We start from the raw sequence: 56717 nt of genomic DNA on the forward strand, positions 1-56717 counted from the left end.
GAATCTCGACTGGGGCATGGGCGAACACCTGGCCTTCGCCACCCTGGTGGCCTCGGGCTACGCCGTGCGCATCACCGGCCAGGATTCCGGCCGCGGCACGTTCACGCACCGCCATGCGGTGCTGCACGACCAGAATCGCGAGCGCTGGGACGACGGCACGTACATCCCGCTGCAGAACGTGACCGACGGCCAGGCCCCGTTCACCGTGATCGACTCGGTGCTTTCCGAAGAAGCCGTGCTGGGCTTCGAGTACGGCTATTCCAGCGCGGAACCCAACACGCTGACCATCTGGGAAGCGCAGTTCGGCGACTTCGTCAACGGCGCGCAGGTGGTCATCGACCAGTTCATCACGTCCGGCGAAGCCAAGTGGGGCCGTCAGTCGGGCCTGACCCTCATGCTGCCGCACGGCTATGAAGGCCAGGGCCCCGAACACTCGTCGGGCCGCATCGAGCGCTTCCTGCAGCTGTGCGCCGACAACAACATCCAGGTGGTGCAGCCGACCACGGCATCGCAGATCTTCCACCTGCTGCGCCGCCAGATGATCCGGCCGTTCCGCAAGCCGCTGGTCATCTTCACGCCCAAATCGCTGCTGCGCAACAAGGACGCGGGTTCGCCCCTGACCGAACTGGCCGGCGGCAGCTTCCGCACCGTCATCGGCGAGGTCGACGAGTCGATCGACCCGGCCAAGGTCAAGCGCGTGCTGGCCTGCTCGGGCAAGGTCTACTACGACCTGGTCCACGCACGCCGCGAGCGCGAGGCCGATCACGTGGCCATCGTGCGCGTCGAACAGCTGTACCCGTTTGCCCACAAGTCGTTCCAGGCCGAGCTGAGCAAGTACGGCAAGGCTACCGAAGTCATCTGGGTGCAAGACGAACCGCAGAACCAAGGTCCGTGGTTCTATATCCAGCATCATCTGTACGAGAACATGTCCGAAGGCCAGAAGCTCGGCTATGCCGGCCGGGCGGCGTCCGCTTCTCCCGCTGTGGGCTACCTGGCCAAGCACCAGGAGCAGCAGAAGGCCCTCATCGAGCAGGCGTTCGCGTCCAAGCACAAAGGCTTCGTACTGACCAAATAAGGTCGGCCGGCTTCGAACTCATCTTTACTGGAACCTATCACTATGGCTATCACTGACGTCGTTGTCCCCCAATTGTCCGAGTCCGTTTCGGAAGCGACCCTGCTTACCTGGAAGAAGCAGAAGGGCGCTGCCGTCGAGGCAGATGAAATCCTCATCGAAATCGAAACCGACAAGGTCGTGCTCGAAGTGCCGGCGCCCGCCTCGGGCGTGCTGGCCGAAATCGTCGAAGGCGACGGCAGCACGGTAACTTCGGGGCAACTGATCGCCAAGATCGACACGGCGGCCAAGGCCGAAGCCGCGGCTGCTCCCGCCGCCGCGGCGCCCAAGGCAGAACCGGCCGCCGAGAAGGCTGCTGCGCCTGCCGCGCCTGCCTCGTCGTCGGCCGCGGGCGTCGCCTCGCCCGCAGCATCCAAGATCTTGTCCGAGAAGGGGGTGGATCCTGCCTCGGTAGCAGGCACCGGCCGTGATGGCCGTGTCACCAAGGCCGACGCCCAGGCCGCCAGCGCGGCGCCCGCCAAGGCCGCCGCTGCGCCCGCGCCGGTTTCGATGTCGCTGGACGGCCGCCCCGAACAGCGCGTGCCCATGAGCCGCCTGCGTGCGCGCATCGCAGAGCGGCTGCTGCAGTCGCAACGCGAAAACGCCATTCTCACGACGTTCAACGAAGTGAACATGCAGGCTGTCATCGACCTGCGCAACAAGTACAAAGACAAGTTCGAGAAAGAGCACGGCATCAAGCTGGGCTTCATGTCGTTCTTCGTCAAGGCGGCCGTTGCCGCACTGAAGAAGTTCCCGCTGATCAACGCCTCGATCGACGGCAAGGACATCATCTACCACGGCTACTTCGACATCGGTATCGCGGTGGGTAGCCCGCGCGGCCTGGTCGTGCCCATCCTGCGCAATGCCGACCAACTGTCGATTGCCGAAATCGAGAAGACCATTGCCGACTTCGGCAAGCGCGCCGCCGAAGGCAAGCTGGGCATCGAAGAAATGACCGGCGGCACCTTCTCCATCTCGAACGGCGGCGTGTTCGGCTCGATGCTGTCCACGCCCATTATCAACCCGCCGCAGTCGGCGATCCTGGGCGTGCACGCCACCAAGGAACGTCCGGTGGTGGAAAACGGCCAGATCGTCATCCGCCCGATGAACTACCTGGCGCTGTCGTACGATCACCGCATCATCGACGGCCGTGAAGCCGTATTGGGTCTGGTGGCCATCAAGGACGCGCTGGAAGACCCGCAGCGCCTGTTGCTGGATCTGTAATCCGGCACGGCTCAGGGCTAGGGGCAATGATTGCTACTGTCGCGGCGGGCCGGATCGCACCGGTCCGTACGCGGCAGGCCCCGCCGGCTTTCTTCCGCCTTTTCCCCTCTGCGTCCGGCCGCGCGTGCGGGCGCGACGCGCATGGGCCGGCGCGCCCCGGCCAGCCACAAGCGTCTCTTCAATCCCCCAATTTCCGAGAACATCATGTCCAAACAATTTGACGTCGTCGTCATCGGTGCCGGCCCCGGCGGTTATATCGCCGCCATTCGCGCCGCTCAACTCGGTATGTCCGTCGCTTGCATCGATGCCTGGCAAAACGGGCAGGGCGGGCCGGCTCCCGGCGGTACGTGCACCAACGTCGGTTGCATTCCGTCCAAGGCGCTGCTGCAGTCTTCCGAGCATTTCGAACAGGTCAATCATCACTTTGCCGACCACGGCATCGAGGTCAAGGGTGTGTCGCTGAAGCTCGATACGCTGATCGGCCGCAAGAACACGGTGGTCAAGCAGAACAACGACGGCATCCTGTATCTGTTCAAGAAAAACAAGGTCACCTTCTTCCATGGCAAGGGCGCCTTTGCCGGCAAGGCTGATGGCGGCTATGCCATCAAGGTGACGGGCACGGCCGAGGAAGACCTCGTCGCCAAGCACGTGGTCGTGGCCACCGGTTCCTCGCCGCGAGAGCTGCCGGGCCTGCCCTTCGACGAAAAAGTGGTGCTGTCCAACGATGGTGCGCTGAACATCGACGCCGTTCCCAAGAAGTTGGGCGTGATCGGCGCGGGCGTCATCGGCCTGGAAATGGGCAGCGTGTGGCGCCGCCTGGGCGCCGAGGTCACCATCCTGGAAGCCATGCCCGAGTTCCTGGCGGCGGCCGACCAGCAGGTGGCCAAGGAAGCGCTGAAGGCCTTCGCCAAGCAGGGCCTGGACATCCAAATGGGCGTCAAGCTCGGCGAAGTCAAGGCAACCGCCAAATCGGTCACGGTGCCCTATACCGATGCCAAGGGCGGCGAACAGAAACTGGTGGTCGACAAGCTGATCGTCTCGATCGGGCGCGTGCCGTACACCGGCGGCCTGAACCCCGACGCGGTGGGCCTGAACCTGGACGAGCGCGGCTTCATCCAGGTAGACGACCATTGCAAGACCAACCTGCCCAACGTATGGGCGGTGGGCGACGTGGTGCGCGGCCCCATGCTGGCGCACAAGGCCGAAGAAGAAGGCGTGGCGGTGGCCGAGCGCATCGCGGGCCAGCATGGCCACGTCAACTTCGATACCGTGCCCTGGGTCATCTACACGTCGCCCGAAATCGCCTGGGTGGGCAAGACCGAACAGCAGCTCAAGAAAGAAGGCCGCGAATACAAGGCCGGCAGCTTTCCGTTCATGGCCAACGGGCGCGCGCGCGCCCTGGGCGACACCACCGGCTTTGCCAAGGTGATCGCCGACGCCAAGACTGACGAAGTGCTGGGCGTGCATATCGTCGGCCCGATGGCGTCCGAGCTTATTTCCGAAGCCGTCACCATCATGGAATTCCGCGGCGCCGCCGAGGACATCGCCCGCATCTGCCACGCGCACCCGACCTTGTCCGAGGCCGTGAAAGAAGCGGCGCTGGCGGTCGACAAGCGCACGCTGAACTTCTAAGGCGTCGGGCGGCGGGCGCCAGGCGCCGTGCGACGCCGGCCCCAGGGCGGCGCCCGCGGCCCGCGCCGGCCCGCACCCCGGGCCGGGCTCTACCCCGGGCGGGCCATACCCGGGGGGCCGCGCCGCCCGCAGCCGCGCTTCGGCGCATCCCGTTGCCATGCCGGGTTTCATGCAGCGTGCATGACAGAACCCTTTCTTGTGTAGCGCCTGCAATCCGCGCGCCCAGGCGCCAATTTTTCAGCTGTGTGTTGCGACATGAACGTCCGCGAATACTATGAACATGCCCTGGCCCAACGGGGCTACCAGTCCGATGCGGCGCAACGCCACGCAGTGGACCGGTTGCAGGCCTACTACGACGACTGGGTCCGCTTCAAGTCGATGCGCTCGAACGCGCTCAAGAAGCTGTTGAACCGGCCGGACGTGCCGCGGGGCGTGTATTTGTGGGGCGGTGTCGGGCGGGGCAAGAGTTTCCTGATGGACGCCTTCTACGCCACGGTGCCGGTGGTACGCAAGACGCGGCTGCATTTTCACGAATTCATGCGCGGCGTGCATCGCGAGCTGGAAAGCGTCAAGGGCATGCAGGACCCGCTGGACGAGGTGGCACGCCGCGTCGCCAAGCGTTACCGGCTGATCTGTTTCGACGAATTCCATGTGTCGGACGTGGCCGACGCGATGATCCTGTATCGGCTGCTGCTCCGCCTGTTCGAGCTGGGCACGTCATTCGTCATGACATCGAACTACGAGCCGTCCACGCTGTATCCGGACGGCCTGCATCGCGATCGCATCCTGCCCGCCATTGCGCTGATCGAAAAGCGCATGGACATCCTGAATGTCGATGCCGGCATCGATTACCGGCGCCGCACGCTGGAACACGTACAGTGCTACCACTCGCCTTTGGACGAGCAAGCCCGCCAGGCCCTGCAGCAGGCGTTTGACCGGCTGGCCGACACGCCGCCGCAGGAGCCCCTGCTGCACATCGAGCATCGTGAGATCCGCGCCGTCGCCCTGGCAGGGTCGGTGGTGTGGTTCGACTTCGCCACCCTGTGCGGCGGGCCGCGATCGCAGAATGATTATCTGGAACTCGCCAACCGCTTCCACGCCGTGATTCTTTCCGATGTGCCGCGCATGGGCCCGCGGCAGGCGTCCGAGGCGCGTCGCTTTACCTGGCTGATCGACGTGTTCTACGACCACAAGATCAAGCTCATCATGTCGGCCGAGTGCGAACCGGAAGAACTCTATACCGAGGGCGCACTGGCCAATGAGTTTCATCGCACCGTGTCCCGTATCCTGGAGATGCAGTCGCGCGAATACCTGGATGAAGAGCGGCGCCTGACCGTCGGCCTGTAGGCGGCGCCCGGGCAGGGCTCGAGGCGCGCTGGCGATAGAGATTGATAATAAGATTGGTTATCAATTACTATCTCGGTTTTGTGTTTCCAGCCGCCCGCCGTGAAAAGCTCTATGTCTTGCGGGGCAGCCTCGCCCGCGCCGGTATCCGTGGATGCGCTCTATCGCGACCATCAGCCCTGGCTGTTGCGGTGGCTGCGCGGCAAGCTGGGCAGCCCCTTGCGCGCCGAAGACCTGACCCATGATGTGTTCGTGCGGATTCTTGCCGGCCGCAAGCAGGTGGACGCCGGCCAGGCCCGGCCATTGTTGCGCACCATCGCGCACGGGCTGCTGGTGGACCACTATCGCCGCGTCGGGCTGGAGCAGGCGTACCTGGAATACCTGAGCCGGCTGCCAGCGCCGCAGCAACCGTCGCCCGAATTGCGCGCGACGCTCGTTCAGCAAGTCATTGCGCTGGACCGCGCGCTGGCGCAGCTTCCCGACAAGGTGCGGCGCGCCTTCGTGCTGGCGCAGATCGACGGATTGCCCTATGCCGACATCGCGCGCCGGCTGGGCGTATCGCTCAGTTCGGTGCAGCAATATATGACCCGCGCGTGGACGGCTTGCTATGCCTGCCTGGACGAGTGACGCCGCGTCGCCGGACCCGGTGGCGCGCGAAGCCATCGCGTGGTGGGTCCGGCTGCGGTCGGGGCAGGGCGGCGCCGCGACAGAGCAGGCATGCCGCCGCTGGCGCGCAGCCGACCCGCGCCACGAACAGGCATGGAGCCGGCTGCAGCGCCTGTCGGGCATGCTGCGCGAGGTTCCTTCGGATCTTGCCCACGCGCATTTCATCCCGCCGCCGCGCTCGCGGCGCACCGTGCTCAAGGGGCTGGCCGGGCTGCTGGTGGCGACCGGTACGGGCGCAGCCGCTTATGAATGGACGCCCTGGCAACGGTTGATATCCGACTACAGTACGCGCGTCGGCGAACGCAGGCGCGTGATGCTGCCCGGCGAGATCCGTCTTGATCTGGCCAGCGACAGCGCCGTATCGGTGCAGATGCTCGGCCAGCGCCGCCAACTGGCGTTGTTGCGCGGGCAAATGGGGGTGCGCGTGCCCGGGTCCGACGGGCTGCCGTCGCTGACGGTGCCCGCCAGCGACGGCGCCCGGGTGGTTGCCGAACACGCGCATTTCGGTATGCAGCGCGCCAGGGCAGGCGTGCGCATCGACGTGTATGCCGGCAGCCTGCAGCTGATCGACGCCGATGGCGCTATCCGCACCCTGCGTGCCGGCACTGCGCTGTACCAGCAGCGGGGGGCGTGGCGCGATGCGCCGCCCGACGCAGGGCAGGGCGCATGGGCCGACGGCATGCTCGTGGCCAACGGCGACCGGCTGGATTCGGTGCTGGCGCACTTGGCGCGCTATCGTCACGGCAGCCTGTCGGCCAGCCCCGATGTGGCCGACCTGGCCGTATCCGGCGTGTTTCCGCTGGATGATACCGATCGGGCGTTGACCATGCTGCAACAGAGCCTGCCGATAAACGTGGTGCGTTGGGGCGCGTGGCGTGTACGCGTCGAGCGCGCACACAGCGGCGGCAGGCGGCCGGCATGAGCAATTTGTTGCAATTTTTCCGGCGCCGCGGCTGCAGATTGTGTGCGCTCGTACGGAATGTCTCCTGCAACCCTTAACCTTGCAGGAGTCATCGCCTTGTTCTTCCTAGCTTCTGTGCCCGCCGCTTCGATGCGCGGCCGCACATTGCGGTTTCCCGTAACCGGCACGCTGCCCGCGCTGGTAGTGGCGCTGGCCGCCTCCGGGCTGGGCGCCCTGCCCACGCCGGCCATTGCACAACCCGCCACGGCGTCGGTGCGCCATTACGCGTTGCCCGGCGGGCCGCTCGGCGAGGTGCTGACAGCCTACGCGCGCCAGGCAGGCGTGCTGCTTTCATTCGACACGCGCATGGTGGCGGGGTTGAACTCGGCGGGGCTGCAGGGCAGTTACACCGTGGCCGCCGGCTTTGACGCCATTCTGCAGGGCTCGGGCCTGCAGGCCCGGCCGGGAGAAGGCGGCTGGGTGTTGCGGCGCCTGCCATCAACCGGAGGTACCGTCAGCCTGGCGCCGGTGCTCGTGCAAGGGCAGGGTGAAACCGGCACAGGCCAGACGTATGGCGTCGTGGCAGAAGTAACCCGGTCCGCGACCAAGACCGATACGCCGTTGCTGGAGACGCCGCAATCGGTGTCGGTGATCACGCAGAGCCAGATAGCCCAGCAGGGCGCCAACACCTTGAACCAGGTGCTGCGCTACACCCCTGGCGTGGCAGTAGAGACCCGCGGCGCAACCGCCACGCGCCTGGACCAGTTCACCATTCGCGGGTTTTCGGCCACCACTTATCTGGACGGCCTGCGCGTGTTTGGCGGACGCGATGCGTTGCCGCAGGTGGATGCGTACCGGCTGGAGCGCGTGGACGTGCTGAAGGGCCCGTCGTCCGTCGTTTACGGCCAGGGCGGACCGGGCGGCGTGGTCAACCAGATCAGCAAGCGCCCCGTTGATGGCCAGATCAATGAAGTGGGCGTGGAGTTCGGCACGAATTCACTGCTGCGCGGCATGGCGGATGTGGGCGGCCGGCTCGATGACGAAGGCAAGTTCCTGTACCGCATCGTCGGCGCGGGCTACAAATCCGACGGGCAGCAGCATTTCACCAAAGAGCGGCGCTATTACGTGTCGCCGTCGTTCACGTACCAGCCATCGGCGGATACGCGTCTTACGGTGCTGACGCACTTCCAGCACGATCCCGACATGGGCGCGTATGGCTCGCTGCCCGCAATGGGCACGGTATACGAGCTGCCCGACGGCAGCCGCTTTTCGCGCAGCTTCTACGACGGCGACAAGGGCTTCGAACGCAGCGACCGAAAACACTATTCGTTAGGCTACGACATCGAGCACCGCTTCAACGACACGTTCAAGGCAAGCCAGAATTTCCGCTACGTGAACGCCGATGCAAAGTACCGCAGCATCTACAACAGCGCCTGGGCCGACCCGGGGGTGTACCGCTATCTGCAGCGCGGCATGATAGGCACCGACGTGGAGTTCGAGGCGCTGACGCTGGACAACAACGTGCAGGCCGATTTCAACACCGGCCCGTTCGCCCACAAGCTGCTGCTGGGCTTTGACTACCAGCACATCCGCACCGACACGAAGTCGGCATCGCGCTGGGGCGTGTCCGATTTCAACCTGGATACCTGGGATCCGGATTACGACATGGGGTACGAGTTGCCCCCCTTTACCACCGACCAGCGGCAGAAGCAGTACCAGACCGGCCTGTATCTGCAAGACCAGATCAAGCTGGGCGGCCTGTCGGTGTTGCTGGGCGGGCGCTACGATTGGGCGCGCACCACGTCCGACAGCACCAACCTGGCCACCGGCGTGCGCACGCACTCTCCGCAGCGCGCGCAGGCGTTCACCGGGCGCGCGGGCTTGCTGTATCTGTTCGACAATGGCGTGGCGCCGTACTTCAGCTATTCGGAATCGTTCGAACCGCAAAGCGGCACGGGCTGGAACAACCAGCCGTTCGATCCGGTCGAGGGCGAGCAATACGAGCTTGGCGTGAAGTACGAGCCGCCCGGGTCCCGCACGCTGCTGACCGCCGCCGTGTTCGACCTGCGCCGCAAGAATCTCACCACCACCGATCCTGATCCCACGCATATCTGCGGGGGCGGGCGTTGCAGCGTCCAGGCCGGCGAGGTGCGCACGCGGGGCCTGGAACTCGAGGCCAAGAGCGAGCCCATCGACGGGCTGAGCGTGATCGCATCGTACAGCTGGCTGCACAACGTGTATTCCAAAGACAACCCCAATGCGGCCGGCATCAGCCTCAAGGGCTCGCAGCCGGTGGCCGTGCCCAAGCACCAGGCGTCGGCGTGGGTGCGCTACGAGCTGCAGCGCGGGCCGCTGGCGGGGCTGGGCATGGGCGCGGGCGTGCGCTATCTGGGCGAAACCTGGGGCGATGCGGCCAACACGTTCCGCGTGCCCGGCGCGACCTTGTTCGACCTGGGCCTGGATTACGACCTGGGGCGCAATCAACCTGCCTTGAAGGGCTGGCAGGTCAGTCTCAATGTGGCAAACCTGTTCGACAAGCGCTATGTGGCCTCGTGCATTGACGAGAACTGGTGCTGGTATGGCTACGCGCGTACTGTGAAGGCCGCAGTGCGTTATCGCTGGTAGGGCATATGACGCGAGATCCGCTGTGAGACCAGAGCCCGGCGCCAATCTGGCGCGCTACCGGTGGGCCGTTGCATCCCGTACGGCCGCCGCCGTGCTGGGAGGCTACGCACTGGCCTCGGCCATGGCCGGGTGCCTGGCGGTGTGGTTGCCGATGGCGCGCGCCGATGCGGTGATCACCGGCATGCTGGTGGCATTTGTGGCGTATGCCGCGGGTGTCATCTGGGTGTACGTTGCCCGCAATGCATGGCGCGCCTGGCTGGGCATGCTGGGGCCCGCGGTCCTGCTTGCGGCGCTGTGCTGGCTTGGCCGGCTGATGGGAGCGGCATGATGGGCCGGCATGACGCAACAGCGCGACGCATCACCGGGCCGGCGGAAAGCCTGCGGCAGGCCATGGCGTGGCTGCATACCTGGGCGGGACTGATTTTCGGCTGGATATTGTTTGCCATGTTCCTGACCGGCACCTTGGCATTCTTCCGCCCGGAAATCACTCATTGGATGCAGCCCGAAACGCCGGCGCGCCCGGACACGGTGTCCGCGGCGCGCGCGGCCGATGTTGCGCAGCAGTATCTGCAGCAGCATGCCGCCGGTGCGGCGCGCTGGTTCATTACCTTGCCCACGGCACGCGAGCCGCTGTTGGGGCTGGGGTACCAAGTGCCCCGACCGGCGCCGGGCGAACGCGGCTTCAAGCGCGTCAGGCTCGATCCCGCCACGGGCCAGGTCGTGCAGGCCCGCGAGACGCGCGGCGGCGATTTCTTCTACCGCTTTCACTTCGAACTGGAAATGGCGCATCCGTGGGGGCGCTGGCTGGCCAGCGTCGCGGGCATGTTCATGCTGGTGGCCATTATCAGCGGCGTCATCACGCACAAGAAAATCTTCGCCGATTTCTTTACTTTCCGGCCGCGCAAAGGGGGGCAGCGAGCCTGGATGGATGGCCACAATGCGCTGTCGGTGCTGGGCCTGCCGTTTCACCTGATGATCACCTTCAGCGGGCTGGTGATCTTCATGGCGATGCTGTTGCCCGCCGGCATTGCGGCGGTGTACGAGAACCCCCGCGCCTTCACCGATGACATGTTCCCTGCGTTTGCCGCCGCGCGTGCGTCGGAGGCGAGCGCGCCGCTGGTGGATCTGGGGTCGCTGGTCACGCGCGCGCAGGCAGAGTGGCGGGGCGGCGAGGCAGGGCAGCTTGTGGTTGCCCAGCCCGGCAAGCAAGGCGCGGTGGTGTCGATCAGCCGAGCGTCCGGCGAACGCATCACGTATGCGCGCAGCGCACCCAGCCTGCGTTATGACGGCAATGACGGCCGCCTGTTGGCGCGCCACGACGCCGACAGCGCTGCCCGCATCACGGCCGGCACGCTGATCGGATTGCACTTGGGCCTGTTTGCCGAGCCGTTGCTGCGCTGGCTGTATTTTCTGGTCAGCCTGGCGGGCACGGCCATGGTGGGCACCGGCCTGGCGCTGTGGGTCGCCAAGCGGCGCCAGAAAGCCGGCGGCGCCACCCCGCAGGCGTTCTCGCTGCGGCTGGTCGACGCCTTGAACGCGGGCACCATCGCCGGGCTGTGCGTTGCGGTGGCGGCTTACTTCTGGGCCAATCGGCTACTGCCCGCCGGGCTTGCCGGACGCGCCGCATGGGAAACACGCGCCTTCTTCCTGGCATGGGCGCTGTGCTTCATCTATGCCTTCCTGAAACCTGCGCGCAGGTGGCCGGATCTGCTGGCGCTGGCCGCCGGGCTGGCTGCATTGTTGCCGGCCGTCAATGGCATGACGACCGCGCGGCACCTGGGCGTGTCGCTGCCGGCCGGCGACTGGATCATGGCGGGGTTCGATCTGGCCGCGCTTGCCGCGGCTGGCCTGCTGGCGTGGATGTGGCGCAAGGCGCGTCCGCTGCGCCAGCGCGCTGCACCGCGCGCCGCGTTACGGCCGGCGCGGCATCCCTCCACCCGAACGGGAGTCAGCCCATGATGAGCGTTGCCGCTTTCTGCCTGGCCTATGCGGGCTTTGCCGCACTGTGCCTGGGCATGGACCGTCACTATGAGACGGTGTTCGAGCGCGCCTTGCCGCGCCTGCATCGGACCACTTTGCGCGCCGCCGGCTGGGCTGCGCTGGCCCTGTCGCTGTGGGCGACGGCGGCGGTGTGGGGCTGGCGCTACGGCGTGGTCGAATGGATCGGCATTCTGACCATCGCCGGGCTGCTGTTGATCTGGCTTGTGGCATACCGGCCGGCGGCGGCCCTGGCCGCCGGCGGCGCGTGCGCGCTGGCCGCGCCCATGCTGGCCTTGCTATAAGGCGGCACGGCCGGCTCCGCCGCAAGGACGCGCTACACTGCGGAATTCTTCGCAACCACTGCAGTCGCTCCATGAGTACCCGCGTTCTCACAGGCATCACCACGTCCGGCACCCCGCATCTCGGCAACTACGCCGGGGCCATACGTCCGGCCATCGCTGCCAGCCAGCAGCCCGGCATCGACGCGTTTTATTTCATGGCCGACTACCACGCGCTGATCAAGTGCGACGATCCGGCCCGCGTGGCGCGTTCGCGGCTGGAAATCGCCGCCACCTGGCTGGCCGGCGGCCTGGACCCGGAAAGGGTCACGTTCTATCGTCAGTCGGACGTGCCCGAGATCCCCGAATTGTGCTGGCTGCTGACCTGCGTCACCGCCAAGGGGCTGATGAACCGCGCACACGCCTACAAGGCGGCGGTCGACCAGAACAATGCCAAGGGGGTAGAGCCCGACGACGGCATCAATATGGGGCTGTTCTCGTATCCCATCCTGATGGCCGCCGACATCCTGATGTTCAACGCGCACAAGGTGCCCGTCGGACGCGACCAGATTCAGCACCTGGAAATGGCGCGCGACATCGCCCAGCGCTTCAACCATCTGTATGGCCGCGAGTATTTCGTGCTGCCCGAAGTGGTCATTGAAGAACAGGTCGCGACCCTGCCCGGCCTGGATGGCCGCAAAATGTCCAAGAGCTACAACAACACCATTCCGTTGTTCGAAGGCGGCAGCAAGGCGTTGCGCGCCGCGGTGATGCGCATCGTGACCGATTCGCGCGAGCCGGGCGAACCGAAGGATGCAGACGCCTCGCACCTGTACACCATCTACCGCGCCTTCGCGACGCCGGAAGAGTCCGCCGCGTTCCGTACGCAGCTGGAAACCGGCCTGGGCTGGGGCGATGCCAAACAGGCCCTGTACGACCGCCTGGAGGGCGTTCTAGCCCCCATGCGCGAGCGGTACCAGGACTTGATGGCCAACCCCGGCCGCATCGAAGATATTCTGCAGGCCGGCGCGCTGAAGGCGCGCAAGCTGGCCGTGCCGTTCATGCAAGAACTGCGCGAGGCAGTGGGCTTGCGCGCGCCCGCGCCGGCGGCGGCCAAGCCGCCTGCCAAAAAGGCGGGCAAGGCGGCGCGCTTTGTCAGCTTTCGTGATGATGACGGCGCGTTCCGGTTCCGTCTGCTGGCCGCCGACGGCCAGGAACTGCTGCGCTCGCAGGGCTACGCCAACCCCAAGGATGCGGGCGCCTCGCTGCAACGCCTGCAGGCAGGCGACGCCGCCGGCATGTTGCAGGCAGACGGCCTGACGTATGCGGCGATAGTGGATGGCGCGGCGGTGGCGCACGGCCCGGCGGCCCACAACCCCGAGCAGCGCGACGCCCTTATGGCGCAGGCCCGCGAGGCGCTGGCCGCGCTGGCAGGGCGCTAACGCCCGGCGGTCGCCACGATGCGGCCGCCTTGCACCTGGAATCGCGGCACATTGCCCTGGCCCGCGATTTCCAGCGTGTCTCCCTCGACGTAGCCCACCACTTGGGGGCAGTCCAGCCATTCGGGGTTGATGAACGGAAAGTATTTCAGCGTGCCGGTGCCCTGGCTCGCGAATTCGAAGGTGGTGTTGGCCACCACTTCCGGATCCCACTGGCTGGCATCGAACACCATCGAGCAATGCGCGCCGATGCGATAGGTGATGCTTGCTCCCATGCTGGCAAAGCCCAGCGCTCCTACGTGCAGGGTTGCGCCATTGCGCAATTCGATGGTGCGCGAGCCCAGCCGCTGCAGCGTGATCAGTTTCGCGGCCACCGGTATGCCGTCCAGCACCAGGTGCGCATACTGGCCAAGCGTTATCTCCCCATACGTTGCACTGGGGCCGATGTTCTCGGCGTTGACGGTGTGCGATGCATTGGCGGCGAGCGCCAGAGTCGTGCTACGCATGGCGAGATCCGGTGTTATTGTTTTGATACAACTGGATATTTTCGCTTAATTATTTGGTTTTGGCTCTCATTTTTCGTGTATGTCCGCCTAGGGGTAACCCTGGGCGGTCAGTTCGACCGCCATCGAAGCATCGCCCGCTAATATCGGCCTACAGTGTCCGCCGACAGGAGCCTAGCCATGAGTTACCAACCCGGGTTCGCCGCCGTTGCCCATCTGCTGGCGGATCACGCGCGCGCAGCCATGCTGGCGGCGCTGCTCGACGGCCGGGCGCTGGCGGCCGGTGAACTGGCGCGCAGCGCCGGCGTCACGGCCCAGACGGCGAGCGCACACCTGGCCAAGATGCTCGAAGGCGGCTTGCTGGATGTGGAAACACAAGGGCGCCACCGGTATTACCGGCTGGCGGGCCCGCACGTGGCTCACATGCTGGAAAGTCTGTCCACCCTGCAGCCGCTTCCGCCCCAGGGGCGCCGACCGGCGCTCAGCCCGAAGGCGCGTGAATTCCATTTCTGTCGCCGCTGCTACGACCATCTGGCCGGGCAGCTTGCCGTGGCGATCACCCAGGCCCTGCAGGACCGCGGCTACCTGGTGGCGGCCCCGGACAGGCAGTTCGACCTGACCCCGGCAGGCGCGCAATGGTTCGCGGATATCGGTGTGGATGTCGACGCAGTCGTGCCCACGCGACGTGGGCTGGCGCGCCAATGCCTGGACTGCACCGAGCGGCGCCACCATCTGGGCGGGCCGCTGGGTGTGGCGTTGCTGGCCGCTCTGTGCGAGCAGCAAGTGTTGCGGCGCGCGCCCGACAGCCGGGCCATCCGCGTCACGCCGCGCGGCTGGTCATGGCTTGACCAGCGCCTGGGCATGCGGCTGCCGGCGTTGCCGCAGGCGGCCTGAGCCGCGCTTTTGCGCGGATTCAGGCAACTTCTTCCGGGCGGACGCAAGTTTTACCGCCATGCCCCGCGGCGCGGGACACGCGCGCGCAGGGCAGGGTGGCACTTGCCGGGCGGACGCGCCGCCCTCAGGATGGGCTGCCGCCTTGCAGTTCAGGGATGTTGCCGGGGCTCTCGTGCGCCTGCAGGCGGTCATCGACGCGGTTCACGCCCGCCATGGCGCGCACGGCCGATAAAAGCGTCTGGTGTTCCGCGGCAAGGATCTGCCCGCTCAGCGTCACGTCGCCCGCGTGCGCCGTTACAGTAATGGCGCCGGGATGGCTGACCAGCCGTCCCAGTTGGGCGCGCACACGCTCTTCGAGCTGACGGTCGCTGTCGGGGTCCGACAGCCCCATCCCGCGGCGCGCCGCGGCGGTGTAGCCGCGCACATGGTCCGCCGCGCGCTTGCCGTCGGCGAGCATGCAGTCCATGGCGTCGTTGCGCAGCGAAGTCAGTTGGTCGCACAGCAGGGCGCGCCGCCGGCGCCCTGACTGCGGGTCGAAGTAGTACATGGCCGTGGCGCCCAGCGCCAGCGTGGCAATGCGATTCAGGATAGTCACTTGCGTCCTCCGGTCAGGCTGAGAAAGGCCGGCGGCCAGTGGCCGGCCGGTTTCCCATGCTGCGCAAGTGATGTGCCCGGGCCCTGGAGGCCCGGGCCGGGAATCAACGCTTCAGGCGCGCAAATGCCTCGGCCATGGCGTTGTTGCGCGGCTCGGCGCGAGCCGCTTCGGCCGGGCCCCGCCGGCCCGCCGCGCGGGGCGCGCCACCCCGCGGCGCATCCGCGCCGCTGCGGCGCGCGGGCTGCGCGGCGTCATTCAGGCGCATGGTCAGGGCCACGCGTTTGCGGGCCGCATCGACTTCCAGCACTTTGACGGTGACGGTCTGGCCGACGCGCACCACGTCGCGCGGGTCTTTCACGAACTTTTCCGCCAACGCGGAAATGTGAACCAGCCCGTCCTGGTGCACGCCGATGTCGACAAAGGCGCCGAAGTTGGCCACGTTGGTGACTACGCCTTCGAGCACCATGCCGGGATGCAGATCGTTCAGCGTCTCGACGCCGTCCTTGAACTGCGCGGTCTTGAACTCGGGCCGGGGGTCGCGGCCCGGTTTTTCGAGTTCGGCGAAGATGTCGCGCACCGTGGGCAGGCCGAAACGATCGTCGGTGAAGTCGGCCGGCGATATGCCTTTGAGCGCGTCGCGCTGGCCGATGATGTGTTGCACGTCGGCCTTGATCTTTGCCACGATGCGCTCTACCACGGGGTACGCTTCGGGGTGGACGGCCGAGGCATCCAGCGGGTTCTTGCCATGGGGAATGCGCAGGAACCCGGCGGCCTGTTCAAACGCCTTTTCGCCAAAGCGCGGCACCTTGCGCAGGTCGTCGCGCGTGGGAAAGGCGCCGTTATCGTCGCGCCAGGCCACGATGTTCTTGGCCAGCAGCGAATTCAGGCCCGACACGCGCGCCAGCAGCGCCGCCGACGCCGTGTTGACGTCCACGCCCACCGCGTTGACGCAATCTTCCACCACCGCGTCCAGCGAGCGCGCCAGCTCGCGCTGGTTTACGTCATGCTGGTATTGGCCCACACCGATGGCCTTGGGGTCGATCTTGACCAGTTCCGCCAGCGGATCCTGCAGGCGGCGCGCAATGGACACGGCGCCGCGCAGCGTGACGTCGAGATCGGGGAATTCGAGCGCCGCGGTTTCCGATGCCGAATACACCGAAGCGCCCGCTTCGGACACCACCACCCGGGTGAGCGTCAGGTCGGGATAGCGGGCCATCAGGTCGGCGACCAGTTTTTCGGTTTCGCGCGATGCGGTGCCGTTGCCGATGGCCACCAGTTCAACCTGGTGGCGCGCAGCCAGCGCAGCCAGCGTGGCAATGGTGCCTTCGCGGTCGCGGCGCGGCTCGAACGGGTATACCGTGGCCGTGTCGACGACCTTGCCGGTGCGGTCGATCACGGCGACCTTGCAGCCCGTGCGTATGCCGGGGTCGATGCCCAGCACCACTTTGGGGCCGGCGGGCGCGGCCAGCAACAGGTCTTTCAGGTTGGCCGCGAATACGCGTATGGCCTCGGCTTCTGCGCTTTCGCGCAGCCGGCCGATCAGTTCGCTTTCAAAGGCGGTGAGCAGTTTCACGCGCCAGGTCCAGCGGCATACTTCGCCCAGCCAGCGCTCGCGCGGCGCGGCGTCCAGCGCAAACAGGCCGTGACCCAGCTTCAGGAAGCCGGCAATGCGCGCCACGCAAGGGTGCGGTGTCTGCGTTTCGAGCTCTGCTTCGAGGCCCAGGCGCAGTTCCAGCACGCCCTGCTGGCGGCCGCGCAGCAACGCAAGAATGCGGTGCGAGGGCAGCGTGCGCAGTGGCTCGCTGAAATCGAACCAGTCGCGGAAGTTGGCCCCTTCGGTTTCCTTGCCTTCGGCCACCTTGGAATAGAGCAGGCCGGTCGTCCACAAGTACTCGCGCATGTCGGCCAGCAGATCGGCGTTTTCGGCGTAGCGTTCGGCCAGGATATCGCGCGCGCCATCGAGCGCCGCCTTGGCGTCGTTGATGGACGCTTCGGGGTTGAGGTATTGCGCCGCCAATGTGGCCGGGTCGCATGCCGGATCGTCGAGAATGGCGTCGGCCAGCGGTTCCAGCCCTGCCTCGCGAGCAATCTGCGCGCGTGTGCGGCGCTTGGGCTTGTAGGGCGCGTACAGGTCTTCGAGACGTTGTTTGGTGTCGGCCGCCTCGATTTCCTGCTGCAGTTCGGTCGTCAGCTTGCCTTGCTGCGAGATCGACTCAAGAATGGTCGCCCGCCGTTCTTCGAGTTCGCGCAGGTAGCCCAGGCGCACTTCCAGATTGCGCAGCACGGTGTCGTCCAGGCCACCCGTGGCTTCTTTACGATAGCGCGCAATAAAGGGCACCGTGGCGCCGTCGTCGAGCAGTTCGACAGCGGCGGCGATCTGCGACTGGCGGCAGCCGAGCTCGGTGGCCAGCTGGCCGAGGATGCGGGCATGGTCAACGCTGGAAGCGGCGCTCGTGGTGGCGGAAGTGTCAGACATGTATAGGGCTGCAAAGGGAAAACGACGGGCGGATTTTGCCACAAGGCGGCGCCTGCCCGTCCGCGGCGCGGCTATTTCGGGCACGGCGCAACCGGGCCCCAGGGTATCATTTGGGCCACTTCATCGCGCGCCGCACCCATGCTGGACCAGGATATTTCAGAATTTTTCGACGCCGACGGCCCCCTGGCCTCGGCGCTGCCCGGCTACGTGCCGCGGCCCGCGCAAGTCGAGCTGGCGCAAGCCATTCATCGCGCGATCGCCGACCGCTCGACACTGGTGGCCGAGGCGGGCACCGGCATCGGCAAGACCTGGGCGTACCTGGTGCCGGCCATCGTGGCCGGCGGCAAGGTCATTGTCTCGACCGGCACGCGCACGCTGCAAGATCAGCTGTTCACGCGGGATCTGCCGCGCGTGCGGGCTGCCCTGGCGGCGCCCGTGACGGCGGCCTTGCTCAAGGGGCGCGCCAATTATGTATGCCATTACCATCTTGAACGGCTGCAGGGCGACGAGCGCGCGTTGAAATCGCGCGCCGAGATTTCCCAGCTTCGACAGATCCAGGTGTTTGCCGGCATCTCGAAAACCGGCGACCGCGCCGACCTGGGCAAGGTGCCCGAAGACGCGGACATCTGGCAGCGCGTGACTTCCACCCGCGAAAACTGCCTGGGCCAGGAATGTCCGCGCATCCGCGATTGTTTCGTGGTCAAGGCGCGCCGGCAGGCCCAAGAGGCCGACGTCGTCGTCGTCAACCATGCGCTGTTCATGGCCGACCTGGTATTGCGCGAAGAGGGCGTCACAGACCTGCTGCCCGAAGCAGACACGGTCATCTTCGACGAAGCCCATCAATTGCCGGATACCGCCACGCGATTCCTGGGCAGCAGCGTGTCGACGCACCAGTTGCTGGATTTCGGCAAGGCCCTGGAAGCGGCGGGCCTTGCCCATGCGCGCGAGGCCGCCAAATGGACCGACGTCAGCCGCCAGCTAGAAACGGCCGCGCGCGAACTGCGCCTGGTGTGTTCGCCGCTGGACAAGCTGCCGGGCCGCAAGGCCACCTTCGAGGCCATGCCCGACGCCGAGCAGTTCGACGCCGCGCTGGCCGCCCTGCGCGCATCCGTCGAAGCTGCCACGCGGGCGCTGGCGGCGGTTGCCGAAAAGCACCCGGACCTTGCCGCCGCGGCGCGCGGTGGCGCAGACCTCGCGCTGCGCCTGGCGCGCTGGTCGCTGCCGGCGCGCGACAGCGCGGCCGACGCCGACGAAGGCTGGGGCCGCGACGACCAGGCGCCGGCGCCCCGGGACGACGACGGTCCGGCGCTGCCGGCGGCGCTGCTTCAGGCGGCCGAATCGCTGCGGCATTACGCGGGCCCGGCGGTACGCTGGGTCGAGCACGGCCAGCATCATGTGCGGCTGCATTCGGCGCCCTTGTCCGTGGCCCAGGCCTTCTCGCGCTTTCGCAAGCCCGGCCAGGCCTGGATACTGACCTCGGCCACCTTGTCGGTGCACGGCGATTTCCGGCATTACACCAGCCAGCTGGGTTTGGATGATGCGCGCACAGGGCACTGGGAATCGCCGTTCGACTACACCGGGCAAGGCCTGCTGTTCGTGCCGCGCGACATGCCGGAACCCCAGTCGCCGCGGTTCGCCGAGCGCTTTGTGCAAACCTTGATGCCGTTGCTGCAGGCCAGCCCCGGCGGCACGCTGGTACTGTGCACGACCTTGCGCGCGGTAGACCGCGTGTCGCTGCTGTTGTCCGAAGCCTTCGAAGAGCAGGGGTACGAATGGCCGCTGCTCAAGCAGGGCGAGGCGACGCGGCGCGATCTGCTCGAACGGTTCTGCGCGCTACAACATCCGGTACTGGTGGGCAGCGCGAGCTTCTGGGAAGGCATTGACCTGCCGGGCGATGTGCTGACACTGGTGGCCATCGACAAGCTGCCCTTTGCCCCGCCGGACGATCCGGTCATCGAAGCAAGGCTGCGCGCCTGCCGGGTGCGTGGCGGCAACCCGTTCGCCGAATACCAATTGCCGGAAGCGGCAATTTCGCTGAAGCAGGGCGCGGGCCGCCTGATACGCACGGAGCGCGATTGGGGGGTGTTGATGGTGGGCGACGCCCGCCTGGTAGAAAAGCCTTATGGCAAGCGCCTGTGGCGCGGCCTGCCGCCGTTTTCACGCACCCGCGACCTGAACGAGGTGCTGGCGTTCTACGCGCGCCGCCAGGCAGCAGCGGCCTGAGCTGGGGCGTTGTTGCATGCCGGCCGGTGTCAGACACCCTGCGGGAGTCAGACACCCAAAACCACGCCGCCTGCCGCGCCAGGTGTCAGACTCCCGCAGCGTGTCTGACACCGCAACGGAGTGCCGCCGCGCGCCGCATGCCGCGCCAGGTGTCTGACATCGCAACGGAGTGCCGCCGCGCGCCGCCTGCCACGCCGGGTGTCAGACTCCCGCAGGGTGTCTGACACCGAAAAAACCACCCGCGCTGCGGCTTACTTCCAGGAGAACGGGTTCCACCAGCTTTTGTCCGCCAGCAGGCTCTGCTCGGTCATCGTGCTGTTGGGGAAGTTGGCGTTCAGGACGCGTTGCGCGTCGCTTTTCAGGTCGGTCATGCCCAGTTTGTCGTACGAGGCCACCATGATCACCAGCGCCTGCTCGGCCGCCGGGGCGCCTTCGAAATCGGTGATGACCGTCTGTGCCCGGTTGGCGGCAGCCACGTAGGCGCCGCGCTCGTAGTAATAGCGCGCCACATAGACTTCGTTCATGGCGATCGCGTTGACGAGCCACGTAACGCGCTTTTCGGCGTCGGGCGTGTATTTGCTGTTCGGATAGCGCTTGATCAGCTCATTGAAAGCATCGTACGACGCGCGCAAGCCCTTGGGGTCGCGTTCGGCGGGGTCCTGGCCGGTGAGATTGCTCATGAAGGCGCTGGCGGGCGTGAAGTTGATCAGCCCCTTCAGATACAACATGTAGTCCGTGCCCGGATGGTTGGGATACATCTGCTGGAACCGGTCGATGGCGGCCAGCGCCTGTTCGTTTTCGCCGTCTTTCCAGTTGACATAGGCCAGGTCGATCAGCGCCTGCTGCGCATACACGCCGAACGGGTAGCGGCTTTCGATGGCGGTCAGCCGTTCGCGCGCTTCGCCCCAGGCCCCGGCCTCGGTCTCGGCCTTTGCATCGGCGTAGAGCTGCTCGGCGGTCCAGCCGGCGGTCTTGTCGTATTTCTGGCCCGAGCCGCTGCAGCCGGCGACAACCAGGGCAACAGTCAGCGCGATGGCAGCGCGCAGGGGCCATCCGCGGGCAGGGCGGTTCGAAAGTGCAGCGGTGCGGAAAGTCACGGGATTGGTTTCCTTGGTGTTAGGATGGCACGCTGAATTATATGATCTGTCTACATGTCCCATACAGACGCCCCGGAGGCCGCCGGCGCCAGCCTGGCGGCGGATGACGAACCGCAGTTCATCACCGTGCCGGCCGGCACGCGCGCCGACCGGCTCGACAAGGTGCTGGCCGCCTTGCTTGACGGCCATTCGCGCAGCCGGTTGCAAGGCTGGATCGAAGCCGGCTGGGTGCAGGTCAATGGCGCGCCTGCCAAAGTTCGCCAGGTTGTCGGCCCCGGCGACGTGCTGGCCGTGTGGGAACAGCCCGCACCCGAAAGCCTGGCCTTTGCGCCCGAGCCCGTCGATTTCACCGTCGTCGACGCAAGCCCCGACTGGATCGTGGTCGATAAACCGGCTGGCCTGGTGACGCATCCCGGCGCCGGCAACTGGCACGGCACGCTGCTCAACGGCCTGCTGCACCGCTACCCCGAATTGGCGCGGGTGGCCAGGGCCGGCATCGTGCACCGCCTGGACAAAGACACCTCGGGGCTGCTGGTGGTGGCCCGCAACGAATTGGCCCAGACTCACTTGGTGCGCCAGTTGCAGGCGCGCACCATGGGTCGCGAATACCTGGCCCTGGTGCATGGCTGGGTGGGCGCCGCCGGCCGGGTCGACCGGCCCATCGGGCGCGACGCGCGCGTTCCCGTGCGCATGAGCGTCGAGCGTCCCATCGCGCCCAAGCCCGCCGTGACCCACTACACACCGGTCAGACAAGGCCGGGCGCCGGCCGGCGAGCCTATTACCGAACTGCTCTGCCGCCTGGAGACGGGCCGTACGCACCAGATCCGCGTGCACATGGCCAGCCTGGGGCATCCCTTGCTGGCCGACGCGCTTTATATGGGCAAGCCCGCCGCGGGGGCGCAGCGCCAGATGCTGCACGCGCGCGCCCTGCATTTCGATGATCCCGGCGGCCGGGGCCCGCTGGGCTTCCAGGCGGCGATACCGGACGACGTGCGCCGCATACAAGATATTGTGCAATGGAACGACTGATGCAAATCCACGGCCTTCCGGTCATCACGGGCCCGCAATGGCCCGGCGTGCGCTACTTCTGCACGACGCGCGCGGGTGGCGTGGGCGCCGCGCCGTACGACACGCTCAACCTCGGCGCGCGCGCGGGCGACGACGCCGCGGCCGTGCACGAGAACCGCGCGCGCGTCCGCGCGGCAGTGCCGGGCGATCCGCTATGGCTGCGCCAGGTGCATGGCGCGGATGTCATCGATGCCGACGCCTGCTCGTCCGACGAGCCGGCGGGCGACGCCAGTGTCACGGCCATGCCCGGGCGCGTGCTGGCTATCCTGGTCGCGGATTGCCTGCCTGTGTGCATTGCCGACCTGGACGGGCAAGCGTTGGGCGTCGCGCATGCCGGCTGGCGCGGCCTGGCCGGCGGCGTGCTCGAAAACACCCTGGCCCGCCTGCGGGCCAAGGCCCCCGGCGCGCGCGGCTGGCGCGCCTGGGTCGGGCCCGGCATAGGCCCCACGGCATTCGAGGTAGGCGACGACGTGCGTGCCGCGTTCGTCACCGGCGACGCGCAAGCCGCTGCGCATTTCTCCGGGCTTGCCGGCAAGCCCGGCAAATGGCTTGCAGACTTGCCCGCGCTGGCGCTGATGCGCCTGCGGCGAGCGGGCGTGGAAGATGTGCACGCAAGCGGCCTGTGCACCGTGTCCGATCCGCGGCGCTTTTTCTCATACCGGCGCGATGGCGCGACAGGCCGCATGGCCTTGCTTGCGTGGCGCGAATAAGCGCTGTTGCAGTGCGAGTGCAAGGCTTGTCATATGGGCCGGTTATCCTTGTATACCCGCATTGACAGCCCCTATGCCGCCATGCAACATCGGGTTGTCGCGCGGTCTCAACGCCGGGTGCGGCGCGCCACCCAGGCCCGTGCCCGACTATAAAATGGTGTCGAAGTGAACGCCCCTCTCTCCTCTGCTTGGCCCGTCCCGGTCAGCGTGGCGCCGGACGTCCTGGCAGACATCCAGGCCGAGTTCTCGCGCGACTGGCTGCGGGTATGCGACGAAGCCCGGCGCGGCGTGCTGGCCCCGCCCGCCGACCGCCGCTTTCGCGGCCAGGCGTGGGCCGCAAGCAGCCAGCATATCGTGCTGGCGCACGCTTATCTGCTGTCGGCGCGCGTACTGACACGCATGGTCGAAGCGGCGCAAGTCAGCGAGCCCCTGCGCCACCGGTTGCGGTTTTCGGTCATGCAATGGGTGGATGCGCTGGCGCCGTCCAATTTCCTGGCCTTCAACCCCGATGCGCAGCAGGCGGTCATCGACACGGCGGGCCGTGCGCTCAGCGACGGGCTGGCAAATCTCTGCAACGATCTGCGCAAGGGGCGTATCAGCCACACCGACGAAAGCCAGTTCGAGATCGGGCGCAACGTGGCCACGACGCCCGGCCAGGTGGTGTTCGAAAACCCGCTGTTTCAACTGATCCAGTATGCGCCGCAAACCGCCACGGTTTACCAGCGGCCGCTGGTCATCGTGCCGCCCAACATCAACAAGTACTACATACTCGACCTGCAACCCGCCAATTCCCTGGTGCGCTACGCGGTCGAGCAGGGCCACACCGTGTTCATGATTTCGTGGCGCAACCCCCTGGCCGCGGACGGCGACGGCATCGACACGGCTACGTGGTCGCAATACCTGGACGACGCGGTGCTCAAGGCGCTGCAGGTGGCGGGCGACATCGCGCGCCAGCCGCAGGTCAATGCGCTGGGGTTCTGCGTGGGCGGCACCATGCTGGCATCCGCCCTGGCGCTGGCGCATGCGCGCGGCCAGCGTCCGGCGGCGTCGCTGACGCTGCTGACTACGCTGCTCGATTTCCACGATACCGGCGTGCTGCAGGTGTTCGTCGATGAAGCCCACGCACTGCTGCGGGAGCGCCAGCTGGGGCAGGGCGGGCTGATGGCCGCTCGCGACCTGGCCACCACGTTTGCGTTCCTGCGGCCCAACGAGCTGGTGTGGAACTACGTGGTGGGCAATTATCTCAAGGGGCAGACTCCCCCGCCCTTCGACCTGCTGTACTGGAACGGCGACAGCACCAATTTGCCGGGGCCTTTCTTTACCTGGTATTTCCGCAATACCTACCTTGAAAACAATCTCAAGGTGCCCGGTCGGGCGCAGGCGGCTGGCGTGGGCCTGGACCTGACGCGGCTCGACATGCCGGCGTACCTGTACGGATCGCGCGAAGACCACATCGTGCCGTGGACGTCAGCCTATGCATCCACGCAATTGTTGCGCGGCCCGCAACGCTTCGTGCTGGGCGCGTCCGGCCATATTGCCGGCGTCGTCAACCCGCCCTCGTCGGGCAAGCGCAGCTACTGGACCAACGACGCCCCGGCCCTGCCGGGCGATCCGGGCGCCTGGCTTGCCGGCGCGCAAGAACACCCCGGCAGCTGGTGGCCCGATTGGGCCAACTGGATGGCCGCCCACGCTGGCGCCCGGCGCAAGGCGGCCACGCGCCTGGGCAATGCGGAATATCGCCCGACGCAGCCCGCGCCGGGCAGCTATGTAAAAGTACGAGCCACGTAGCGGTCCGGCGGATCGCGGCATACGAGGCACCAGGCAGTATCGAGGCGCCCAGCGCGCAGGAGGAATGCACATGAGCGGGAAACTGGCATACGTGACGGGCGGCATGGGTGGTATCGGCACGGCGATCTGCCGCAGGCTCGCCAAAGACGGCTTTCGCGTCGTGGCCGGCTGCGGGCCCAGCCGCAACTATCAGCAATGGCTGGATGAGCAGGCCGCCCAGGGCTATACCTTCTATGCATCGGTGGGCAATGTTGCCGACTGGGATTCCACCGTGGTCGCCTTCGAGCACATTACGCGCGAACTGGGTCCCGTGGATGTACTGGTGAACAACGCGGGCATCACGCGCGATGGCCTGTTCCGCAAGATGTCGGCCGACGACTGGCGCGCGGTGATCGACACCAACCTGAACAGCCTGTTCAATGTCACCAAGCAGGTGATCGACGGCATGGTCGAGCGCCAATGGGGCCGCATCATCAACATCAGCTCGGTCAATGGGCAGAAGGGCCAGTTCGGCCAGACCAACTATTCCACGGCCAAGGCCGGCATCCACGGCTTTACCATGGCGCTGGCCCAGGAAGTCGCCAGCAAGGGCGTAACCGTGAACACCGTTTCGCCGGGCTATATCGGTACCGACATGGTGCGCGCCATCCGCCCCGACGTGCTCGAAAAAATCGTCGCGACCATCCCGGTGCGCCGCCTGGGCACACCTGAAGAAATCGCGTCGATCACGTCATGGCTCGCTTCGGACGAATCGGGGTTTGCTACCGGAGCCGACTTCTCGCTCAACGGCGGCCTGCACATGGGCTGATCACCAGCAGCCGGAAGGGCGCCAGGCAGCCTTTCCGGCTTACACTTGTAATACTTCAAAGTTAAAAGAGATCGCCCGATCTCGGGGACCACCATGACGCAAGCACAAACCAGCGCCAGCCTACGCCTCATTAAAAAGTACCCCAACCGTCGTCTGTACGACACGCAGACCAGTACTTACATCACACTGGCCGACGTCAAGCAGTTGGTGCTGGCCAACGAAGACTTCCAGGTTGTCGACGCCAAGAGCGGCGACGATCTTACCCGCAGCATTCTTCTGCAGATCATTCTTGAAGAAGAAAGCGGCGGCATGCCCATGTTCTCGTCGAACATGCTGTCGCAGATCATCCGTTTCTATGGCCATGCCATGCAAGGCATCATGGGTTCGTACCTGGAAAAGAACATCCAGGCATTCATGGAAATCCAGCAGCGCATGGCCGAGCAGTCCAAGGGCCTGTACGGCAGCCAGTTCGGCCCCGAGGCCTGGGCGCAATTCATGAATGTGCAGACGCCCATGCTGCAGAACATGATGAATAACTACATCGACCAGAGCAAGAATCTGTTCGTGCAGATGCAAGACCAGATGCAGGACCAGACGCGCGCAATGTTCTCGAGCTTTCCCTTCACCCCGGGTAGCGGCACACAGGGCGGCGGCCGCAAGTAAACCGGCGCGGGCGCCCGCAACGGGCGCTACAGACGCGCACTGACCATCGCGCGGTTTGCGATATGTCAGGAGGCTGTCAGGGCCTTCACGATACAGTAATGAAAACGGTTCTTGTTTAAGGGCCGTTGTTCTTTCTGCATCATAAGGCTCTGTATATGTCGAAGAAATTGCTGGTGCTGGCACTGGGGCTGGTGTTGTCCGGCAGCGCCCTGGCCCTCGAATATCCCATCGGCGAACCTGTCCAGAAGGCCGGCCTGGAAATCGGCGCGGTGTACCTGCAGCCCGTCGAAATGGACCCGCCGGGCATGATGCGCGCTGCCCGGGATTCCGACGTGCACCTCGAGGCCGATATCCACGCCACGGCCGACAACCCCACCGGCTTTCCCGAAGGCGAATGGGTGCCATACCTGGTGGTCCGGTACGAAATCCAGAAGTCCGGCAGCGCCAACGTGCAAAAGGGCACGTTCATGCCCATGGTGGCCAACGACGGTCCGCACTACGGCGATAACGTCAAGCTCGAAGGCCCCGGAAAGTACAAGCTCAAGTACACCATTCTGCCGCCCACGGCCGACAAAATGAGCCATTTCGGCCGCCATACCGACAAGGAAACGGGGGTCGGCCCGTGGTTCGAGCCCTTCGAGCTCGACTACGAGTTCGTATACGCCGGCACCGGCAAGAAGGGCGGATACTGATCGTGCGCCGTCGCCACGCAATGCTGGCTGTGCTGGCGCTGTGCGCCAGCCTGGGGGGCGCGCTGCCCGGCGCGGCGCGCGCCGAGCTGCCCACCTTCAGGCTCACCTTCAAGGCCGACGGCACGTTCGAGCCGTCGCGCCTGGAAGTGCCCGCGGGCCGCTTCAAGATTGAACTGGTCAACGAAAGCAACGAGCCCGTCGAGTTCGAGAGCATTCCCCTGCGCAAAGAGAAAGTCATGGGGCCCGGGGTCAGTTCGTTTGTCGTGATCACCATCTCGCGGCCCGGCGAATACCCGTTCTTCGACGACTTCCACCAGGATGTGCGCGGCACGCTCGTCGTGTTGCCCAGGAACTGACCGGCCGCTTTCATGGAACAGGTACTTTTTATCGTCTGGCGCGAAAGCGTCGAAGCGCTGCTCATTGTCGGCATCCTGTATTCGTGGTTGCGCGCCAGCCCGTCGGGGCGCCGCGGCCTGCCTTACCTGTGGGGCGGTGTCGCGTGCGGCGTGGCGCTGGCGGTGGCGTTGGCAATGGTGCTGCTTGGCGTATCCGCGTGGCTCAGCGATGAGCAGCAGGAATGGTTCCAGGCAGGCATGTCCCTGGCCGCGTGCGGGCTGGTGTTGCAGATGGTTGTGTGGATGCGCGCGCACGGGCGCACACTGAAAGGCGAATTGCAGGCCGGCGCAAGCGCCTCTGTCGAACAGGGCAACTGGTGGGGGCTGCTGGTGCTGGTCATGATCGCGGTAGCCCGCGAAGGCAGCGAAACCGTAGTGTTTCTGTACGGCAGCGTGGCGGCGGGGCAGGGGGCCGACATGGCCCTGCTGGCGCTGGCGGGGCTGGCCGGTTTTGTCGTGGCGCTGTTCACATTCTGGGTGCTGCAATTGGGCGGCCGGCTGGTTTCCTGGCGCGCATTTTTCCGCGTCACCGAAATCCTGCTGTTGCTGCTGGCCGGTGCGCTGCTGATGGGCGGCGTCGACCGGCTGATTTCCCTGGGCGTGCTGCCCACGCTCATCGACCCGGTATGGGACAGCTCGGGCCTGCTCGACGACAGCAGCGGCATCGGCAAGGTACTGGCCGACTTCGCCGGTTATCGCGCCTACCCGGCGCTGATCTCGGTGTTGTTGTGGGCGGCGTACTGGGCCTTGGCATGGACACTGCTGCGGCGCGCCGGCCATGTGCCGGCCGCATCGCTCAGGCAGGCATGATGCCGCGGCGACAAGATGGGCCGGCGCTTGTGCCGGCCCGGGTACTTGAAGGTTGATACATGGCAGCCGCACTCGGGCGTTCTGTTGCCCGCTTCGCTGATTTCCTGCGCGACCACGCTCCGTTGCTGCGCAGGCTGCAATGGGGCATCGTCTGCATCTACGCCTTTCTGCTGGTGGTGCCGCCGCTGCTGCCGCTGCCCGGCAGCACTGCATCGGTGTTCAACCACCTGACTATCGTGGCGCAGTTTGCGTTCTGGGGCGTGTGGTGGCCCTTCGTGCTGGTGTCCATTCCTTTGCTGGGCCGCGCGTGGTGCGGCTGGCTTTGCCCCGAAGGCATGCTTACCGAATGGGCCAGCGAGCGAGGCCAGGGGCGCTCGATACCCAAGTGGATGCGCTGGGGCGGCTGGCCGTTCGTGGCGTTCGGGCTTACGACGGTCTACGGGCAATTGGTCAGCGTGTATCAGTATCCGCTGGCTGTGCTGGCGGTGCTGGGCGGCTCGACCATGGCCGCCATCGTCGTGGGATGGCGCTACGGGCGCAGCAAGCGCGTCTGGTGCAAGTACCTGTGCCCGGTAAACGGTGTATTCAACCTGCTCGCCAAGCTCGCGCCCTGGCATTTCAAAGTGGACGAACAGGCATGGCGGAATCCCGTCATCCGCATCGAGCCGGTCAATTGCGCGCCGCTGGTGGCAATGCGCCACATGAAGGGGGCGGGGGATTGCCACGTATGCGGCCGCTGCAGCGGGTATCGCGGCGCGATCACCCTGACGCCGCGCTCGCCGGAACACGAAATCCTGCATGTGGCGCAGGGCGATGCCTGGCAAACCGCGCTGATCTGTTTCGGGTTGATGGGCATCGCCATGGGGGCGTTTCTCTGGAGCGCCAGCCCGTGGTTCGTGACACTCAAACAATGGGCCGCCGTGTGGCTGGTCGAGCACGACATTCTCTGGCCCCTGCTCGACAACGCCCCGTGGTTCATCCTTACCCATTACCCGGAAATGAACGACAGCTTTTCTTGGCTGGACGGCGCCTGCATCCTGGCGTTTGTGCTGGGCAGCACGCTGGCGATCGGCGCCGCGGCATGGGTGGCGGCCTGGGCCGCCGATCGTGTCGCAGGCTCTGGCGCAGCCGGGCCGCGCCAGGCCGGGCTGCACCGGCTGGCGCAGGCCTATATTCCCGTAGCCGGCGTAGGCGTGTTTCTGGGGCTGTCTGCCACCACCATCACGCTGCTCGGACATGAAGGCGTGCCCACCGCATGGGCCGATCCGGCGCGCTTCACCTTGCTGGCATTGGCCGTCGCATGGTCGTTGCGGCTGGCGTGGCGGCTGCTCGCGCAGCGCAAGGCGGCCTGGCCACGGCAGCTTGCCGCATGGCTGTTGATGGCCGCCGGTCTTGCACCCTTCTGCGCCGCGTGGGTGCTGTTCTTCGCTGTCTGGTAAATAGGCGTGCGCGGTATCATCCAATTACCGCCCGACCGTCACGCGCCATTCATGAACTACGCTTTCCGCCTGCTCAATGTCTTTGCCGAAACGACTTTCGGCGGCAACCCCCTTTGTGTATTCGAAGACGCGCGCGGCCTGACAGACCAGAACATGCTCGACCTGGCGCGGCAGTTCAATCTGTCCGAAACCACCTTTGTGTTGCCCGGCGCCCAGGCAACCGCCAGGGTGCGCATCTTTACCCCTGGGTACGAAATGCGCTTCGCCGGCCATCCCACCTTGGGCACCGCACATGTTGTGCGCGGCCTGACGCGAGCCGGCGACCAGCTCACGCTCGAATTTGCGGCCGGCGTCGTGCCCGTGCGCGCGCAAGGCGACCTGTGGACCTTCACCGCGCCTGCCGGCGGCGCGCCCCGTACTGCCGCGCCGGCATTGCCGGCGGCCGAAATCGCCAGCCAATTGGGCCTGCGCGCCGACGATCTGCTGGATGCACCCCTGTGGGTGGATACGGGCGCCGACCAGTTGCTGGTGCCGCTGAAGTCGGTGCAAGCCGTGCAGCGCGCACAGCCCGACAGCAGCCAGCTGCATCGTTGGCAACCCAGCAGCCTGGGACGCAAGACGGCTTATGTGTTTGCCTTTGATGGGGGCGCGTCAGCTGCCGACGGCATGCAGGTCGTGCATGCCCGCTACTTCTTCACTAAAGACGGCGGAGGCGTCGCCGAAGATCCTGGAACAGGATCCGCGTGCGCCAATCTGGGAGGCTGGCTGTGGGCGCACGGCAAGGCGCCCGCGCGAGTGGTGGTGCACCAGGGCGACCAGATCGGCCGCCCATGCCGCCTGCGTCTGCAAGTGAGCGCCGACGGCGAGATCCAGGTGGGGGGCAATGTGATCGAATTGGGCGGGGGAACCATCCGCCTGCCCAGGGAATAGGTCGATCGGGGCCGCGCAGTTTGGGCCGCGCAGTTCGGGCCACGTAGGCCGCCCCGCGTAGGCCGCCCCGCGTTACTGCTGCTTCCTGGCCTTGGACGGATCGACCTTGATGTCGTTGCTGACCTGCTTCACCCCTTCGATGTCGCGGGCCACGCGGGCAGCCTGTTCGACTTCGGCTTCGCTGCCCACCGTGCCGGTCAGGGTAACGACGCCGTCATTGGTTTCAACGGCAATATCGAGCGCGCTGAGGGTGTCGTCGGCCACAAACGCCGCCTTCACCTTGGTGGTCACCATCGCATCCGAGGCATATTCGCCCACCGACTGCTTGGGTGCGTCTGCGTCGGCGGCAAAGGCGCCGGCGCTGAACAACACGCTGGCGCCCAAGGCGGTGGCCGTCATCAGCTTGCGCGTTCTCATGACATTCTCCTTGTGGTTGCCGGGGGCCGAAGCGAGCGCCGTCTGGCGCTCGCGCCGCCCGGTTATTTCTTCCTGAATGCGCCGCTGAAGATGGACAAGAGCGCCAGGATCAGGAATACGAAGAACAGAATCTTCGCGATGCCGGCCGCGCCGGCGGCGATACCGCCGAAACCCAGTACCGCGGCGATGATCGCAATGACGAAGAACACAACGGCGTAATAGAGCATATCGGTTCTCCTGCTTGGTTACGGTCAGCGGTTGGCGTCGAAGAAAGCGCGCACTTCTTTTTCGGCTTCTTCCTTGGTCTTGCCATAGCGTTCCTGGATCAATCCGGCCAACTGTTCCGCGTTGCCTTCGGTGCGGGTCAGTTCGTCATCGGTCAGGTCGCCCCACGCCGCCTTCGCCCTGCCAGTCAGTTGCTTCCATTTGCCTGCAACGATGTCGTTGTTCATGGTGCTGACTCCTTGGTTGTTGAGCGTGTTTCTACCCTACGAGCGCGCACCACGAGTGTCAAACACCGCTGTAGGCAAATGTAAACGCCGCCCACTTCCGTCCCGTGCGGGCGTGCGTGCACGGTTTAAGCTGGAAGCGGAGTTACAGTTGAGTAAAGTTTTGAGCCGCTTTGACGGGCAGTCGTAACCTGCGCGAAACGGGCGGGCACGCGTGGGCATGCCGGCCCCATGTGTGCCGACGAGAGCCCTGCCATCACGTCAGGCGCGGGCGGCTGCGCCTGCTATGCGCTGCTGCAGATGCGCCAGCGCAGCCTGCACCTGGTCTACCAGCACCAGGCAAAGATCGCCCGGCGACAGGCGCGCCAGCGCCGTGTCGATAGCCAGGAACTCTCCGCGCACTTCATCGACACGGCGCGTGCGCGGCGCGTGCGCGAGGCCTTGCCGCAGCAGCGCCAGCACTTCGCCGTCGGCGCGTCCGCGTTGGCACTGGTCTTCATAGAGCACCACGTCGTCGAATGCGGCGCCCAGAATCTCGGTCTGGCGGCGCAGGTCTTCGTCGCGCCGGTCGCCTGCGCCGCTTATCACTACGCTGCGCCGTGCGGCGGGCAAGGCATCTACCGCACGTACCAATGCCTGGATGGCGTCGGGGTTGTGGCCATAGTCGGCAACGATGGTGGCGCCCTGGTAGTCGAATACATTGAAGCGGCCCGGCACGGTATGGGCATCGCTGACGAACGTGGCAAGGCCACGCCGGATGGCGTCCCATTCAATACCCAGCGACCAGGCCGCGGCGATGGCCGCCATCGCATTGTCGACCTGAAAGGCGATGGCGCCGCCGCGGGTCAGCGGGATGTCGCACAGATCGATGCGGATTTCTTCTTCTCCCTGCGCGGCCACGATGGCAGCCGCGTCGCGGTACACGACCCGATGGCCTTGCGCGCGGTGCGTGCCGATAAGGGGATGTGCGGCGTCGCTGGAAAAGAACGCTACGGAACCGGGGCAGGCGCCAGCCATGTCGGCCACCATGGGGTCCGTGGCGTTGAGTACCGCCGTGCCGCCGGCATGCACGTACTGCACGATGACCCGCTTGACGACAGCCAGGTCTTCGACGGTGCTGATATAGCCCAGCCCCAGGTGGTCGCCCATTCCAAGGTTGGTCACGATAGCGACATCGCAACGGTCGAAGGCCAGGCCCTCGCGCAGTACCCCGCCGCGCGCCGTTTCGAACACCGCCGCGTCCACGCCAGGGTGCGCCAGCACGCGGCGAGCGCTGCGCGGCCCGCGGCAGTCGCCCGTGTCGATGCATTGCGCGCCGATATATACGCCATCGGAATTTGTCATCCCGACGCGTTGGCCGGCCGCCGACAGCAAGTGGGCGGCAAGCCGCACGGTAGTGGTCTTGCCGTTGGTGCCCGCGACGGCCACGACGGGAATACGCCCATCTTCGCCTTCGGCGAACATGCTGTTGATGATGGCCTCGCCCACCGCGCGGCCCTTGCCGAACGAGGGATTCAGGTGCATCCGCAGGCCGGGCGCCGCGTTGACCTCCACCACGCCCCCATGCTGCGCTTCGAGCGGCAGGTGCACCGTGGTTGCCACGATGTCGACCCCGCAGATGTCGAGCCCCACCATGCGCGCAGCCGTCACCGCGCGGGCTGCGAGTTCGGGGTGCACTTCGTCGGTCACGTCGGTGGCCGAGCCGCCCGTGCTCAGGTTGGCGTTGTGGCGTAGCGCCACCAGCGCGCCGGCCGCAGGCACCGACTCGGCGCCGTAGCCTTGCTTCTGCAATGTCGCAAGCGCGATATCGTCAAAGCGGATTTTTGTCAGCGACGTGGCGTGGCCGTCGCCGCGCAACGGGTCGGCATTGACCTTGTCCACCAGTTCCCGGATCGTGTGCCGGCCGTCGCCCGTCACCTGGGGCGGATCGCGGCGCGCTGCCGCGACCATGGCGTTGCTCACCACCAGCAAGCGGAAGTCGTGGCCGGGGATATAGCGCTCGATGATCACTTCGCTGCTGATCCCGGCCGCCGCATGGAAAGCCGCGATGACCTGCTCGCGTGTTTCGATATTGACGGCCACGCCGCGCCCCTGGCTGCCATCGCGCGGTTTCACCACCACCGGCCCGCGCAGTTCGCATGCCGCTTTCCATGCGGCGTCGGGATCGGCCACGCTGCGGCCCATCGGCACGGGCACGCCGGCCGCATCGAGCAGTATCTTGGTCAGGTCTTTGTCCTGGGCAATAGATTCGGCGATGGCGCTGGTGGCGTCGGTTTCCGCAGCCTGGATGCGACGCTGGCGGCTTCCCCATCCAAGCTGCACCATACTGCCCTGCGTCAGGCGGCGAAAGGGAATGTTGCGCGCCAGCGCCGCATTGACAATGGCGCCCGTGCTGGGCCCCAGGCGCAGGTCTTCATCTAGCTCGCGCAGCCGTGCCAGCGCTTCGGCCAGTTCGAACGGCGTGTCGGCCAGCGCGGCCTGCAGCAGTTGAGCGGCCTGTTCCATGGCCAGCTTTCCCACCGCTTCTTCACTGTATTCCACCACGACCTGGAACACGCCCGGTTCCACCGTAGCGGCCGTGCGCCCGAAAGTGACCGGGCAGCCGGCGTGCGCCTGCAGCGCAAGCGCGCAGGCCTGCAATACGTGCGCAATAGACAGCGGTTCGAGCTGGCCTTCCGGACGCAGCCGGCCGATCTGCGGAAAGCGCGCCCTGAGGCGGCCTTCGAATTCGGGCAGGTGTGCATCGACGTCGCATTCGACGTCGGAGCAATGGACGATGGCTTCAATAGCGGTATTGCGGCTCCACAGATTGGGGCCGCGCAGCGCCCGGACACGGTTGAGTTCCATGGGCGAGTCTCCTGGTGCGGTGTCGCTTGTTTATTGTTGTTGGATCCAGCGCCGCACGCGATCGATCGTGGGGCCGGAATTGGCTTCGTCGGATTGCAGCAATACGAAATCGCCGGGCCGTATATGGCCAAGCACCGTGTCGATGGCGCTGGCGTGGTCGGGTTCGTCGTGCACCTGCGGCCGCCGGCCATGTTGCCCGATCCCCTGGCGCAGCAGGGCGCGGGCTTGGCCCGGCGCACGCCTGCTGGCCACCGTGACGTCGTCGTACAGCACGATGCGGTCGAAGGCGCCGGCAAGCAGCCCGCCTTGTTCGATGAGCTCGGCATCGCGGCGATCGGCGCCGGCGGCGTATACGGCGTGGCGCCGGGCAGCCGGAAACTGCGCCACCGCATCCAGCAAGGCGCGCAGTGCCGACGCATTGTGCGCGGCGTCGACCACCACCGTGGCGCCGCCCCGCTCGAACAATGTGAACTGCCACGGCGCATCGGCCTGTTCGCTGTCGAACGCTTCGATACCCGCGCGGATGATGGCTTCGGGAACATCCAGCGCCCAGGCCGCCGCTACGGCGGCCAGTACGTTTTCCACCTGGAACGCCACGCGCGCGCCATGTGTCAGGGGCACGGACGCAATATCGGCCAGCGCCGCCTCGTGGCTGCCCGCGGCCAGCACGATGGCGCCCGCCCGCAGGAAGACGGCGCGCCTGCCCTGGGCGAGCTGCGCGGCGATGGCCGGCAATGCCGGGTCTCTGCCGAAGAAGATCACCTCGCCGTCGCACAGCGGCGCCATTTCGGCCACCGCCGGATCCTGGGCGTTGAGCACGGCCACGCCGCCGGGCAGCACCACGTCTACCTGGGTGCGGAATGCATTGGCCAGGCGTTCGGTGTCCTGGATGTCGAAATCGCCCAGGTGGTCGCCCTGGCCGATGTTCGTCACCACGCCCACCTGGCAGCGGTCGTAGGGCAGTCCCTGGCCCAGGATGACGACGCTGTCGTTTTCGATGACTGCGGCGTCGACACTGCGGTTCACCAGCAGGCGGCGTCCGCCCGCCCAATTGGCCTGGTCGCCGCCCTGCACCAGGCGTGCGCCCAGGTACAGCCCTTCGCTGCAGGCCAGGCCGGTATGCCGGCCCGACAGCGCCAGCAGCCGCGCCAGCAGCCGCGCAACCACCGTCTTGCCATTGGTGCCCGTAATGCCCACCACCGGGATGCGGCCGTCATCGCCCTCGGGAAACAGATGGTGCACGATGGCGCGCCCGACCGGGCGCGGCGGCCCGTCGGCCGGCCTCAGGTGCATCAACAGCCCGGGTCCGGCATTTACCTCGACAATGGCGCCGGCCTGCGCCGCCAGCGGCTGGGATATGTCTTCGGCCACCAGGTCAACGCCCGCCACGTCCAGGCCCACCACGCGTGCGGCCAGCACCACGTCCGCCACCGTATCCGGGTGCACGCGGTCTGTGACGTCGAAGGCCACATTGCCATTGCGCTGGATCAGCACGCGACGGCCGTCGGCCGGGATGCTGTCGGCCTGCAGGCCCTGCCGCGTCAGTTCCAGGCGCGCCGCCGAATCCAGGCGCACGACATTGAGAGGGTGGTTTTCGGTGCGGCCCCGGCGCGGGTCGCTGTTGATCTGCAGATCGACTAGCTGTTGTACCGTATGGCGGCCATCGCCGGTGATCCATGCCGGCTCGCCCGCGGCCGCCGCGACCATCCGGTCGCCCACCACCAGCAGGCGGTGCTCGTTGCCGGGCACGAAGCGTTCCACCAGCACGCCGCTGCCTTCCTGCACCGCAACCTCGTAGGCGGCCAGCACTTCGGCTTGCGTGGCCAGGTTGGTGAACACGCCGCGGCCGTGGTTGCCGTCGCGGGGCTTTACGACCACGGGCAGGCCGATGTCCTGTGCGGCCTGCCAGGCATCCGCCGGGCTGTCGACATCCCGCCCTTGCGGGACGGGCACGCCGCAGTCCGACAGCAGGGCCTTGGTCAGCTCCTTGTCGCGCGATATGCCTTCGGCGATGGCGCTGGTGCTGTCGGTTTCCGCTGTCCAGATACGCCGCTGGCGCGAGCCGTATCCCAGCTGCACCAGATTGCCCTCGAAGAGGCGGATGCACGGAATATCGCGGTCGTCGGCGGCGTCGACAATGCATGCGGTGCTGGGCCCCAGGCAATGCGTGTCGGCCACTTCGCGCAGGCGGGCGACGGCGCGTTCTACGTCATAGGGGCGGTCCTGGATGGCGGCCAGCACCAGCTCGCGGCCATGTTCCAGCGCGGCGCGCGCCACGTGTTCTTCCCAGGCCCGCACCACCACCTTGTAGACGCCGCGCTCCGAGGTTTCACGGGCCTTGCCGAAACCGCCTGGCAGGCCGGCCAGCGTCTGCAGTTCGAGCGTGACGTGTTCAAGGATGTGGCCGGGCCAGGTGCCCTCGCGCAGGCGCTGCAGAAAGCCGCCCCGCACGCCAGGGCTGCACCGGTGTTCGATCAGGCCCGGCAGCCAGGACGACAGCCTTTCGTACAACCCCGCAATGGTGTTGGACGGGTAGTCTTCAAGCGCGCCGATATCGACCCAGGCTTCGAGCACCGGCCGGTACGTCCAAATGTTCGGGCCGCGCAAAGCCACGACATCGCGAAATACAATGTCTTTGTCTCTCATGTTTTAGTTAGTGTTTGCGCGACGGCAGACAGGAAGCCCCGGGGGAAAGAGCGGACGGGGATGTCGTGCGGGAAGCAGGGCCGAAGCGTGGGTCGGTTGGTATTCCTAGTATGGAAATGGGGTGTACCGGCTGCTACTATACGCCGCCTTTACACGCCAACAAACTTGCGCTGTTGTAAGGAAGGGACACGTTCGGCAGAGCCGACAACTCGGTCATGGCGGATCGCCATCCATGCAAAAAAAACCGCTTCAATCCGGCTGTTGCGCGCCGGGCCGGGTCGTCCCTCATGACGCGCTGCAAGCCCGCCTTGCGCCCGGAGAAACCGTGCTGGCGCGCCTGGAAACCGACCTGGACGAGCGCCTGGCGTTCCGCCCCGGGCTGGTGGCGCTTACCGGCAGCCGTATCCTCGCTTGGTCGGCCGACGACGGCGTGTGGCGCGATTGGCCGTGCGCCAGCGGCTTGCGCCTGCAGCTGCACGACCATGCGGGCGCCGCGACGCTCGAACTCTTCCATGGCGCGGTCCGGTTGGCGGCCTGGCGGTTTACCCTGGCGCGCAACCCCGCCGCCTTGCGGCTGCTGGCCGCATTCGACGCGCTGCAGGCGGGTGGCGCGGGCGATGCACCCGCCTGTCCGGATTGCCATTTGCCGCTGCCGCCGGGGCAGGACGAATGTCCGGTCTGCACCCGGGAACCGGCGCAGCCTCCGTCGGGCTGGGCGCTGCTGCGGCTATGGCGTTTCGCCCGGCCATACCGGGGTACGTTGGCCGCCGGCTTCCTGCTGACCATCCTGGCCACCGCCGCCACATTGGTGCCGCCGTATCTGACGATGCCCTTGATGGACAGGGTGCTCATCCCGTTCCAGAACGGTGCGCCCATCGACTACGCGCTGGTGCGCCTGCTCCTGGCGGGGCTGCTGGCTTCGGCCGCCCTGGCATGGGCGCTGGGATGGGCGCGCACGTATATCCTGGCGTGGGTCAGCGAACGCATCGGCGCCGACTTGCGCACCACGACCTACGAGCACCTGCAGCAGTTGTCGCTGCAGTACTTCGGCGGAAAGCGCACCGGCGATCTGATGTCGCGCATCGGCAGCGAAACCGACCGCATATGTATTTTTCTGTCGGTGCACCTGCTCGATTTCGCCACCGATGTGCTGGTGATCGCGATGACGGCCGCGATACTCGTGTCGATCAATCCCTGGCTGGCCTTGGCCACGCTGGCGCCGCTGCCGGCCATTGTATGGATGATCCATGCCGTGCGTGACCGCCTGCGCCACGGCTTCGAAAAGGTCGACCGCATCTGGGCCGAGATCACCAACGTACTGGCCGACACGATACCCGGCATACGGGTGGTGAAGGCGTTCGCCCAGGAAAAGCGCGAGGTGCAGCGCTTTCGCTCAGCCAACCAGCGCAATCTTGAAGTCAACGACCGCGTCAACAGCCTGTGGTCGCTGTTTTCGCCCACGGTTACGCTGCTGACCGAAATCGGCTTGCTGGTGGTGTGGGTGTTCGGCATCTGGCAGGTGGCCAACCGGCAGATCACCGTGGGCGTGCTGGCTGCCTTCCTGGCCTATATCGGGCGCTTTTATACGCGCCTGGATTCCATGAGCCGCATTGTGTCTGTCACCCAGAAGGCGGCTGCCGGGGCCAAGCGCATCTTCGATATCCTGGATCATGTGTCCAGTGTGCCGGAGCCTGTCGTACCGACGAGCCTGGGCCGGGTGCAGGGCCGCATAGAACTGCGCCGCGTCGGCTTTCGCTACGGCAATCGGGCGGTCATTCATGGCCTGGATCTGTCGATAGCGCCAGGCGAAATGATAGGCCTGGCGGGGCATAGCGGGTCGGGCAAGAGCACGCTCATCAACCTGATCTGCCGTTTCTACGATGTGTCCGAAGGCGCCATCCTGGTCGACGGAACCGACATCCGCAGTCTGCGTATCGCCGACTACCGGCGCAACATCGGACTCGTGCTGCAGGAACCCTTCCTGTTCTTCGGCACGATCGCGGACAACATCGCGTACGGGCGGCCCGACGCCACGCGCGCCGAGATCGTGGCTGCCGCGCGCGCGGCGCACGCCCACGAGTTCATCCTGCGCTTGCCGCATGGCTACGATTCGCTGGTGGGCGAGCGCGGCCAGGCGCTGTCGGGCGGAGAACGCCAGCGGATCTCCATCGCGCGAGCCCTGCTTATCGATCCGCGCATCCTGATACTGGACGAGGCCACCTCGTCGGTAGACACCGCAACCGAGAAAGAAATCCAGAAAGCGCTGGACAATCTCGTGCGCGGGCGCACCACCATTGCCATCGCGCACCGCCTCAGCACGTTGCGCAAGGCCGACCGCCTGGTCGTGCTCGACCACGGCCGGGTGGTCGAGCAGGGCCGTCACGAAACACTGATGGCCAGGCAGGGCGCATACTATCGCCTGTACCAGGCCCAGGCGCGCGGCGAGGCCGGGCTGCACGACGAGGCCGGCGAAGATGACCGCGCCACGCTCGCGCACTGAGCCGCAGCGGAATCCGTCATGACTTATCCCGCATTCGAGCTGTATCGCAACGAACAAGGCCGCCTGGTCTATGTGGCGGCGCACGGCCGGCCGCACGAGGGCGTGCAGGTGGTTCGTGCATTTCCGATCAGCGCGCCCGGCGATGGGGTATCCATCCTGGACGCCCAGGGGCATGAACTGCTGTGGCTCGACCGTCCGGGCGACTTGCCATCCGACACGCTGCGGCAAATCGAAGACGCGCTCGCCGGCCGCGAGTTCATGCCGGAAATCCGGCGCATCGATGCGGTGTCACGGGCGGCCACGCCCACCGTGTGGCAGGTCCGCACCGACCGCGGGCCCACCGAATTCACGCTGAAGGGCGAAGAAGACATACGGCGCCTGGCCGGCAACGCATTGCTGATTGCCGACAGTCATGGCATTCACTATCTGGTGCGCGACGTCGCGGCGCTCGACCGGCACAGCCGCCGGCTGCTGGATCACTTCTTGTAGGAGCGCCGGAACGGCGTATGGGCTTCCAGTTCGCCCATATAGCTGTTTATCGCAGCGCTCTCGCGCTCCAGGAAGTCCTCGACCGCCGCGGCGAACCGGGCATCGGCGATCCAGTGCGCCGACCAGGTGGGGGCGGGCAGCAGGCCGCGCGCCATCTTGTGTTCACCTTGTGCGCCGCCTTCGAAGCAGGCCAGCCGTTCTTCAATGCAGTAGGCGATGGACTGCGCGTAGCAAGTCTCGAAATGCAGGCCCGGCACGAACTCCAGCGCGCCCCAATACCGGCCGTACAGCGTGTCGCCGCCTTGCATGTTCAACGCCGCGGCAATGGGCGCGCCGTCGCGCATGGCGACAATCAGCACCAGGGCGTGCGGCAGCCGTGCCCGCAGCCGCTGGAAGAAAGCCTGGCTCAGATACGGCGGATTGCCGTGGGTGAAGTATGTGTGGCAATAGCACCGATAAAAGAATGCCAGCATGTCATCGTCGATCTGCGCGCCGCGCAGCCACCGGAAAGTCACGCCGGCATTGCGGACTTTCTTGCTGTCCTGGCGGATCTTCTTGCGCTTATCGTGGTTCAGCGCCGCGAGAAACTCGTCCAGGTGCGCATAGCCGGCGTTGCGCCAATGGAACTGCACGCCCTCGCGCACCATGTAGCCGGCCTTGCGTAATGCTTGCAGGTCGTCATCGTCGGGAAACAACACGTGCAGCGAAGATACCTGCAGGCCCTGTGCCAGTTCGATAAGGCCGCGCGCGAGTTCCAGGCGGTCCTGTGCGTTGCCGGCCAGCAGGCGCGGCCCGGCAACGGGGGTGAAGGGCACTGCGGCCAGCAGCTTGGGGTAATACCGCAGCCCGTGGCGCTCGAATGCATCGGCCCACGCATAATCAAAAACATACTCGCCGCGCGAGTGCGTTTTAAGATATAGCGGCGCAGCGCCGGCCAGCCGGCCGTCGCGTCGCAATACCAGATAGTACGGAGTCCAGCCCGTGGATGGCGCCGCGCAACCCGTGTCATGCAGGGCCGACAGGAACTCATGGCGTAAAAACGGCTGCGTGCCTGCCAAGGCATTCCATTGCTGCGCATCCACATGGGCCAACGAGGTTTCGATACCAAGACGGGCAGAAGAGCTCATGGCGCAATGATAAAGTGTAGGGCGGCGCAGCGCTCGCGCCGCCGCTGGACACCTTGCCTGCATGACCGCCCCGACTCCTTCCGATTCGCTCCGCCACCTGGCCCTGGCCGCTCTGGCCGAACGCAGTTGGCCCGCCAAGCTGGCTGCCGTGCGCGCCATCGGCGACGCCGCGCATGTCGATCCCGCCGCATGCCTCGACGCGCCGCCCGCGCTGCCCGGCCGGCCGGATATGCCGCCGTTGGTGCCGCCCTCGCAGGTCAGGCAAAGGTCGGTCCAATCCGTCGAAGGCCGGGCTGCCCTGCTGCACGCCCTGGCGCATATCGAATTCAACGCGATCAACCTCGCCCTGGATGCCGTCTGGCGCTACACCGCCATGCCAGCGGAGTTCTACCTGGACTGGCTGCGCGTGGCGCGCGAAGAAGCCTATCACTTCGAATTGCTCAACGATCACCTGGGTTCGCTGGGCTACGCCTATGGCGACTTCCCGGCCCATAACGGGCTATGGGAAATGGCAGAAAAAACGTGCGACGATCTGCTGGCGCGGCTGGCCCTGGTGCCGCGCACGCTCGAAGCGCGCGGCCTGGACGCTTCGCCGCTGATTCGCGACAAGCTGGCCGGCGCGGGCGATGCGGCCGGCGCCGCCATTCTTGAAATCATCCTGCGCGACGAGATCGGCCACGTTGCCATCGGCAACCGGTGGTATCGGCACCTGTGCGCGCAACGCCAGCTCGATCCGCTGGCGTGCTACGCCGAAATGGCCGAACGCTACGGCGCGCCCCGGTTGCGCGGCCCCTTCAACCTTGCGGCGCGGCGGCAGGCGGGATTCGACGAGGCCGAGTTGCAGGCGCTGCAGCAGGGCTAGCGCGCGTTACAGCACGATACTTACGCGCAGGCGCCGCGAATCTTTGCGGTATGCGCCTGCCTTAGAATCGTGCCCATGACACGTCGATACTGTTCCGCGCTTTGCCTTTCCGTCCTGATGGGCGGCCTGCATGCCGCTCCGGCGCCCAGCGGGGCCAGCGCCGCCGATACCGCTGCGTTTGCCGATTGTCTTGCGCAGTTGCGCGGCCAGGCGCTCCAGCAAGGCGTGTCGGCCGGCACCTATGATGCGCACACGCAGGGCCTGACGCCCGATATGAGCGTCATCGCGTCGCTCGATGCGCAGCCCGAGTTCAAGACCCCCATCTGGGATTACCTGGCGGCGCTTGTCGATGACGAACGCGTTGCCGACGGACGCCAGGCCTTGCAGCAGTGGCGGCCTGAACTGGACCGCGCGCAACAGCAGTTCGGCGTCGATCCGGCTACGGTGGCAGCGGTATGGGGCGTCGAAAGCAATTTCGGCCGGCAGCTGGGCGGTCGGCCGCTGCTGACATCGTTATCGACCTTGTCGTGCTTCGGGCGCCGCCAGGCATATTTCCGGGGCGAATTCTTTTCCACCCTGAAGATCATCCAGCAGGAACATCTCAGCCCGGATCGCCTGAACGGGTCCTGGGCCGGCGCCTTCGGCCAGACGCAATTCATGCCTTCGACCTATCTGCGCCTGGCCATCGATTTCGACGGCGACGGACGTCGCGATCTGGTCGACAGCGTCCCCGATGCGCTGGCGTCCACCGCCAACTTCCTGAAGCGAGCCGGGTGGAAGCCCGACCTGCCATGGGGCTTCGAGGTGGCGTTGCCCGCGGGGCTCGATACCAGCGGCGCGGGCCGGCGCAACAAGCGGCCCATGTCGGCGTGGGCGGCCCAGGGCGTGGCGCGCGCCGACGGCCAGCCGCTGCCGGCGGGCGACATGCAGGCGGGCCTGTTGCTGCCCGCCGGCCCCCAAGGGCCGGCCTTCCTGGTCACGCGCAACTTCGACGCCGTGTATTCCTATAACGCCGCCGAAAGCTATGCGTTGGCCATCGTGCACCTGGCCGACCGGCTGCGCGGCGGCGGGCCCTTCGTACGCGCATGGCCCACCGACGACCCCGGTCTTTCGCGCGCCGAGCGGCGCGAATTGCAGTCGCTGCTGATCGCGCACGGCCACGATATCGGCAAGCCGGACGGCATTATCGGCGCACGGACCCGGGCGGCGCTGCAGGCGGTGCAGCGCGAGGCTGGCCTGCCGGCCGACGGGCGGGCGGGCCAGAAAACCCTGGTGTGGCTGCGCAATAGTCCTGAGACCGCAGCCGCTAAGCCAGCGCCGGCGCCTTGAACACGTAGGCGTCCATAGACAGCACGCCATGAGTGACGCCGCCGTCCAGCACTTGCACTTCGGCGTGCGGCGCGGCGGCTCCGGCGGCGATGAGCAGCGGCAGATAATGCTCTGGCGTGGGATGGGCGCGGCGGGCCTGGGGCGCGGATTGCAGGTAGTTCACCAGGGCATTGCGATCGTGCGTCCGCACGGCTGCGCGCGCCCAGTTCGTGAAATCACGCACATACGCCTCATCCGCGCCACCGCTTTGCCGGAACTCGTACAGGTTATGTGTCAGGCTGCCCGATCCGATGACCAGCACGCCCTCGGCCGACAGCGGCGCCAGGCGGCGGCCCAGTTCCCACGCCGATGCGGGTTCGATCGACGCGGGAAGCGACAGCTGGAGCACGGGCACGTCATGGTCGGGAAACATGTGCAGCAGCGGCACCCAGGCCCCATGGTCCAGTCCGCGCTCCGGATCCAGCCGCACCGGGTAGCCGGACGCGCCCAGCAGGTCGGCGACGCGCGCGGCCAGCGCCGGGTTGCCGGGCGCGGGATACTGCAGCGCATACAGCGCCGCCGGAAAGCCGCCGAAATCATGAATGGTCTGCGGATGAAGCGCGGCGGTAACCGCCAGGTCCCGGGTCATCCAATGCGGCGACACCACCACGATGGCCTGCGGCCTGGGCAGCTGCCGGCCAAGCTCTGCCAGCAGGGGGCCGGCAGCGCCCGGTTCGATTGCGAAAGTTGGTGCGCCGTGCGATACAAAAAGAGTAGGCTGAGCTTGCATGATCGAAGTCCGTGATGTAGGTATGCCGGGATAGGTCCGGCGAGCAATGCCTTACTGTAATTGCGCATTGCTTCGAGATAAACAGCCCATTCGTGGACACATTGTTCCAATTTGGTGGTCAATATGGACCGGTTCGAAGAAATGCGGGTATTCACGGCCGTGGTCGAGGCGGGCAGCTTCGTCAAGGCCGCCGAAGCCTTGCGCATGTCCAAGGCGGGCGTTTCGCGCCATGTCACCGAGCTCGAGACGCGTCTGGGCGTGCGCTTGATGCAACGGACCACGCGCCGCCAGTCCCTGACCGAAGAGGGGCAGTTGTTCTACGAGCGATGCAAGGTGTTGCTGGCCGAAGTCGAAGATGCCGAAACCGAAGTCAACAGCCGCAGCGCCGAGGTAGGCGGCCTGTTGCGCATCAATGCCCCCCTGACGTTCGGCGTATGCCACCTGGCGCCGCTGTGGGCCGAGTTCAAGGCGCACCATCCCAGGCTTGTCCTCGATATCACCCTCTCGGACCGGCTCGTCGATCTGGTCGACGAGGGCTACGACGTGGCGGTGCGGATCTCCCAGTTGCCCGATTCCACGCTTGTGAGCCGCCGCCTGGCGTCCACGCGCATGGTGCTGTGCGCATCGCCCGATTACATCCGCGAGCATGGCATGCCGGAGCATCCCCGCGAGCTGGTGACGCATTCGACCATCGCCTACAGTTATTGGTCCGGCCGAGACGAATGGCGCTTCCATGGCCCCGAGGGCGAGGTCAGCGTCCGCATCCAGCCCATCATGCGCGCCAACAATGGCGACACCTGCGTGGCAGCCGCGCTGGCACGGCTGGGCATCGTTTTCCAGCCTACCTTCCTGGTAGGAGACGCCTTGCGCAAAGGCACGCTGCTGGAGCTGATGCCGCAATATCGCGGCGCCGAGCTCGGCATATACGCCGTATATCCCACCAGGCGGCATGTCCCTCCGCGAGTGCGGGCGGTGCTGGACTTCCTGGCGGCGCACTTTGCCCAGGCGCGCTGGCCCGATTAGCGGCGTGTGCTCAGTGGGGGCGGGCCGCGGCGGGCAGCGCCGCCGCGCGCAGATAGTCGAGCAGCTGCACGGCGTAGGCAGGCAGGTCGTCGGCGCGCCGCACGCACAGAAGCAAGTTGCGCCGCGCCCACGGCGCATCCAGGGGCACCGCCCTGATGCCTGCCTTGCGTGCGCAACGGCGGGCCGCCGCGTCCGGCACAATCCCCACGCCCACGCCGCGCCCCACCAGGTGGCATACGGCATCGAAGCTGCGCAGCCGTATGCGGGTGTTCAGCACAACGCCGGCGCGGCGCGCATGCTGGGCGATGTGGTCCTGCAAGGCGCTGCCTTCGGCAAGGCCGACAAAGTCCAGCCCGGCCAGGTCGGCAAGGGCCACATGGCGGCGCGCCGCCAGGGGATGGCCTCGCGGCGCTACCACCACCAGGGGGTCGGGGCGGAACGGGTAGGCCTGCAAGCCCTGTATATCGGCAGAATCCGCCACGATGCCGATATCGGCGGCTCCCTCGCGCAGCGCGTGTGCGATGTCCGTGCTGGTTTTTTCGTCTACGTCTGCCGAAACCCGGGGGTGCTGCAACAGGAAGCCGCCCAGCAGATCGGGCAGATGTTCACTCAGCGCGGCGGTATTGCACAAGAGCCTGACGTGCCCCTTCAGACCTTGGCCGAACTGGTCCAGGTCGCCGCGCATGCGATCTACATGGGCCAGTACGTTGCGCGCGTGATGCAGCAAAGCGCGGCCCGCGGCCGTGGGGTGCACGCCGTGCCGCTGACGTGTCAGCAGCGGCACGCCCAGATCCTGTTCCATGCCGCGCACCCTTTCACTGGCCGACGCCAGCGTCATGTGGCAACGCTGGGCACCGCCGGTTATGGTGCCGGCTTCGTATATGGCCAGGAACAGCCGCAGGTCGGTCAGGTCGAAGCGCATGCGGCGATGCTAGCACGCCAGTATCAGGTTTAGCCTGAGCCTGGATGCGGCACATCCGCATTGGCAGCCGCATGCCTGCAGGCAAGAATGGCCATCATCCGCCTATTTTCAAACGCGGCGCGGATGGCGCCGCCTACGCCTGTTCCATGAACTTTGCTGATTTTCTGCCGGGCTTCGCGCCCGGACTGCTGGCCGCCGTGGCCGCCGTGTTCTTGCTGGCCGGCATGATCAAGGGAGTGGTGGGCCTGGGCCTACCCACGATTTCCATGGCGTTGTTGGCGCTATTCATGCCCCCGGCCACGGCGGCGGCGCTGCTGGTGGTGCCGTCGCTCATTACCAACCTGTGGCAGGCGGGGCCCGTGCGCAGGCTGGCGCCGCTGCTGCAGCGCATCGGCACTTTGCAACTGGGCGTCTGCGCGGGCACGCTGGCGGGCGCGGCTCTCTTCGGGCCGCCGGCGGGCGCCTGGGGCGCTGCGGCGCTGGGCGCGGCGCTGCTTGCCTATGCAGGCTGGGGGCTGTTCGGCACGCCGCCCGCGCTGCCGGCCCGCGCCGAGCCCTGGCTGGGCCCTTGCGCCGGGCTGCTGACCGGTGTGATCACCGCGTTGACCGGGGTGTTCGTGGTGCCCGCCGTGCCGTACCTGCAATCGCTGGGGCTGAACAAAGACGACCTGATCCAGGCCATGGGCGTGTCGTTCACGGTGTCTACAGTGGCGCTGGCCGTCGGCCTGTGGCTCAACGGCAGCTATGGCGCGGGGGCGGCGGGCGTCTCGTTTGCCATGCTGGCGCCGGCGCTGCTGGGCATGGCCGCCGGCCAGCGCCTGCGTCGCGTGCTGTCGCCGCGGATGTTCCGCCTGTGTTTCATGCTCAGCCTGGCTGCGCTGGGCGCCTACCAACTGGCCGAAGGTCTGCTGTCACGCTGAATCGCCGGCGCAGCAGTGGTATCTGCATCGCGAAACCGGCAAACTGGCGGCTTGGGTGTGGCCGGGAGAATCAGCATGAATCAAACGACAGACAGCCGCGCGCGGGTATCGGTGCTGGGCGCGGGACTGATGGGGCATGGCATTGCGCAGGCATTCATGGTGGCGGGGTTTCAGGTGGCCATCTGGGATCCGAACCCCGCCGTGCGCGCCGACGTGCCACGCCGTATTGCCGGTCACCTCGAGCTGCTGGGCCAGAGCCGGCCCGTGGACGTGCGCATCAGCGACACGCTGGAGCAGTGTGTCGAAGACTGCGACCTGGTCGTAGAGGCCGCGCCCGAAAAGCTCGACATCAAGCGCGAACTGGTGCGGGCCATCGACGCCGCCAATCCGCACTGCATCGTTGCCTCGAATACCTCGGTGCTGCGCATCACCGAAATCGCCGCGGGCTCCGCGCTGGCGTCGCGCATCGTAGGCACGCACTGGTGGAACCCGCCGTATCTGATGCCCCTGGTCGAAGTCGTGCATGGCGAACAGACCGACAAGCGCGTCGTACAGCGCGTCATCGCATGGCTGGAGCAGGCCGGCAAGATCCCGGTAGAGGTGTATCGCGACGTGCCGGGGTTTGTGGGCAATCGCATGCAGTTCGCGCTGGTGCGCGAGGCGGCGCACATTGTCGAACAAGGCATCTGCGCGCCCGAAACCGTAGACCTGGTGGCCCGCCTGACTTTCGGGCGCCGGCTGCCCGAGATCGGCCCGCTCAGAAACGCCGATTTCATCGGGCTGGACCTTACCAGCGACATCATGGACTACCTGGCGCCCTCGCTCAGCAATGCCGGGCAGGCGCCGCGCATGTTCCGCGAAAAAGTCGAAGCCGGCAATATCGGCGCCAAGTCCGGGCAGGGCACCTATGCCTGGCAGCCATCCGAGCGCGACGCCACCGAGCGCAGGCTGCTCGAACACCTTATCGCCGTCAGCCGGCAAGAAAAAAACGAGTAGCCGCCTTCCGGCACGGCGGCCGGGCGTTCAGAGATGGGCCTTCAAAGGTATGGCCGGGTCGGCCAGCACCGCCTGGTCGGGAAGCTGGTCTTTTTCCAGCAGCTTGCGCGCGGCAATATGATCGACCGGCGCATTGATCGATTCCACGCAAGCCAGCCTGCCCTGGGCGAAATGCAGTATCGAAAAGCTGCCCGGCTTGGCGCCGGGCCGCGTCACGCATTCGGCGCCCTGGGGGGCCAGGCCGGCCATCTGCAGGCGCAGGCTGCCCAGGTCGGACCAGAACCAGGGCAGGGCGGCGTAGGGCGCCGGCTGCTGTCCCGCCAGCAGCGCCGCGAGCGTGCGCGCCTGGTCGTTGGCATTCTGCACCGATTCCAGGCGCAGGCGCCGGTTCCAGCGGGCATAGGGAAAACTCACGCAATCGCCAATTGCATAGATGTGCGCGGCGGATGTCCGCATATGGCCATCGACGGCGATACCGTTATCGATGGCCAGGCCCGCAGACTGGGCCAGCGCGGTGTCGGGCTCGGCGCCGATGCCGGCCACCAGCAGGTCGGCGGCGTGCGTCTCGCCCTGGCAGATCAGCGCATCCACGCGCTGCTGCTGGCACAGGAACTCGATCGGCCCGCAATTGCGCTGCAAGGTGATGCCGGCCTGCAGCAGCGTGTTTGCGACATGCTCGGAAACATCGGGCGAGACCGCGCGGGCCAGCAGCCGGTCGGCCATCTCGAAGACCGTGACGCGCTTGCCCAGCGCCGCCGCGGTCGCGGCGATCTCCAGGCCGATGAATCCGCCGCCAAGCACGGTGACGGACTTTGCCTCGGCTAACGACACGCGCAGGCGCAGCGCATCGTCGATGGTGCGCAGATAGTGCAGGTTGTCCAACGCCGCGGGCAATCCGGGCAGGCGCCTGGGGCGGGTGCCGGTGGCAAGCACCAGGGCGTCGTAGGGCAGGACCCTGCCATCACTGAGCGTGACCTTGCGGGCCTCGGCATCGATATGTTCGGCGCGCGTGCGCAGGTGCAGGGTCATCCCCTCGTAGGCCGACTCGGGGCGCAGCAACTGGGGCTCGGCCTGGGGGTCTTTGAGGTATCCCTTGGACAGCGGGGGGCGGTGATAAGGCAGATGGGCCTCGGCGCTTACCAGGGTGACGCCGGTTCGAAGCCCGGCCTCGGCGAGGCTGGCACAAAGTTGCGAGGCGGCATGGCCGCCTCCCACGATGACGATACGCTGCATGAGGCCCGCTCACAGTGTGGAAAAAATAATACGCCGTATCTTTAGTCGATACGGACGAATTGTATATCGATGCGACATGTTGCGGTTCCGTCGGCCAAAAAATGCCCGCACAAGGCCGGGTTAACCCTTAATTTCCTTATTAATCAAGGGTTTTCCCGGTCAAGAAAATTATTGCCCGCGGCCTGTTCTCGGTTCATTATTTAAATACGGTCGTATCGTTGTGCAATACGATGATTGATTGGTCATCGAATTCGGATACCTGTTCGATATACAAACTAGGGGGCTTCCATGTCCAGGATTTCTCGTCGTCATATGCTCGGGTTGCTTGGGGCTGGCCTTGCGCTGCCGGTTCTGGTCAAAGCGCAAGACTCGTCGCCCATACGCATAGGCTGCATGTTGCCCCTGTCGGGTAACGGTTCCATCGAAGGCAATCAAGTTTTCAAGGGCGTCAAGTTCGCCGTCGCCGAAGCCAACGCCGCGGGCGGTGTGCTGGGGCGCAAGATCGAACTCGCGGTCGAGGACGACGAAAGCAATACCTCCAAGGGGGTGTTGGCGGTTCGCAAGCTCATTGAGCAGGAAAAGGTGCCTCTCATCATCGGCACTTATGCTTCCGCCGTGGTCGTTGCCAGCATGAAGGTGGCCAAAGAACTCAAGGTGCCCATGCTGACGGGCGGCTCCACCGGCGCGATCGCCACGGACGCCAACACGCCGGGAGATCCCTGGTTCTTCCGCTTCTTTGCCGACAGCACGGGCCAGGGTAACGACACCGCGAACGCGATCGTCCACAAATTCAAGGCCAAGCGCGTCGCCATCCTGCACGACACGACGGGCTACGGCACCGACCTGGCCCAGCAGACCTCCGACGTGGTGAAGGCCGCGGGCGGCGAGATCGTGGCCAAAGAGTCGTACAACATTGGCGACCAGGACTTCTCTACCATCCTGACCCGGATCCGCACCCTCAAGCCCGACGTGGTGTACATCGGCGGCTGGGCGGCGGACGGAGCCACCATCGTGCGCCAGGCCGCGTCGGTGGGCCTGCGCACCCAGTTCGTGGGTTCCGGTTCGATGCTGAGCGACGATTTCATCAAGCTGGCGGGCCCGGCGTCCGAAAACTTCGCGGTCGCCACCGCCTACGAAGCCAGCACGCCCAACAAAGTCGGCCGCGCCTTTGGCGAGCGCTTCCGCAAGGAATACGGCCACGACCCCGGCATGCTCAACGCCCTTGGTTATTACTCGGCAGCCATCGGCATCGAGGCACTGCGCCGCGTGGGCAAGCCCGACGGCGCCGCGATCCAGCAGATGCTGGCCAATGGCATGAAAGACTTCCCAATTGGCCTGGGGCCCGAAGGAACCACGGCGGACTTCAATGAAAAGGGCAGTGTCGACTATCCCTATTTCATTGCGATCATCAAGAACGGCAAACGCGTTCTCGACTATTGATCAATCGAGGCAGAAGCGATCGTGGACCTTCTACTGCAATATCTCGCCAACGGCATCGTCAACGGCAGCAACTATGTGCTGGTGGCTGTCGGGCTGACGCTGGTGTTCGGCATCCTGGGCGTCGTCAACTTTGCCCATGGCGAGTTCTACATGCTGGGCGCCTACACGGGGCTGATCCTGGTTATCAACTATGGCCTGCCGATCTGGGCAGCCCTGGGCGGCGTGCTGGTGGTGGCCATCATTCTGGGGCTGGGCGCCGAAGGGCTGCTGAACAAGATGCTCAAAGAGCGCGACGCAACCAGTTCCATTATTGCGTCGTTCGGCTTGGCGGTAGTGCTGCAGAACTCGGCCCTGATAGGCTTCGGTCCCAGCCCCATGCTGATGCAAACCCAGTACTCCACCATCGGCGTCGAAATAGGGCCCGTCTACCTGCCGCTGCAGCAATTGCTGATTCCGGTGGCCATGGTGGCGCTGATTTCGGTGCTGTACCTGGTGCTGCGCTACACGTGGACGGGGCGCAGCCTGCGCGCCATGGCCCAGCATGCCATGGTGGCCCGGATGTGCGGCGTGCGCGTGCAGCGGGTTGCCGTCATTACCTTCATCGTGTCGGCGCTGCTGGCAGGCATCGCGGGCTTCATGATGTCATCGGTGTACATGGTGTACCCCATCATCGGCAACATGATCGTGCTCAAGGCATTCACGGTCGTCATTCTGGGGGGCATGGGCAATGTGGCCGGCGCGGCCGCGGCTGGCCTGCTGCTGGGTATCGTCGAATCCCTTACCTCGGCCTACCTGGGCAACGGCTTGCGCGACATCGTCGGATTCGTGATCGTCATCGCCGTCCTGCTGCTGCGTCCGCAGGGTCTGTTCGGAAGGACGTTCCAACGCTCATGAAGAAAAATCTCTCCCTCCTCATTCTGGTGCTGCTGCTCGCGGCGGTGCCGTTCCTTGTGCAGGGCAGCTATATCGTGTCGCTGCTGCTGCTGATGCTGGTGTACGTGATCCTGACGACCGGGTTGAACCTGGTCACCGGGTTCTGCGGGCAGTTTTCGTTCGCCCAGGGGGCGTTCTTCGGAATCGGCGCCTATACCGCCGGCATCATGTCGCGCGACCTGGGTACCGGCTTCTGGGTGCACCTGCCGGCCGGAATGATCATCACCGGGCTGTGCGGCCTGCTGCTGGGCGTTCCCGCGCTGCGTCTGAAAGGGCACTTCCTGGCTATCGTGACCATCGCCTTCCAGACCATCGTCTATCTGGGGCTGGTGCAGTGGACGTCTTTTACCGGGGGGCAGAATGGCCTGCCGGTGGAACCGGTGGGCGATGTCTCGTTGTTCGGCGCGCACTTATTCACGATCGACGGCTTGAGGGCCAACTATTGGCTGATTCTGACGGCGACGGTCGTGCTGGTGGCGGTGGCCGAACGGCTGGTGAAGTCGCGGCTGGGGCGCGAATGGGTGGCGGTGCGCGATGACGAGGTCCTGGCCTCGGCCATCGGCCTGAACGCAACCCGTGCCAAGCTGACCGCTTTCGTCGCATCGGCGGCGTTTGCCGGCGCGGCGGGCGTGCTCATGGCCCACTACATGGGCAACATCGCCCCCGACGACTACACCATCTGGATATCCTGCACGATCGTGGCAATGATGATCATCGGCGGCAAAGGCTCGTTCTATGGGCCCATATTGGGCGTGGCGCTCTTGACCCTTCTGCCCGAGATGCTGGGCGACTGGGCCCGCTACCGCATGCTGTTCTTCGGCGTGCTGCTGATATTGGCCATTGCCCTGATGCCCGAAGGTATCGCGGGCCGCGTACGCAAGCTGCGCGCCACCAAGGAGGCCCAGGCATGAGCACTGCTCCCATTCTGGAAGCCCGAGGCATTCATCGCCGGTTCGGCGGCGTGGTGGCGGTCAAGGATGTCAGCCTGTCGGTCGGCGTCGGCGAAATCGTCGGCCTGATCGGGCCCAACGGTTCGGGCAAGTCCACCATGGTCAACCTGATCACGGGCGAGCTCGAAACCAATGGCGGATCGTTCCTGTTCGGCGGGCAGGACGTCACGGCCCTGCCGCCCTACAAGCGGGCACGCCTGGGCATGGCGCGCAGTTTTCAGATGATTCGATTGTTCGGCTCGCTGAGCGTCGAAGAAAACCTGCTGCTCGCGCATCACATCCGCATGCAATCCAGCACCCTGGACACCATCCTGGGACGCGCGCAGGCGGTCCGGGAAGAAGACGCGGTGCGGGCCAAGGCGCGTGAACTGCTGCAGTGGTTCGAGCTGGAACAATTCGCGAAACGGCCGGCGACCGACCTGTCTATCGGGCAGCAACGCATGGTGGAACTTGCGCGCGGGCTCATCAGCATGCCCAAGCTGTTCCTGCTCGATGAGCCGGCGGCCGGCCTGTCGCCTCCGAATGTCGACAGGCTGATCAGCATCATCCGCAGGATGCGCGACGAATTCGGCATGAGCATTCTGCTGGTCGAGCACGATATGCGCGTAGTGCGCGAACTGTGCGACCAGGTGGTGGTGCTCGATAGCGGGGTCATGATCGCCCACGGGCACCCGGAGACCGTGGTCAACGACCCGGTCGTGGTCGAGGCTTATATCGGTTCAGGATGGAAGCGCCGTGCTAAAGCTTAACAATATCATCGCGGGCTACGGCCGCACGCGCATATTGCATGGCGTGACGCTGGATGTGCCCAAGGGCGGGCTGGTTGCGCTGCTGGGCGGCAATGGCACGGGTAAATCCACCACCCTGAAAAGCATCGTGGGCCTGGTGTCATTGCAGGAAGGCAACATCGTCTTCGACGGCAAGGACATCGACGACGTCCCGGTCGAGCGCCGCGCCGCCATGGGCCTGTCGCTGGTGCCGCAAGGCAAGGAAGTCTTCGCGGGCATGAGCGTCCAGGAAAACCTGCTGATGGGGGCCTATCACCGCCGCCGCGACAAGGCCGGCATCGCCGAAGACCTCGAAGGTGTTTACCAGCGCTTCAAACGCCTGCGAGAGCGCCGCAATGTGGCGGCCGGCATGCTGTCCGGCGGCGAACGCCAGATGCTGGCCATCGGCCGCTCGCTCATGTCGCGTCCTTCCATGCTGCTGCTGGACGAGCCGTCGGCCGCGCTGGCGCCCAGAGTCGTGGAAGAAATCGCCGAGGCGATTCTCGCCTTGCGCGAACTGGGCCTGACGCTGCTGCTGGTGGAACAGAACGTCGGGATGGCGCTGGACATCGCGGATTACATCTATGTGATCCGCGGCGGGCGTATCGCTTATGAGCGCGAGGTCGGCGATGGCGTGGCCATGGACGAACTGCGCGAATTCTATCTGGGAGGTAAAGAGCATGTCTGAATCGCGCTTTCAGGGCCGCGTGGCGTTCGTCACCGGAGCGGCCTCGGGATTGGGCAAGGCCAGTGCCTTGAGGCTGGCCCGCGACGGCGCGAAGCTGATGCTGTTCGACCGCGACGCGGCCGGCCTGGAAGCGCTCCGGGCCTCATGCCCCGACGCCGTCACTTACGTGGGCGACGCATCGCTGGCGGCGGACGTGAATGCGGCCGCGGAACTGTCGCGCCAGACTTTCGGCCCCGCCGAGTTTCTCGTGGCTTCGGCGGGCATCAACGGCATTCCCAAGCCCGCCATCGACTACACCGAAGAAGAGTGGGACAGGCTCTTCGATGTCAACGTCAAGGGGGCCTGGCTGGCCGTCAAGGCGCTCGTTCCGCAGATGCGCGAGCTCGGCAAGGGGTCGATCGTGCTGTTCTCATCCACCGCCGGCCTGGGCGGTTCGGGCTTTCTGCCCGCGTACTCGGCTTCCAAGGGCGCCGTGGCGCTGCTGGCGCGCAGCCTGGCGCTGAATCACGCGCGCGAAGGCATCCGGGTCAATTGCGTATGCCCGGGCACCATAGACACTCCCATGGCGCAGGAAATGTTCGTGAAAGCAAGCGAGCTGGGAGGCGCCGCGCCGCCGACCGTCGATGTCATGCGTAACCGCATTCCGATGGGAAGGTTCGGCCAGGCCGACGAGATCGCCGACGCCGTCATGTATTTCCTGAGCGACGCAGCCAGCTACACCACGGGCGTGACAATGCCCGTCGATGGGGGGTTGAAGGCCTGACGGCCTGACGAGCAAGTTGATCCAGCACCAGTCCAGAAAAGGAACCAGGCCATGACCCAAGTCGCGGTTGCAGTCGCGGCTCCCGAGCTCGACATCGATCCTTACGACGATGCCGTGCTCGAGTCGCCGTTTGCCATGTTCGAACAGCTCCGCCAGGCGCCGGCGGTGTATCTCAAGCGCTACGGCGTCTACGCCATCGGGCGTTATCGGCAGGTGCGCGACGCGATGAAAGATTGGGAGACTTTCTCGTCTTCCGGCGGCATCGGCCTGACCGACGTGCGCGAGCCGGACACCTGGCGCGCCCGAAGTCCCATCGGCGACGTGGATCCGCCCGAACATACGCAGGTGCGCACGGTCATACAGCGCATTCTGTCGCCGCAGGTCATCCGTGGCTGGCGCGCGGGGTTCGAAGAAGAGGCCGAGCGGCTGATCGGCGAAATGGTCGAGAAAGAATACGTGGACGGCGTGCAAGACCTGGCGGAAGCCTATGTTTCCACGTCGTTTCCCAAGGCCATGGGCATTCGGCATACGCCTGAGCTGCGCGCGAACTGGTACCTGATGGGCGAGCTCAACTTCGATAGCCAGGGGCCGCGCAATGCCCGCTACCTGGCTACGCAGCAGCGCGCCGACGCGCTCATCAAGGATTGGCAGCAGGCCAGCATGCAGCGCGAAAGCCTGATGCCCGGCGGCTTCGGGATCAAGATCTTCGAGGCGGCCGATGCCGGCCAGATGGCGCCGGAGCTGGCTCCGTTGCTGATCCGTTCTTTCCTGCGCGGCGGCCTGGACACGACGACCGCCATGATTTCCTCGGTGCTGTATTACCTGGCCCGCGATCCTTCCCAGTATGCCCGGCTGCGCGAAGATCCCTCGTTGGCCCGCCCGGCGCTGGACGAAACCATGCGCCTGGAAAGTCCGTCGCAGACGGCCTACCGGCTCACCATGCGCGATGCGGTGGTGGACGGCGTGACGATTCCGGCAAACAAGAAAGTGATGCTGCAACTGGGTGCAGCCAACCGTGATCCGGCCTTCTGGGACCGGCCCGACGAATTCGACATTGCGCGCAACCCCGTGGGCCACCTGGCGCTGGGGCACGGCGTGCATATGTGCGTAGGCCAGATGATCGCCCGCCTGGAAGGCGAATGCGTACTCAATGCCCTGATCAAGCGAGTCGGCAAGTTGAGCCTGGAAGGGCCCACGACGCAGCGGCTGAATAACGCCCTGCGCAGTCTGAAAACCCTGCCGCTGCGCCTGCAGGCCTGAGGCGGGCGCACTTACGGAGCAAGCATGGCCACGATGCGGCGGTTCGAGGGAAAGACCATTATCGTCACGGGTGCGGCGCGCGGTATCGGCGCGGCGACCGCCCGGCGGTTTGCCGACGAAGGGGCATCGGTGCTGTGGGTCGATGTGTTGCCCGAAGTCGTTGAAACCGCCCATTCTGCGGGCGGCGAGGGGCTGGCGGTAGACGTCGCCGCGCCGGAAGCGGGGCAGCTTATCGTCGCTGCCGCGCTCAAGGCGTTCGGGCGCATCGATGTGCTGGTCAATAATGCCGGCGTCGGAGGATCCCGGCGGCTGGAAGATTCTGACGACGCACTGCTCGCGCGCATCGTCGACATCAACCTGGTGTCGCTCATGCGCATCACGCGGGCCGTGCTGCCGCACCTGCCCAGGCCGGGCGGCAGCATCGTCAACCTGTCATCGATCTTCGGCCTGGTGGGGTACCCCGGAACCACCGCCTACGCCGTGGCCAAGGCCGGAGTGACCCAGTTCACGCAGCAACTGACCAGCGAGGTCGCTCACCAGGGAATCCGGGTCAACGCCATTGCCCCGGGCGTCGTGGTGACGCCGATGACCGAAGCGCATCTGCAGAACCCCAACTACGTCAAGCTGATGGTGTCTTCCACTCCGATGGCCCGCGTCTGCCAGCCCGAAGAGCAGGCCGCGGCGATTGCGTTCCTGGCCTCGGACGATGCTTCGTTTGTGTGCGGCGTGACCTTGCCCGTCGACGGCGGCTATTTGTCCGCCCGATACATTCCCAACTACTGATTCACGAGCGGCGTGTCGCATGCGCCAGGAGTACCAATGATGAAACATGACATGAGTGTCAAATGGCCCGGCGGAGCGCGTTGCGCCGTCATGCTGACCTTTGATTTCGACGCGGAAACCCTGTGGACGTCGCGCGACCCGGCCAACGCCAGGCGGCCGGGCATAGTCAGCCAGGGCGCCTACGGCGCCAAGGTGGGTGTGCCCAAGATCTGCGAGCTGCTCCATGAAGAAGAGGTCAAGGCCTCGTTCTACGTGCCGGGCTGGACGGCCGAGCACCACACCGACAAGGTCGAGCTGATCCTGAAGGGCGGCC

Annotated in this window: 52 protein-coding genes (2 of these 52 only partly in view); 39 read left to right on the forward strand and 13 right to left on the reverse strand. The window is 66.1% G+C overall.

Going from position 1 to position 56717, the window contains the following annotated elements:
- The 11 genes from CAL18_RS04835 to CAL18_RS04885 form a co-directional block, all read left to right on the forward strand.
- Positions 1–1075, forward strand: partial view of a 2-oxoglutarate dehydrogenase E1 component gene (locus tag CAL18_RS04835; RefSeq protein ID WP_026640441.1) — the end only. The gene continues 1796 nt to the left of window position 1, outside the view; only the last 1075 of its 2871 coding nucleotides appear in the window; its start codon lies off the left edge, out of view; its stop codon occupies positions 1073–1075.
- Positions 1076–1117: 42 nt separating this feature from the next.
- On the forward strand, positions 1118–2335 hold the full coding sequence (odhB, locus tag CAL18_RS04840; RefSeq protein ID WP_026640442.1) for a 2-oxoglutarate dehydrogenase complex dihydrolipoyllysine-residue succinyltransferase: 1218 nt from the start codon (positions 1118–1120) through the stop codon (positions 2333–2335).
- A 204-nt stretch (positions 2336–2539) separates the two neighbouring features.
- Positions 2540–3967: a dihydrolipoyl dehydrogenase gene (gene lpdA / locus CAL18_RS04845; RefSeq protein ID WP_094796403.1), complete on the forward strand. Its 1428-nt coding sequence runs from the start codon at positions 2540–2542 to the stop codon at positions 3965–3967.
- Positions 3968–4222: 255 nt separating this feature from the next.
- Positions 4223–5314 (forward strand): cell division protein ZapE, encoded by a 1092-nt coding sequence (gene zapE, locus CAL18_RS04850; protein ID WP_026640444.1) that lies wholly within the window; start codon positions 4223–4225, stop codon positions 5312–5314.
- A 111-nt stretch (positions 5315–5425) separates the two neighbouring features.
- Complete coding sequence (locus CAL18_RS04855; RefSeq protein WP_026640445.1) at positions 5426–5938, forward strand: sigma-70 family RNA polymerase sigma factor; 513 nt, start codon at positions 5426–5428, stop codon at positions 5936–5938.
- A complete protein-coding gene (locus CAL18_RS04860) occupies positions 5919–6899 on the forward strand; it encodes a DUF4880 domain-containing protein (RefSeq protein WP_051423831.1) in 981 nt (326 codons plus the stop codon). Before CAL18_RS04855 ends, CAL18_RS04860 begins: the two co-directional genes overlap by 20 nt.
- 129 nt (positions 6900–7028) lie before the next feature.
- Complete coding sequence (locus tag CAL18_RS04865; protein ID WP_094817416.1) at positions 7029–9503, forward strand: TonB-dependent siderophore receptor; 2475 nt, start codon at positions 7029–7031, stop codon at positions 9501–9503.
- 22 nt (positions 9504–9525) lie between these two features.
- The gene (locus tag CAL18_RS04870) at positions 9526–9831 is read left to right on the forward strand and encodes a DUF3649 domain-containing protein (RefSeq protein ID WP_249278372.1); all 306 of its coding nucleotides are present in this window, start codon (positions 9526–9528) and stop codon (positions 9829–9831) included.
- Positions 9828–11462 (forward strand): PepSY-associated TM helix domain-containing protein, encoded by a 1635-nt coding sequence (locus CAL18_RS04875; protein ID WP_249278373.1) that lies wholly within the window; start codon positions 9828–9830, stop codon positions 11460–11462. The genes CAL18_RS04870 and CAL18_RS04875 overlap by 4 nt, the downstream gene beginning before the upstream one ends.
- Positions 11459–11785: a DUF3325 domain-containing protein gene (locus CAL18_RS04880; protein WP_026640448.1), complete on the forward strand. Its 327-nt coding sequence runs from the start codon at positions 11459–11461 to the stop codon at positions 11783–11785. The genes CAL18_RS04875 and CAL18_RS04880 overlap by 4 nt, the downstream gene beginning before the upstream one ends.
- A 71-nt stretch (positions 11786–11856) precedes the next feature.
- Complete coding sequence (locus CAL18_RS04885) at positions 11857–13203, forward strand: tryptophan--tRNA ligase (RefSeq protein WP_094817418.1); 1347 nt, start codon at positions 11857–11859, stop codon at positions 13201–13203.
- Here CAL18_RS04885 and CAL18_RS04890 read toward each other — a convergent pair.
- A complete protein-coding gene (locus CAL18_RS04890; protein ID WP_094817419.1) occupies positions 13200–13706 on the reverse strand; it encodes a hypothetical protein in 507 nt (168 codons plus the stop codon). The genes CAL18_RS04885 and CAL18_RS04890 overlap by 4 nt on opposite strands.
- A 177-nt stretch (positions 13707–13883) precedes the next feature.
- Between CAL18_RS04890 and CAL18_RS04895 the strand changes: the two genes are divergently transcribed.
- Positions 13884–14597 (forward strand): helix-turn-helix domain-containing protein, encoded by a 714-nt coding sequence (locus tag CAL18_RS04895; protein WP_094817420.1) that lies wholly within the window; start codon positions 13884–13886, stop codon positions 14595–14597.
- Positions 14598–14721: 124 nt separating this feature from the next.
- Here the strand turns inward: CAL18_RS04895 and CAL18_RS04900 are convergent, their stop codons facing one another.
- Positions 14722–15192 carry a BON domain-containing protein gene (locus tag CAL18_RS04900; RefSeq protein ID WP_026640452.1) on the reverse strand — a complete coding sequence of 157 codons (471 nt, stop codon included), beginning with the start codon at positions 15190–15192 and terminating at the stop codon, positions 14722–14724.
- A 103-nt stretch (positions 15193–15295) separates the two neighbouring features.
- A complete protein-coding gene (tex, locus tag CAL18_RS04905; RefSeq protein ID WP_026640453.1) occupies positions 15296–17668 on the reverse strand; it encodes an RNA-binding transcriptional accessory protein Tex in 2373 nt (790 codons plus the stop codon).
- A gap of 138 nt (positions 17669–17806) precedes the next feature.
- On the opposite strand from tex, the gene CAL18_RS04910 reads away from it, so the two are divergent.
- Positions 17807–19891, forward strand: a complete 2085-nt coding sequence (locus CAL18_RS04910) for an ATP-dependent DNA helicase (protein WP_094817421.1) — start codon at positions 17807–17809, stop codon at positions 19889–19891.
- A gap of 251 nt (positions 19892–20142) precedes the next feature.
- On the opposite strand, the gene CAL18_RS04915 is transcribed toward CAL18_RS04910, so the two are convergent.
- The gene (locus CAL18_RS04915) at positions 20143–20937 is read right to left on the reverse strand and encodes an outer membrane protein assembly factor BamD (protein ID WP_026640455.1); all 795 of its coding nucleotides are present in this window, start codon (positions 20935–20937) and stop codon (positions 20143–20145) included.
- Positions 20938–21042: 105 nt separating this feature from the next.
- Here CAL18_RS04915 and CAL18_RS04920 point away from each other — a divergent pair, with 105 nt between their 5' ends.
- From CAL18_RS04920 to CAL18_RS04965, 10 genes are all read left to right on the forward strand, one after another.
- Positions 21043–22017, forward strand: a complete 975-nt coding sequence (locus tag CAL18_RS04920; protein WP_094817422.1) for an RluA family pseudouridine synthase — start codon at positions 21043–21045, stop codon at positions 22015–22017.
- On the forward strand, positions 22005–22766 hold the full coding sequence (pgeF, locus tag CAL18_RS04925) for a peptidoglycan editing factor PgeF (RefSeq protein ID WP_094817423.1): 762 nt from the start codon (positions 22005–22007) through the stop codon (positions 22764–22766). The genes CAL18_RS04920 and pgeF overlap by 13 nt, the downstream gene beginning before the upstream one ends.
- A 165-nt stretch (positions 22767–22931) precedes the next feature.
- Positions 22932–24554 carry a class I poly(R)-hydroxyalkanoic acid synthase gene (gene phaC / locus CAL18_RS04930; protein WP_094817424.1) on the forward strand — a complete coding sequence of 541 codons (1623 nt, stop codon included), beginning with the start codon at positions 22932–22934 and terminating at the stop codon, positions 24552–24554.
- A 70-nt stretch (positions 24555–24624) separates the two neighbouring features.
- Positions 24625–25362 (forward strand): acetoacetyl-CoA reductase, encoded by a 738-nt coding sequence (gene phbB, locus CAL18_RS04935; RefSeq protein ID WP_026640459.1) that lies wholly within the window; start codon positions 24625–24627, stop codon positions 25360–25362.
- Between the two features lie 93 nt (positions 25363–25455).
- On the forward strand, positions 25456–26025 hold the full coding sequence (gene phaR / locus CAL18_RS04940) for a polyhydroxyalkanoate synthesis repressor PhaR (RefSeq protein WP_026640460.1): 570 nt from the start codon (positions 25456–25458) through the stop codon (positions 26023–26025).
- 155 nt (positions 26026–26180) lie between these two features.
- Positions 26181–26717, forward strand: coding sequence for an iron transporter (locus CAL18_RS04945; protein WP_026640461.1), 537 nt, complete (start codon positions 26181–26183; stop codon positions 26715–26717).
- A 20-nt stretch (positions 26718–26737) separates the two neighbouring features.
- Positions 26738–27073 (forward strand): cupredoxin domain-containing protein, encoded by a 336-nt coding sequence (locus CAL18_RS04950; protein ID WP_094796193.1) that lies wholly within the window; start codon positions 26738–26740, stop codon positions 27071–27073.
- A 12-nt stretch (positions 27074–27085) separates the two neighbouring features.
- Complete coding sequence (locus CAL18_RS04955) at positions 27086–27922, forward strand: FTR1 family iron permease (RefSeq protein ID WP_094796194.1); 837 nt, start codon at positions 27086–27088, stop codon at positions 27920–27922.
- A 59-nt stretch (positions 27923–27981) separates the two neighbouring features.
- Positions 27982–29361: a 4Fe-4S binding protein gene (locus CAL18_RS04960; RefSeq protein ID WP_094817425.1), complete on the forward strand. Its 1380-nt coding sequence runs from the start codon at positions 27982–27984 to the stop codon at positions 29359–29361.
- A 51-nt stretch (positions 29362–29412) separates the two neighbouring features.
- On the forward strand, positions 29413–30291 hold the full coding sequence (locus tag CAL18_RS04965; protein WP_094796196.1) for a PhzF family phenazine biosynthesis protein: 879 nt from the start codon (positions 29413–29415) through the stop codon (positions 30289–30291).
- A gap of 72 nt (positions 30292–30363) precedes the next feature.
- Here the strand turns inward: CAL18_RS04965 and CAL18_RS04970 are convergent, their stop codons facing one another.
- The 5 genes from CAL18_RS04970 to cphA (CAL18_RS04990) all read right to left on the reverse strand — a co-directional run bounded on the left by CAL18_RS04970 (position 30364) and on the right by cphA (CAL18_RS04990) (position 36650).
- The gene (locus CAL18_RS04970; protein ID WP_094817426.1) at positions 30364–30708 is read right to left on the reverse strand and encodes a BON domain-containing protein; all 345 of its coding nucleotides are present in this window, start codon (positions 30706–30708) and stop codon (positions 30364–30366) included.
- A gap of 62 nt (positions 30709–30770) precedes the next feature.
- Complete coding sequence (locus tag CAL18_RS04975; protein WP_026640467.1) at positions 30771–30935, reverse strand: DUF1328 domain-containing protein; 165 nt, start codon at positions 30933–30935, stop codon at positions 30771–30773.
- Positions 30936–30959: 24 nt separating this feature from the next.
- Positions 30960–31160: a CsbD family protein gene (locus CAL18_RS04980; protein ID WP_094817427.1), complete on the reverse strand. Its 201-nt coding sequence runs from the start codon at positions 31158–31160 to the stop codon at positions 30960–30962.
- Positions 31161–31418: 258 nt separating this feature from the next.
- A complete protein-coding gene (cphA, locus tag CAL18_RS04985) occupies positions 31419–34004 on the reverse strand; it encodes a cyanophycin synthetase (protein WP_094817428.1) in 2586 nt (861 codons plus the stop codon).
- 30 nt (positions 34005–34034) lie between these two features.
- Positions 34035–36650: a cyanophycin synthetase gene (gene cphA, locus CAL18_RS04990; protein ID WP_094817429.1), complete on the reverse strand. Its 2616-nt coding sequence runs from the start codon at positions 36648–36650 to the stop codon at positions 34035–34037.
- Between the two features lie 232 nt (positions 36651–36882).
- Here cphA (CAL18_RS04990) and CAL18_RS04995 point away from each other — a divergent pair, with 232 nt between their 5' ends.
- Together CAL18_RS04995 and CAL18_RS05000 are read left to right on the forward strand one after the other, a co-directional pair.
- Positions 36883–39150, forward strand: a complete 2268-nt coding sequence (locus CAL18_RS04995) for an ABC transporter ATP-binding protein (RefSeq protein ID WP_094817430.1) — start codon at positions 36883–36885, stop codon at positions 39148–39150.
- Positions 39151–39168: 18 nt separating this feature from the next.
- Positions 39169–39639, forward strand: a complete 471-nt coding sequence (locus CAL18_RS05000; RefSeq protein ID WP_094796200.1) for a DUF1854 domain-containing protein — start codon at positions 39169–39171, stop codon at positions 39637–39639.
- Here the strand turns inward: CAL18_RS05000 and CAL18_RS05005 are convergent.
- Entirely contained in the window at positions 39627–40766 is a 1140-nt protein-coding gene (locus tag CAL18_RS05005) for a GNAT family N-acetyltransferase (protein WP_094796201.1), read from the reverse strand. The genes CAL18_RS05000 and CAL18_RS05005 overlap by 13 nt on opposite strands.
- Before the next feature lie 61 nt (positions 40767–40827).
- On the opposite strand from CAL18_RS05005, the gene CAL18_RS05010 reads away from it, so the two are divergent.
- Positions 40828–41628 carry a ferritin-like domain-containing protein gene (locus CAL18_RS05010; RefSeq protein ID WP_026640473.1) on the forward strand — a complete coding sequence of 267 codons (801 nt, stop codon included), beginning with the start codon at positions 40828–40830 and terminating at the stop codon, positions 41626–41628.
- A gap of 117 nt (positions 41629–41745) precedes the next feature.
- The gene (locus CAL18_RS05015) at positions 41746–42957 is read left to right on the forward strand and encodes a lytic murein transglycosylase (protein ID WP_249278377.1); all 1212 of its coding nucleotides are present in this window, start codon (positions 41746–41748) and stop codon (positions 42955–42957) included.
- On the opposite strand, the gene CAL18_RS05020 is transcribed toward CAL18_RS05015, so the two are convergent.
- Complete coding sequence (locus tag CAL18_RS05020) at positions 42935–43726, reverse strand: dioxygenase family protein (protein ID WP_094817432.1); 792 nt, start codon at positions 43724–43726, stop codon at positions 42935–42937. The two genes, CAL18_RS05015 and CAL18_RS05020, sit on opposite strands and share 23 nt — an antisense overlap.
- 123 nt (positions 43727–43849) lie before the next feature.
- Here CAL18_RS05020 and CAL18_RS05025 point away from each other — a divergent pair, with 123 nt between their 5' ends.
- On the forward strand, positions 43850–44749 hold the full coding sequence (locus CAL18_RS05025; RefSeq protein ID WP_094796204.1) for a LysR family transcriptional regulator: 900 nt from the start codon (positions 43850–43852) through the stop codon (positions 44747–44749).
- A gap of 10 nt (positions 44750–44759) precedes the next feature.
- Here CAL18_RS05025 and CAL18_RS05030 read toward each other — a convergent pair whose 3' ends face one another.
- Positions 44760–45671, reverse strand: a complete 912-nt coding sequence (locus tag CAL18_RS05030; RefSeq protein WP_094817433.1) for a LysR family transcriptional regulator — start codon at positions 45669–45671, stop codon at positions 44760–44762.
- 146 nt (positions 45672–45817) lie between these two features.
- Here CAL18_RS05030 and CAL18_RS05035 point away from each other — a divergent pair, with 146 nt between their 5' ends.
- Both CAL18_RS05035 and CAL18_RS05040 read left to right on the forward strand, forming a co-directional pair.
- Entirely contained in the window at positions 45818–46591 is a 774-nt protein-coding gene (locus CAL18_RS05035) for a sulfite exporter TauE/SafE family protein (protein ID WP_026640478.1), read from the forward strand.
- Between the two features lie 75 nt (positions 46592–46666).
- Complete coding sequence (locus CAL18_RS05040) at positions 46667–47587, forward strand: 3-hydroxyacyl-CoA dehydrogenase family protein (protein WP_094817434.1); 921 nt, start codon at positions 46667–46669, stop codon at positions 47585–47587.
- Positions 47588–47614: 27 nt separating this feature from the next.
- Here the strand turns inward: CAL18_RS05040 and CAL18_RS05045 are convergent, their stop codons facing one another.
- Positions 47615–48820 carry an NAD(P)/FAD-dependent oxidoreductase gene (locus tag CAL18_RS05045; RefSeq protein ID WP_094796207.1) on the reverse strand — a complete coding sequence of 402 codons (1206 nt, stop codon included), beginning with the start codon at positions 48818–48820 and terminating at the stop codon, positions 47615–47617.
- A 288-nt stretch (positions 48821–49108) separates the two neighbouring features.
- Between CAL18_RS05045 and CAL18_RS05050 the strand changes: the two genes are divergently transcribed.
- The 9 genes in view from CAL18_RS05050 to CAL18_RS05090 are tightly spaced (at most 51 nt apart) and all read left to right on the forward strand, a layout consistent with a single transcriptional unit that may run on beyond the window.
- A complete protein-coding gene (locus CAL18_RS05050) occupies positions 49109–50260 on the forward strand; it encodes an ABC transporter substrate-binding protein (protein ID WP_026640481.1) in 1152 nt (383 codons plus the stop codon).
- Between the two features lie 21 nt (positions 50261–50281).
- Positions 50282–51154 carry a branched-chain amino acid ABC transporter permease gene (locus tag CAL18_RS05055; protein WP_026640482.1) on the forward strand — a complete coding sequence of 291 codons (873 nt, stop codon included), beginning with the start codon at positions 50282–50284 and terminating at the stop codon, positions 51152–51154.
- Positions 51151–52104, forward strand: a complete 954-nt coding sequence (locus CAL18_RS05060) for a branched-chain amino acid ABC transporter permease (protein ID WP_094796208.1) — start codon at positions 51151–51153, stop codon at positions 52102–52104. Before CAL18_RS05055 ends, CAL18_RS05060 begins: the two co-directional genes overlap by 4 nt.
- Positions 52101–52892 carry an ABC transporter ATP-binding protein gene (locus tag CAL18_RS05065; protein WP_026640484.1) on the forward strand — a complete coding sequence of 264 codons (792 nt, stop codon included), beginning with the start codon at positions 52101–52103 and terminating at the stop codon, positions 52890–52892. Before CAL18_RS05060 ends, CAL18_RS05065 begins: the two co-directional genes overlap by 4 nt.
- Positions 52879–53598, forward strand: a complete 720-nt coding sequence (locus CAL18_RS05070) for an ABC transporter ATP-binding protein (RefSeq protein ID WP_026640485.1) — start codon at positions 52879–52881, stop codon at positions 53596–53598. The genes CAL18_RS05065 and CAL18_RS05070 overlap by 14 nt, the downstream gene beginning before the upstream one ends.
- Positions 53591–54361 (forward strand): SDR family NAD(P)-dependent oxidoreductase, encoded by a 771-nt coding sequence (locus tag CAL18_RS05075; protein ID WP_026640486.1) that lies wholly within the window; start codon positions 53591–53593, stop codon positions 54359–54361. Before CAL18_RS05070 ends, CAL18_RS05075 begins: the two co-directional genes overlap by 8 nt.
- A 51-nt stretch (positions 54362–54412) precedes the next feature.
- Entirely contained in the window at positions 54413–55621 is a 1209-nt protein-coding gene (locus tag CAL18_RS05080; protein WP_094817435.1) for a cytochrome P450, read from the forward strand.
- Positions 55622–55645: 24 nt separating this feature from the next.
- Entirely contained in the window at positions 55646–56404 is a 759-nt protein-coding gene (locus CAL18_RS05085) for an SDR family NAD(P)-dependent oxidoreductase (RefSeq protein WP_249278374.1), read from the forward strand.
- A 51-nt stretch (positions 56405–56455) separates the two neighbouring features.
- Positions 56456–56717, forward strand: the beginning of a protein-coding gene (locus CAL18_RS05090; RefSeq protein WP_231494592.1) for a polysaccharide deacetylase family protein. The gene runs 560 nt beyond the window's last position; only the first 262 of its 822 coding nucleotides appear in the window; the start codon lies at positions 56456–56458; its stop codon lies off the right edge, out of view.

The sequence above is a fragment of the Bordetella genomosp. 7 genome (assembly GCF_002261415.1).
Classification (GTDB): domain Bacteria; phylum Pseudomonadota; class Gammaproteobacteria; order Burkholderiales; family Burkholderiaceae_B; genus Bordetella_A.

Excerpts from the sequence above, each read along its gene's own strand:
- CAL18_RS04965 (WP_094796196.1), top strand. The coding sequence starts at position 29,413 with ATGAACTACGCTTTCCGCCTGCTCAATGTCTTTGCCGAAACGACTTTC.
- CAL18_RS04950 (WP_094796193.1), top strand. The coding sequence starts at position 26,738 with ATGCTGGCTGTGCTGGCGCTGTGCGCCAGCCTGGGGGGCGCGCTGCCC.
- cphA (WP_094817429.1), bottom strand. The coding sequence starts at position 36,650 with ATGAGAGACAAAGACATTGTATTTCGCGATGTCGTGGCTTTGCGCGGC.
- CAL18_RS04980 (WP_094817427.1), bottom strand. The coding sequence starts at position 31,160 with ATGAACAACGACATCGTTGCAGGCAAATGGAAGCAACTGACTGGCAGG.
- CAL18_RS04955 (WP_094796194.1), top strand. The coding sequence starts at position 27,086 with ATGGAACAGGTACTTTTTATCGTCTGGCGCGAAAGCGTCGAAGCGCTG.
- CAL18_RS04860 (WP_051423831.1), top strand. The coding sequence starts at position 5,919 with ATGCCTGCCTGGACGAGTGACGCCGCGTCGCCGGACCCGGTGGCGCGC.
- CAL18_RS04880 (WP_026640448.1), top strand. The coding sequence starts at position 11,459 with ATGATGAGCGTTGCCGCTTTCTGCCTGGCCTATGCGGGCTTTGCCGCA.
- zapE (WP_026640444.1), top strand. The coding sequence starts at position 4,223 with ATGAACGTCCGCGAATACTATGAACATGCCCTGGCCCAACGGGGCTAC.
- CAL18_RS05030 (WP_094817433.1), bottom strand. The coding sequence starts at position 45,671 with ATGCGCTTCGACCTGACCGACCTGCGGCTGTTCCTGGCCATATACGAA.
- cphA (WP_094817428.1), bottom strand. The coding sequence starts at position 34,004 with ATGGAACTCAACCGTGTCCGGGCGCTGCGCGGCCCCAATCTGTGGAGC.
- phbB (WP_026640459.1), top strand. The coding sequence starts at position 24,625 with ATGAGCGGGAAACTGGCATACGTGACGGGCGGCATGGGTGGTATCGGC.
- CAL18_RS05045 (WP_094796207.1), bottom strand. The coding sequence starts at position 48,820 with ATGCAGCGTATCGTCATCGTGGGAGGCGGCCATGCCGCCTCGCAACTT.
- CAL18_RS05065 (WP_026640484.1), top strand. The coding sequence starts at position 52,101 with ATGAGCACTGCTCCCATTCTGGAAGCCCGAGGCATTCATCGCCGGTTC.
- CAL18_RS04910 (WP_094817421.1), top strand. The coding sequence starts at position 17,807 with ATGCTGGACCAGGATATTTCAGAATTTTTCGACGCCGACGGCCCCCTG.
- CAL18_RS04890 (WP_094817419.1), bottom strand. The coding sequence starts at position 13,706 with ATGCGTAGCACGACTCTGGCGCTCGCCGCCAATGCATCGCACACCGTC.
- odhB (WP_026640442.1), top strand. The coding sequence starts at position 1,118 with ATGGCTATCACTGACGTCGTTGTCCCCCAATTGTCCGAGTCCGTTTCG.
- CAL18_RS05000 (WP_094796200.1), top strand. The coding sequence starts at position 39,169 with ATGACTTATCCCGCATTCGAGCTGTATCGCAACGAACAAGGCCGCCTG.
- CAL18_RS05015 (WP_249278377.1), top strand. The coding sequence starts at position 41,746 with ATGGGCGGCCTGCATGCCGCTCCGGCGCCCAGCGGGGCCAGCGCCGCC.
- CAL18_RS05005 (WP_094796201.1), bottom strand. The coding sequence starts at position 40,766 with ATGAGCTCTTCTGCCCGTCTTGGTATCGAAACCTCGTTGGCCCATGTG.
- CAL18_RS04855 (WP_026640445.1), top strand. The coding sequence starts at position 5,426 with ATGTCTTGCGGGGCAGCCTCGCCCGCGCCGGTATCCGTGGATGCGCTC.
- CAL18_RS05080 (WP_094817435.1), top strand. The coding sequence starts at position 54,413 with ATGACCCAAGTCGCGGTTGCAGTCGCGGCTCCCGAGCTCGACATCGAT.
- CAL18_RS04895 (WP_094817420.1), top strand. The coding sequence starts at position 13,884 with ATGAGTTACCAACCCGGGTTCGCCGCCGTTGCCCATCTGCTGGCGGAT.
- CAL18_RS05020 (WP_094817432.1), bottom strand. The coding sequence starts at position 43,726 with ATGCAAGCTCAGCCTACTCTTTTTGTATCGCACGGCGCACCAACTTTC.
- CAL18_RS05040 (WP_094817434.1), top strand. The coding sequence starts at position 46,667 with ATGAATCAAACGACAGACAGCCGCGCGCGGGTATCGGTGCTGGGCGCG.
- CAL18_RS05025 (WP_094796204.1), top strand. The coding sequence starts at position 43,850 with ATGGACCGGTTCGAAGAAATGCGGGTATTCACGGCCGTGGTCGAGGCG.
- CAL18_RS05035 (WP_026640478.1), top strand. The coding sequence starts at position 45,818 with ATGAACTTTGCTGATTTTCTGCCGGGCTTCGCGCCCGGACTGCTGGCC.
- CAL18_RS04885 (WP_094817418.1), top strand. The coding sequence starts at position 11,857 with ATGAGTACCCGCGTTCTCACAGGCATCACCACGTCCGGCACCCCGCAT.
- phaR (WP_026640460.1), top strand. The coding sequence starts at position 25,456 with ATGACGCAAGCACAAACCAGCGCCAGCCTACGCCTCATTAAAAAGTAC.
- CAL18_RS04945 (WP_026640461.1), top strand. The coding sequence starts at position 26,181 with ATGTCGAAGAAATTGCTGGTGCTGGCACTGGGGCTGGTGTTGTCCGGC.
- CAL18_RS05075 (WP_026640486.1), top strand. The coding sequence starts at position 53,591 with ATGTCTGAATCGCGCTTTCAGGGCCGCGTGGCGTTCGTCACCGGAGCG.
- CAL18_RS05060 (WP_094796208.1), top strand. The coding sequence starts at position 51,151 with ATGAAGAAAAATCTCTCCCTCCTCATTCTGGTGCTGCTGCTCGCGGCG.
- CAL18_RS04865 (WP_094817416.1), top strand. The coding sequence starts at position 7,029 with ATGCGCGGCCGCACATTGCGGTTTCCCGTAACCGGCACGCTGCCCGCG.
- CAL18_RS05085 (WP_249278374.1), top strand. The coding sequence starts at position 55,646 with ATGGCCACGATGCGGCGGTTCGAGGGAAAGACCATTATCGTCACGGGT.
- CAL18_RS05010 (WP_026640473.1), top strand. The coding sequence starts at position 40,828 with ATGACCGCCCCGACTCCTTCCGATTCGCTCCGCCACCTGGCCCTGGCC.
- lpdA (WP_094796403.1), top strand. The coding sequence starts at position 2,540 with ATGTCCAAACAATTTGACGTCGTCGTCATCGGTGCCGGCCCCGGCGGT.
- CAL18_RS04875 (WP_249278373.1), top strand. The coding sequence starts at position 9,828 with ATGATGGGCCGGCATGACGCAACAGCGCGACGCATCACCGGGCCGGCG.
- CAL18_RS04970 (WP_094817426.1), bottom strand. The coding sequence starts at position 30,708 with ATGAGAACGCGCAAGCTGATGACGGCCACCGCCTTGGGCGCCAGCGTG.
- tex (WP_026640453.1), bottom strand. The coding sequence starts at position 17,668 with ATGTCTGACACTTCCGCCACCACGAGCGCCGCTTCCAGCGTTGACCAT.
- CAL18_RS04975 (WP_026640467.1), bottom strand. The coding sequence starts at position 30,935 with ATGCTCTATTACGCCGTTGTGTTCTTCGTCATTGCGATCATCGCCGCG.
- CAL18_RS04960 (WP_094817425.1), top strand. The coding sequence starts at position 27,982 with ATGGCAGCCGCACTCGGGCGTTCTGTTGCCCGCTTCGCTGATTTCCTG.
- CAL18_RS05050 (WP_026640481.1), top strand. The coding sequence starts at position 49,109 with ATGTCCAGGATTTCTCGTCGTCATATGCTCGGGTTGCTTGGGGCTGGC.
- pgeF (WP_094817423.1), top strand. The coding sequence starts at position 22,005 with ATGGAACGACTGATGCAAATCCACGGCCTTCCGGTCATCACGGGCCCG.
- CAL18_RS04920 (WP_094817422.1), top strand. The coding sequence starts at position 21,043 with ATGTCCCATACAGACGCCCCGGAGGCCGCCGGCGCCAGCCTGGCGGCG.
- CAL18_RS04995 (WP_094817430.1), top strand. The coding sequence starts at position 36,883 with ATGCAAAAAAAACCGCTTCAATCCGGCTGTTGCGCGCCGGGCCGGGTC.